The sequence below is a fragment of the Nitrospirota bacterium genome (assembly GCA_013388455.1).
Lineage (GTDB): Bacteria > Nitrospirota > Thermodesulfovibrionia > Thermodesulfovibrionales > SM23-35 > JACAFF01.
On record JACAFF010000028.1, the window covers coordinates 1 to 57,671 of the forward strand.

Consider the following 57,671-nt stretch of genomic DNA (forward strand, 5'->3'; position numbering starts at 1 on the left):
AAGGCAAATCCTGAAGATTCAGAAGTACATTCACTTCTACAAAAATGTAATGATATTATTGGGAAAGAAAAGAAATTAGTTAGCATAATTCAACACAGAGATGCTGAATCGAGTTCAGCATGACACGTTTTATACACCCCTGCACCCCTCTTAATAGAGGGGAATTAAACGGAGCAAGAGATAAAGGGTTGAATTATAACGATTTAAAGTGAAAAATATTTGAAAAAAAAGAGGTGGTGAGGTCTTTTCCACACTCCCGGATTACATTTTTATGCAATCCTATCTATTATGGATAAATCTCCGATGAAGCAATTACTCTCTATCGAAAACGAAGCAAGGCGGCGGGCATTGTTTGTCGCTCTTTTGAGTAAAGAGATGATGCTTCGCGGGCTGAAAAGCGAACGAATATCATAGCCATCGCTCCGAGGCTGGAAGTGCGCGTCATACTCTATGCTGCAAAATATTGGAATGACAGCGATAGTTTGATGTGGGCGAGGGTTCTGTTTGAGATACTCAAAAAAATCGCGGGTGGGGATATAACATATCTTAAAGGAAGGGCAGAGAAAGAAAATATTGCAGACCTTTTGTCACTGCTTCTTCTGAATGGAGATAACAGGTAATGCGCCTGGACTATGAAAATCTAAAGCAGATTGCCCTTGAAGCACGTGTTGAGCTTACGCTGAGCAAGTAAGATTGATCCGGGCAGGCAGCGTATTCGGAGGAAACGCCGGAATGCGGAAAAAAAGGCTCTTCTCTATCGCATGGCACTTGACCGCATTGAAAGATATCCGCCAGGGAGAGACAAAGAGGGTAGGGTCGTGCTGCCATATTTTATATTGACAGATTAATGGTTGAAAACTGGTGTTAATCTTGCCTCTCTTTTCTGGGATGAAGGGGATGTTGAAAAAGCATTTTAACCCAAATAAATCCATCGATTGACAGGTATTTATTAAGAATATATAATTAACAATATCGTTAATTATATATATTTATTATGAAATACACTGAACTCAGAAAACTGAAAAGCAAACTATTTTTTACCTTAGAGGACTTGCAGGATTTACTGAATATAAAGAAAGAGTCGGCAAGGGTTTTGTCCACACGATATACCAAAAAAGGGATTTTTATAAGATTGAAAAAGAACTTTTATGTGCTTAGAGATGCATGGGAAGTATTTTCAAATGAAGACTTTCTGAAGCTCTCAAATCTTCTGCAGGTGCCATCTTATGTCTCCTTCACAACAGCGCTTTCATTTTACGAAATTACTACACAGTTACAAAGAAATTTCTTTGAGAGTGTTTCCGTAAAACGCTCTATCAGATTAAACATAAATGGCACTGTCTTTAATTATTATAAAATTCAAAAAAAGTATTTCTTTAGTTTTATGAAAGAGAGAAATATATTTATTGCTACAAAGGAAAAAGCATTTATAGATTCAGTATATCTTTATTCATTTGGAAAATATAAAATGGATTTCAGTGCGATTGACATTGCCAGACTGGATAAGAAAAAGATTAAAGAGCTTTCAGTGGTATATCCTGAAAAGACCAGAGGAATTATAAAGCAATTATGCAAGATTTAGTAAAGCAGGAACAGTTTGAACTGGAGGTTCTCGACAGGCTGAACAGCAGGAAATTTCTAAATCATCTCGTATTTGGTGGTGGAACAATGCTGCGGCTCTGCTTTGGCTTGAACCGATTTTCTGTAGACCTTGATTTTTGGATTATTAAAGATATTGATATAACCAGACTTTTTAAAGAACTGAAAGAATATCTTACTGCGTTTTACACTTTGAAGGACTCTGCCAATAAATTCCATAGCTTATTGTTTGAGGTAAAATCAGAAGATTATCCGAGAAGCTTGAAGATAGAGATTAGAAAAGAAAAAAAGAAGATCAAAACAGAAAATGCGATTGCTTATAGCAGGCATGGAAATATACAGGTCTTTCTCAGGGTGGCCTCTCTAAAAGAAATGATGAGGGCAAAGATAGAGGCTTTTATTCAAAGAAGAGAGATAAGGGACGCCTTTGATATGGAATTCTTATTGAAAAAAGGAATTGAAATAGATGCATCTCCTCAAACACTGAAAAAAATAATCAAAATTATTGATTCTCTTACTAAAAAAGACTACACAGTAAAGCTTGGCTCTTTACTGGAAGAGACAGAAAGAAAGTACTATATAACCGAGAACTTTAAGATTTTAAAATCAGCAATAAAAGAGCAGATTTTACAATCAGAAAGATTAAAAGCGCTCTAAATATAATAATTCATGGTTAAATAAAAAAATATGAATTTATCGTTGAATGTTTTAGGTAAAAGGATATTAAAAGACAAATATAATTCCATTATATTCAAAAAGAGTAGAGGAAGAGAATTATATCTTGTAGGTGGATATATTCGTGATATATTTAGAGGAATATATTCTAATGACAGAGATTTCATAGTTGATAAAGAAATAGATAAATTTGTTGAAGAATTAAATAAGATTTTTCATGGAACGATTATTAGTTTCAAAAAAGGTAACCTTAAAAGAATTGTTTTAAAAAATGGAACAACATTTGACTTTTCGAAACCTCAGGGCACATTACATGAAGATCTATCAAAAAGAGATTTTACAATCAATTCTATTGCATGGTCACCATTAATGGGAATTATAGATCCTTATAATGGTTTAAATGACATAGGAAAAAGGATAATAAAATGCATATCAATTGAAAATTTAAACTCCGATCCTCTAAGGATTATCAGGGCTTACAGATTTGCAGCAGAGCTAAACGGTTCTATTGAAACAAATACCAGGAATGCCCTGAAGTTATTGAATAGTAGCATAAATACACTCTCATCTGAAAGAATTACTTTAGAAGTTTTCAATTTATTAAACTCAGAGCATGCAGCAAAATATCTTGAAATGGCATTTTATGATAGTGTCCTAAGAAAAGTTTTCTACAATTCTTATAAAACCTTACAAAATAATCTTAGAGTAATATATAAACTTGAAAGAACTATTAAAAGCAGTATTCCTAATAATCTTAAAGCATTACTTAATAAAACATTTTCACAAAATTTATCTTACAAGGGTTTACTATGCCTTGAGATTCTCATGCGAAATATAAGAATATCTAAAAGTAATTGTTATTTATTAAAATTAAGTAATCATATAAAAAAGAGAATTGAACTTTTTCAAAGAGGGGATACCGTATATAAAAATAAAGATATTAATTTACAAAAAAAGTTATTTGATATTTTTAACAACGCAAAAGCTGCATCAATTGACTTAATAATCATCGAAAGAAAGTTTGATTTGCTTAATGATTACAGGAGATACTTAAGAATAAATAAGAAAAGTGTTTTAAAAACAAATGAAATAATAAATATCTGTGATATTCATCAAGGTAAGATGCTTGGTTATATAATCAAAGAACTTAGAAGGGCTGAATTCGAGAGAAGAGTAAAAAATAGAAATATGGCTATTACTTATGTTAAAAATATTAAAGATAATATTTTACATAATATATCTTATCAGACATAACAATTAAACATAAATTGTTAGTAAGTTGTTATTATTTTTGTTCAAAAAGAGGTTCTTTCCTACAATAAAGCTGACTTAAACATCTTTGACTATCATTTAGGCATCTAAAAAAATAAATTAATTCAGTATGTTAAATAATTTATAGTGGATTTCCTATTAATGTATTATTTTCTACTCCTATAATTCGCACAGTGACAAGAGATTTTTTGTTATAAGCATTTGTGAAAATATTTACCTTCAAGTAATTACTTGAAGTTCCTATAAACGAACCATCATAGCATTTGTCTTCTATAATGATATCAAGGCAATTATCAATCATAGATTCCATATAACTCTGTTTTTTGCTGATATTTATAGCATTAATTTCTTTAGCCCTTTCTTTTTTTGTGTAAACAGGTATTTGATCAGGCATTGAATATGAAATTGTCTTAGGCCTTTGTGAAAATGTAAATATATGTAGATATGAGAAAGGCAACGAACGAATCACATTTTTTGTATTATTAAATTCATTTACTCCCTCACCAGGAAAACCAACAATAATATCACTTCCGATTGAAACATTAGGTACTTTATTATAAATATCCTCAATAATTCTTGTATATTTATTGATTGTATAATTTCTTCTCATTAATTTTAATATTTTATCATCACCACTTTGTAATGGTATATGAATATGGTTACAAATTCGAGATTCATTTAAAAGTTCAATAATTTCTTTATCAATTTCATTTGGTTCTAATGAACTTAATCTGAATCTTTTTATTTTTGTATTATTCAAAAGAAACTTTATAAGATGTGATAGCTTTTTTTGCGGTTTAAAGTCTTTACCGTATAAACCAAGATTAATACCAGTAATAACTATTTCATTAAATCCTTCTTCTTGAAGTTCCAAAACCTGATTTAAAACATTTTGAAAATTAAGACTTTTTGATTGCCCTCTAGCATGTGGTATTACACAATAAGCACAAGAATAATTACAACCATCTTGAACCTTAACATAAGGCCTTGATCGAAGATTATAATTGAAAGTATTAGTTTTATTATTATTATTTAACATATTAATAATATTATATTTATTATTATTTTCGACAATAATTATCGAATCATCAATTTGTTTAACTTCTTCAGGATTCAATTGTGAGTAACAACCTGTTACAATAACTTTTGCTCCAGTTTTGACACATTTTCTGATAATTTGTCTTGATTGATAATCGCTTTTTGAGGTTACAGAGCAAGTATTGATAATACAAAAATCTGGTCTGTCATATATAGTTACAGGTATGAACCCATTTTTTACAAGATTTCCTTCAATAAAAACACTTTCTGATTGATTTACTTTACACCCGAGGGTTAAAATAGAAAATTTCATATAGAGACGGGCTCTCCATCTAATGAATGTTTTTTACCTTTAGTTATTTTCACTGTTATTAATTTTCCCTCTTTTAATGTTATTTTTTGAATATTAACTATTTTATTGGTACGTGTTCTTCCTGTAAGTTTGTTATCATCTGTCTTACTATGACCTTCAATAAGTATTTCGTGGAAAGTGCCCTCGAGTGATCTATTAATTTTTAAAGTTATTTCGTCCTGAACACTCAATATCTCAGTAAGCCGCTCAGATTTTATTTCTTCAGGAACTTGCTCTTCCATCTGCGCAGCTTTTGTTAGTGGTCTCCGAGAAAACTTGAAAGCATATATTCCATCAAACTCTATTTCTTTAAGTGCATTTATTGTTTGCAAATGATCTTTTTCAGTTTCACCGGGAAAACCTGTGATAATGTCAGATGTAATTGCAATTCCAGGAATCTGTTTCCTGAGTTTAATAATTTTTTCTATATAATCACTATATGCATATCCTCTATTCATTTGTTTCAGTATTTTGCTTGAACCTGATTGCATTGGCAAATGAATATGCTCGCAAACTTTTGGTAATTGTGATATTGAATTTATAAGTTCATCTGAAAGATCTTTCGGGTGGGAAGTAACAAAACGTATTCTCTCGATTCCATCTATTGCATTAAGCTTTGTTAATAGTTCAGGAAAACTCACTTCGCTCTTGTAAGAATTAACATTTTGACCGAGAAGTGTAATTTCTTTATAACCTTTTTCAGCAAGCTCTGTTGCCTCATATACTATATTTTCATATGGTCTTGAACGTTCTCTACCTCTTGTGTAAGGCACGATACAGTAACTGCAAAAATTATTGCATCCATACATTATCGTAATCCATGCCCTTATTCTGCTCTCTCTCTCTTTTGGAAGGTCTATTATTGCTATTTCAGAATTATCATCTATAGCAATTTTGCTAAATTTATATTCTATTAAATCTTTTAATAGATGAATATTCTGTGGTCCTAAAATAAAATCGACATGAGATGCTTTTTTGAATATGTTTTTACCATCCTGTTGTGAAATACACCCAGCAACTGCTATCTGTAACGATGGTTTTCTTTTTTTGTGAGATTTCAATCTGCCAAGTTCACTATAAAATTTTTGCTCGGCTTTTTGCCTGATACTGCAAGTATTAAATATAATTAGGTCTGCAACTTTTGGATTATCTGTCCTGATATATCCTTCTTCTTTAAGAATACCAAGTATTTTTTCAGAATCATGAAAATTCATCTGGCATCCGAAAGTGCGTATATAAACACTCTTAGACATAGTTTAAATTTACCATGCATTATCTTTAGGTAGCAAGGTTGTAGTATTTATAACATAGTTAAGATATGAACTGTTCTTGAAATCTTATTCTTCTTAATTCTATTATATATAACATGTTTGGAACATTACTAAACAAGGTTTTTGGAACAAAAAATGAGCGCGAACTGAAACGTCTATGGCCTATTGTAGAACAAGTTAACAGTCTGGAAGCAACAGTTAAGAACCTCACAGATATCCAGCTCAGAGACAATACCGAAAAATTCAGAAAAAGACTCGAATCTGGTGAATCACTGGATGATATCCTTCCAGAGGCTTTTGCAACAGTTCGAGAGGCATCAAGACGAAAGCTTCAAATGAGGCACTTTGATGTGCAGATACTTGGTGGTATTGTTCTACACGAAGGCAAAATTGCTGAAATGAAAACTGGAGAGGGAAAAACTCTTGTGGCTACCCTACCCGTCTATCTGAATGCCCTGGAAAACAAAGGTGTTCATGTTGTAACTGTAAATGATTATCTTGCTAAAAGAGATACCCAATGGATGGGACCTGTTTATCATTTTCTTGGTTTATCAATCGGTGTTATTCAACATGATAGTTCTTTTTTGTTTGACCCTTCTTACTTTTCAAATGACAAGCGATTCGATTTTCTTAGGCCATGCACAAGAAAAGAGGCTTATTCAGCAGATATCACATACGGCACAAACAACGAATTTGGCTTTGATTACCTAAGGGATAATATGAAATATGACCTTTCGGAATATTGTCAAAGAGAATTAAATTATGCGATTGTTGATGAGGTTGATAGTATACTTATTGATGAAGCAAGAACACCTCTGATTATATCCGGACCTTCAGAAGAATCAACTGATAAATATTATAGAATTGATAAGATCATACCAAAGCTTAAAAAAGATGTTGATTATACTATTGATGAAAAAGCACGAACAGCGATTCTAACAGACGAAGGAAATATAAAAATTGAGAAAATGCTCGGAGTAGGTAATCTCTATGACCCATCTAATATTGAACTTGTTCATCATATTTTACAGGCTTTAAAAGCACACACGTTATTCAAAAGGGATGTTGATTATGTCATCAAAGATGGAGAGATTATCATAGTAGACGAATTTACAGGAAGACTTATGCCTGGAAGACGATGGTCTGATGGACTTCATCAAGCAATTGAGGCAAAAGAAGGTGTAAAAATCGAAAGTGAAAACCAGACGCTTGCAACAATAACTTTTCAGAACTACTTTAGAATGTATAACAAACTGGCAGGCATGACTGGTACCGCTGATACCGAAGCAGAAGAATTTGCCAAAATATATAATCTTGAAGTAATTGTAATCCCAACGAATAAACCAATGATACGCATAGATCATCCAGATCTCATTTATAAAACTGAAAAAGGTAAATTTAATGCTGTCCTTAAAGAGATTGAAGAACTTCACAAGAAAGGGCAGCCAATCCTTGTGGGAACAATTTCTATCGAGAAGTCAGAAATATTAAGTCATTTTCTTAAAAAAAGAGGAATACCACATTCTGTTTTAAACGCAAAATATCATGAAAGAGAAGCCGAGATTATTGCCCAGGCTGGGAGAAGCGGTTCTGTTACTATTGCAACAAATATGGCTGGACGAGGAACAGATATTATCCTTGGTGGTAATCCTGAAGGACTAACGAGGGAATTATTGAAAGATAAAAAAGATTATACTGAAGATGATTGGAAAGCCTCATTTATAAAAGCAGAGGAACTTTGTATAAAAGACAGAGAAAAAGTGGTTTCTCTTGGAGGACTTCATATAATCGGTACAGAACGTCATGAAGCAAGAAGAATAGATAATCAGCTCAGAGGACGTTCAGGAAGACAGGGAGACCCTGGTTCTTCGAGATTTTATCTTTCACTTCAAGACGATCTTATGCGAATTTTTGGGTCAGACAAAATTTCAGGCCTTATGGATAAACTCGGCATGGATGAAGATATGCCGATAGAAAACAAGATGGTTACAAAAGCTATCGAAAACGCACAGAAACGTGTTGAGGCGCACAATTTTGATATTAGAAAACATCTCATAGAATATGATGATGTAATGAATAAACAGAGAACAGAAATATATTCTTTCAGGAAGGATATTCTCCAGAGTTCAAACCTCAAGGAACGTTTATTCAACATGGCAGAGAGTATTGTTGAAGAGTTGCTGGATATTTACTGTCCAGAAGAAAAACACATCGATGATTGGGACTGGAAAGGACTCAAAGATGCTGTTTATAGTATATTTGCATTTATTATTGATATTGAAAATGCAGATAGAGAAAATCTCAGGGAATCACTTATTGCTGAGATAAAAAGTTTCTACGACAAAAAAGAATCAGAGATAGGCAGTGATGTTGTGAGATATCTCGAAAGAGTCATTATGCTACAGGTTATCGATACCCAGTGGAAAGACCATCTACTTGCCATGGATCATTTAAAGGAAGGCATTGGTCTTAGAGGCTATGGACAACGAGACCCTTTAGTTGAATACAAGAAAGAAGCTTTTGATTTATTTGCAGATATGACATCAAGAATTTCTACAGAAATCCTCTCACGTCTCTTTAAAATACAGGTTCAAAAAAGGGAAACAATAAAAAAAGAACCCGTGCGGCAGTTGCGATTAAGCTATAACAGGGGTGAAGGATCTTCAGGGGTTCAAACTGTTAAACGAGGGAGAAAGATCGGGAGAAACGATCCTTGCCCTTGTGGTAGTGGAAAAAAATACAAAAAATGTTGTGGAATAAATGCCTAAAATATTTTTAATTGGAAATATTGCACTCAGAGATGATATTGATGATGCACTCTCAACATCTGGCTTTTTTGTAACAAAGATAGAAAATTTTGATAAGGCATTATCCGTAAATTACAATGAAACAGATCTGCTAATTATAGATAAAAAACAATCCAGAGAGCCTTCACTCAGAAAACTTATTAAGATAACAAAGAATATACCCAAAATTATAATTTCAGAAAATCTCTCAACAAAAGGTTTTGGTTTCTGGCTCAAAGAACCTTTTACATATCCATTGTTTTCACCAGGTATTAAAGAAATTAAACATTTTATTGACAGGCTATTGCGAGAAAAAAAGACTTTTTTTGATAATACCAAATTAAAAAATGAACTATCTCTTGCACAACGTGAAATTAATTTTTATGAAGATGTAAGTAAAACACTCACATCTTCTCTTGATTTAGGCAATAGCCTTAAGAAAGTAATGGAAAGAATCAAAGATATGACCAAAGCAGAAGCTTGGTCAATACTTCTGATAGATCAGGAGACCGGTGATCTTGTATTTGAAAAGATGGAGAGCAAAAAAGCAAAAGTGATACGTAAATTCAGATTAAAAATAGGAGAAGGTATTGCAGGATGGGTTGCTCAGGAAGGAATCCCTCTTATTGTTCCAGATGTTACAAAAGATAAACGATTTTTTGGTGAGATAGATAAAGCTATACACTTCAAAACAAAATCTCTATTATGTGTGCCTATAAAAAGTCAAAATCAGGTAATAGGCGTTCTTGAACTTGTAAATAAGAAAACAGGAAATCCTTTTAAAAAAGATGACCTTGATTTGGTGATAAGAATAATTGATCAATTAGCAATAGCCATCGAAAGGACTTCGCTATATCAAAGGATGAAAGAACTTGCTATAACGGATGATTTAACAAAGCTCTTCAATACTCGATATCTGAACAGAACAATAGAAGTTGAGATTCAACGTGCAAGCAGATATAATACTTCTGTATCCTTGATATTCATGGACATCGATTATTTTAAGAATGTCAATGACCGTCATGGACATCTAATAGGTAGTAAGATTCTTGTTGAAATGGCACAGCTTCTTTTAAAAAGTTTACGAACAGTGGATATCGTTGCAAGATATGGTGGAGATGAATTTGTTATTGTGTTACCCCAGACATCTCCTGATGCTGCAGCTCAAATTGCTGAAAGAATGAGAAAGGCCATTGAAGATTATACTTTTCTAAAGAAGGAAGGTTACTTGCTTAAATTAACTGCAAGTTTCGGGGTTGCTTCATATCCAGAAAGTGCAAAAACGAAGGAGGATCTTATAAGACTTGCTGATGAAGCAATGTATAGAGTTAAATATCATACAAGGAATGCAGTTTATGCTATAGTATAAAATCATGGCATTATTTAATTACGCAACTAAAGAAATTACCATTAAAATAGTTTATTATGGCCCTGGACTAAGTGGTAAGACTACAAATCTTCAATATCTGCACTCTATTCTCAATCCAGAAACAAGAGGAAAACTTTTATCTCTTGCTACCGAAGCTGACAGAACTCTTTTCTTCGATTTTCTTCCGATAGAATTAGGTAAAATTAAAGATTTTTCTATACGTTTTCAACTCTACACCGTGCCAGGACAGGTTAGGTATAATGCAACAAGAAAACTTGTTCTGAAAGGTGCTGATGCTGTAGTTTTTGTTGCAGATTCACAGCGAGAGATGAAAGAACAGAATATCGAAAGTTTAAAAAATATGATGGAGAATCTTATTGCAAATAATATTAACCCTGAAGAAATCCCGATTCTCATGCAATACAACAAACGTGATTTACCTAACATTTTATCTATCGATGAATTGAATAAAGATCTTAATAATGATGGACGATATGAGTATAGAGAATCTGTTGCAATAAACGGGAAAGGTGTTGAAGATACCTTCCAATATATTACTAAGCTTGTTATTAAAAATATTGCACAACGACACAATATAGATCTCAAAGTTAAAGAAAAAGTTGAAGAACCTGTTATTGAAGGAAAGATTTCTGAAGATACTTCTATGGTTGAACCCATCTATGAAGAACCTGTGGAAGCTGCTTCCATAATTGATACAATAGAGGAATCCCCTGTTACAGAAAAAAAGATTACTGATGAAATAATCGTCGAAAGCAGAACACAACCAATCGATCAGGCGTTAGAAGAAAGTGGAAAAACAAAGGAAGTAGTTATTAAAGAGATCAGAGAAGTTCCTGTTTTTTCAGATGAGAAACTAAACAAAATAACAGATGCCATTCAAGAAGTATTAAGGGAATTGAGAGAATTAAAGAGTATAATATCTGCTGGACAGTCAGGTATGAATGATTTCAGGCAAATTATTTCTTCTACTGTTGCTGGATTCAATGAAATAAAAAAAGAACAGAAAGAAATCCTTGAAAGTCTAAAAAATATTAATAAGAATTTTGAAAATTTGAAAGAAAAGAAAAGCTGGTTTAAGTTTTTTTAAACTTCATACATGTTGCAATGTTCGAATGAGTGCTTCAGCCTTTTTAAGTGTTTCATGATATTCTCGTTCTGGATCTGAATCTGCAACTATTCCAGCTCCAACCTGGACATAAACTGTTTCTCCTTTTATGACAAAGGTTCTTATAATAATATTTAAGTCCATATTTCCTGTAAAACTAATATACCCCAGCGAGCCGGTATAAGGACCTCTCTTAACAGGTTCAAGTTCATCAATGATCTCCATACATCTTACTTTTGGAACTCCTGTTATAGTGCCACCCGGAAAAGCCGCTCTGATAACATCAAAACAGTCTTTATCTGGTGAAAGTCTACCATTTATATTTGAAACAATATGAATAACGTGTGAATAATCCTCGGTAATCATAAGTTCATCTACTCTTACCGTACCATAATCTGAAACTCTACCAATATCATTCCTTTCAAGGTCTATTAACATTATATGTTCAGCTCTTTCTTTTTCATTTAAAATAAGTTCCTCACGCATAAACTCATCCTCGCCGGTATCCCTTCCACGTGGTCTTGTGCCAGCAATAGGTCTTGTATCTATATTTCGATCTTTTACCCTTAGCAGTCTTTCGGGTGAAGAACTTACTATCTTATAATTACCGAAATCAACGAATGCAGCAAAAGGTGAAGGATTTATAGACCTTAGAACTTTATAAATGTTCCATGGCTTTTTATCTTTGATACAAGCTGAGACTCTTTGTGAAAGATTAGCCTGAAAAATATCTCCTGCAGCAATATAATTTTTTGCATGTTTTACGATGTCCATATATTGATATTTTTTCATTTCATAAACAATTTCAATTATCTGTTTCGATTTTTGAAAAAAATCATCGTAATTATCTGAATTGTTCTCTAACCTTTTCTTTATATTTGAAATTATGCATGAAGCTTCATCATACTTTTCATCCCAGCTTATTCCATTTATTTCATGATTTTCCAATGATTCTCTAACACCTGGACATACTATAATCCAGCATTTTTTTAATACATGATCAAAAGCAATTAGCTTATCAATAATAAACATATGAGCATCGGGTAGATTAGTATCATCTTTTGAATTTGAAGGCAATTTTTCGATATATTGCACAAAATCATAACTTATAATTCCTGCGAAGCCTCCTTGAAATGGCGGAAGATTTTCAAAACTCTTTTGACGGTAATAGTTCATAATGGTCTTCATCAATGCAAGAGGTTTCCTAGTTTGAATAATCTTTTTAGATAAAGATTCAATCTCTGCTATACCATTCTTTATTTTGAATATCATGCATGGCTCAAAACCTATAAAAGAATATCGTGCAATCTTTTCATGACCTTTAACACTCTCAAAAATAAAACTATTACTGGATATTATACGTTCATAGATAGAATAAGGAGGTAAAAAAGGTATGCTCTCATATAACGGTGGAATACTTCCATATTTAATAAGTTCGATAAACTTTTTTTTTGAAGGCAAAATCATTTAAAAAGATTTGATGAATTCTATTGTTTTAAGTGGCTTAGAAAGAATATATTTTATATGGATATTTAATATTTCAGATAGTTCTGAAAGAATTTTTTCTGTAGGTTTTATACGATTTATCTTTTCTGTATCCCATGTGAGCAGATCTGAATAAAGCATTAAGACCGATGGAGATATCTCGAATGAAGATTCGAATGCTTTTGCGCATTCATTACAGATAATCGTTCCCTGCGAAACATAAAAATTACGTCCTGACTTCCCACACCTTCCACAAACATCAAACCTGGGTGCAAAACCAGCTAACTTGAGAAATTTGACCTTGTAATTTGTTATTAGTAAGTTGTTATTAACGGGTATCCCCTTGCGATTCTGATTATTTGAAAATAAAAAAATGTTATTTTCCATATCATACAGGGTAGTAAGAAGCAGATAGAATATATTCTTATTTGAGTCTCTTTCAGGTATAAACTGTAGTGTTATTTCTATTATTTCTGATATTTTAAGAAATACATTAAGAGTAACCCGTATTGTGTGGAATGAGTTTATAATATCAGATTGAGTCAATCTTGGTAATGCTGAATCTTCTTTTCCCCAGAATGATATTTTTGAATAAGTTAGAGGCTCAAGACTGCTTCCAAATTTACTATGTATCTTACGAGGACTTTTAGCGAATAATTTAATAATTCCAAAATCAGGTGTTAGATAAGTAACAATAAGATCAGCCTCTCCATATGGAAAAGTTTTTAAAACAATCCCTACAGTTCTATGTAACATTACATGATATTTCCAAAATCCTCGGGCTTCAGATTCTTCAACCACTCTTCAAGTTCATCTGAACTCTTCTTTTCCATTACTCGTTCTTCTACAAATATTGGAGCATTTAATCTCAGTGCTATTGCGATTGCATCACTTGGTCTTGAATCAATAAAGTTGTCTTTAGTACCATCATTTATACATAGTAAGGCATAATAGGTGTTGTCAAGAATCTCTGTAACAATAATTCTTATTAACCGGAAATGAAAAGATTCTATAATATTTTTGATAAGATCATGCGTTAATGGCCGTGGAGTTTCAACTTTGCCTAATGCAAGAGCTATAGAATCTGCCTCTGGTTTTCCTATCCATATTGGTAAAGTACCATTGCCATCAATTTCCTTAAGGAGTAATATATACATATTACTCCTTGGATCAAACAACATGCCTTCAACTTTCATCTGTATTAACATTTTTATATATAACCTAATTCTTTTAAGAAGTGTCTGTTATCTCTCCAATTCTTCTTTACTTTTACCCATAGCTCAAGAAAAATTCTTGTATTTAAAAAAGCTTCTATGTTTTTTCTTGCAGCAGTCCCTATAGATTTTAACATATTACCCTTCTTTCCTATTATAATAGCTTTCTGGCTTTCTCTTTCAACATATATATTACCTTTAATGACTATGATTCTATCATCCTTTTCTTTCCATTCAGTAATCATAACAGCAACAGAATGCGGTAGCTCTTCCTCGGTCATTTTCATAATTTTTTCTCTTATTATTTCAGATACCATAAATTTCTCTAATTGATCAGTTATAAGGTCATCAGGATAATATTTAGGGCCTCTGGGTAAATAATTGCAAATTTTTTCTATAAGTATATCAATACCATCAGATTTCAAAGCAGATACCGGGATAATTTCACTGAAATTATAGAGTTTGTTGAATTTCTCTATTATGGGTAGCAGGTCTGTTTTTTTTATTAAGTCTATTTTATTAATTAAAAGGAAAGTTGGAGATTTCACGTTTTTTAATAAATCAATGATAATCATATCATTTTTTTCAATTTTTCCACATTCAACCATGAGAAGTATTAAATCTACAGACCTTAAAGCATCTATTGCTGTTTTGACCATTGTTTCTCCAAGGCCATGTCGTGGTCGGTGAATACCAGGGGTATCTATAAAAATGATCTGAGCATGGGGTAGTGTCTTGATACCTATAATTTTGTTTCTTGTTGTTTGGGGTTTTGGTGTAACAATAGCAATCTTTTCTCCTAAGATTGAATTAAATATAGTAGATTTTCCAACATTCGGACGACCTATAATCGAAACATAGCCCGAACGATAAACTTCTGAATCTTGGTTTATTTTTGTTTTACCAGTTATCAAGTAAATCTCTTCAATGCCTCTCTAATCCTATCGACTCCTTTCTTTAACTCATGAATGGAGGTTGCATAAGAAAGTCTTATATAATCATCTTCTCCAAAAGCCCCTCCAGGGACCAAAGCAACGTTCGCATTGTCAAGAAGGTATAAAGCAAGATCTGACGAAGAAGATATCTTAAAATTATCTGTTGATTTTCCGTATAACTTTGAGGTATTCGGAAAAGCATAAAATGCACCATTTGGAGTCTTACAGTTGATAAACGGAATAGAATTCAATTCATGCATAAGAAATTTTCTTCTTTTATCGAATTCCTGAAGCATGGTTACTATGAAATCCTGTGGGCCAGTGAGAGCTTCAACAGCAGCCTTCTGAGCTATAGATGTTGGATTTGATGTGGACTGGCTCTGAATATTAGTCATTGCCTTTATAATATCTTTTGGCCCTGCTGCATAACCTATTCTCCACCCTGTCATAGCATATGATTTTGAAAGACCATTGACTACTATAGTCTTATCCTTTATCTCCTTACTTAATGAAGCGATACTGATATGCTTTGCACCATCATACAGCAGTTTTTCATAAATTTCATCGGAAATAATATAAATATTGTGTTTTAGAGATACCTCAGCAATCTGTTCGAGATTTTTTTTATCGTATGTAAGTCCTGTAGGGTTTGAAGGGGAATTCAGTATTAAAGCCTTTGTTTTTTTTGTAATTTTAGATTCTATTGCTTCGGACTTAATCATAAAGGAATCAGATTCATATGTTTGTATGAAAACAGGAGTTGCATCATTCAAAATAACCTGTTCAGGATAAGATACCCAGTATGGTGATGGAATTAAAACCTCATCTCCAGGATTAAATAAAGCCTGTGCAATATTATATAGACTATGTTTTGCTCCACAAGAAACAATTATTTCTTCTCGTGAATAATCAAGCCCATTATCTTTTTTAAACTTTGAGATAATAGCATCTTTGAGAATATCGATACCCCCAACAGGAGTATATTTTGTAAAACCATCTCTGATAGCCTTTATAGCAGCTTCTTTAATATTTTCAGGGGTATCAAAATCTGGTTCCCCTACTCCAAAATTGACAACATCAATCCCCCTCTCTTTCAATTCTTTCGCTTTTGCATCTATAGAAAGTGTTGGAGAGGGTTTGATTTTATTTGCTCTAATAGAAATCATTTTTTAGTGGCAAAGTCTTTTAATTCTTCAGCTTGATACTTCTCCTGTTGAATAGCAAGATCAATATTAATAATCAATCCTCCATGTTTTTGTAATTCAGTGTCGTTTTTCATTTTCAAGTGACGTGAATAAGCCGTAGCAACATCTTTTGCAGCTTTTTTCATCGCTTGTGTAATGTTTTTTGTAATATCAATCTTTCCTGGTTTGAAGATCGGTGGTACTCCATTTCCTGCAATATCTTCTGCTATATGAGCAAGCTGTTTCATTTTTTCCATAGCCTGATCCATAAGCTGCCAGCCGATTATACCTTTTTTTTGAAATACCCATGAATATCTAATATGTTGCAACATTTCGTTATATTTTCTTGTTACTTCTTTCTGCAACATATCAATAAATTCTCTCGGCATTTCCATTTCTCCACCTGGGACACCTTCAGCTTCTTCTGGTTTGAGTTTTCCGAGAATCCTCTGGAATTTTCTTGCGTGAATAGCAGATTCCCACGCTTCTCTTTGTAGAACACGTTTAATATGAGGTTCATTTACCATTTCGGCTTCGCTATTATAGTGGGGTATTAATTTTTCTTCATATTCAACATATGATTTGAATATAGTAGCTCTGTTTGTAGGATCATACGGATATGGAGCTGGTTTAAAGTCAGGTTCGCCACCTAACTGGCATATAATCATACCCAGCCAATGCATATGCCACATTTCTTCTCTTGATCTTGAGATGAGATTAGCTCCTAAAGGGGTATCTTCTCCTTCAAGCCATCCATGAACAAGGTAACGGATAATTGCTGCATGCTCGTCAGCAAGATCTCTATTCAGCATTTTGATCAGTTCATTTTTTTTCATAATATTCTCCTTTTTGATGGTTATATAAAAGTAATAGTTTTCACTCTGAATTAAGTTTATAAAAAACTATTAAGATTAATCTTATGTTAATAAAATTAAGTTAGTCAAGAGCTATAATGATATAATTCAATATGAAAATTATTCCTGAAGTTAAATGGAAAAATCTTATTGAAGATTTAAACAATATCAGAGGCGTATCTATGATAATCGGAGCGACAGATTCTGGCAAATCTTCTCTTTTAAAGTATCTTCTAAAAGAACTTTTAAGAAAAAACTTAGTGACTTCTGTTATAGATTCAGATGTTGGGCAATCATCACTGGGACTTCCTGGAACAGTATCTATGAGGATATTTTATAATGAACATGATTTTGATAAATTTACTTTTGAAAAAATGTCCTTTGTTGGAACTATTAATCCAGCAATGAATATGTCCACCATAATATCTATAACAAGTAAAATGACAAAAATATGCAAAGAAAATTCGGATTTTGTGCTAATAGATACTTCAGGACTTATATCAGGAGAGATTGGGAAAAACTTGAAAATACTTAAAATAAAATCTATACAGCCTGAACATATCATAGCTTTACAGAGAGAAAACGAATTAGAAAACATACTAAATTTTGTTGAAAATATTTATGTTCACAGGATACCTGTTTCATGCATGGTTAAAATTAGAAGCAGAGAAGAAAGAATATTGTATAGAAAGATAAAATTAAAAGATTATTTTAGTAACTCTAAACTCAACAATTTTATAGTTTCGAAAAACAGTATTATTTGTTACTATAAAAAAAATTCTTTCATACCAAAATATGCGGATTGTTTACAGGGAAAACTCATAGGTTTAAATTATAATGATGAGACAAAGGCATTAGGTATTGTAGATGAAATAGACGATGGTTCAATAATCTTTACTTCTCCAATTGATTCATTGAAAAATATAAATAAGATTATCTTTGGAGATATGAAAATCTGATATTATTCTGTTAGTGATATTATGAAAAAATTTTATTTTTTGTTGATTATATTAACAATTAATATTTTCTTGAAAGGATCAACTTTTGCATTTGATGATTTGCAATCAAAAGAATACCATATGAAAAATGTTACCCAGCTTACTTTTGATGGAGATAATGGAGAGGCTTATTTCAGTTGGGATGGTATGAAACTAATCTATCAGTCGAACCGTAATAATTATCAATGCGATAAAATCTGGATAATGAATATTGATGGGTCAGGAAAACAGATGGTTAGTCCTGACCATGGAGCACATACGTGTTCGTTTTTCTTTCCAGATAATAACAGAATAATTTTTGCCTCAACCAGTCATATTCCCGAGGATTGTCCTCCAAAACCTATTGTTCCTGATATTTCAGGTCATGTTTGGCCTCTGTATCCATATGATATTTTCGTAGCGAACATTGATGGAACAGAAATTAAAAAAATAACAGATAATCCTGAATATGATGCAGAACCTATTATTTCCTCAGATGGCAAACATATAGTATTTGGTTCAAAAAGAAATTTTGATTTCAACATATATATTATGAATGCTGATGGCTCGAATGTTAGGCGCCTGACAGATAGAATCGGTTATGACGGAGGACCATGGTTTTCTCCTGATGGGAAAAAAATAGTATGGCGTGCGTGGTATCCTGAAACAAAAGAGGAAAGGACAATGTGGAAGAAATGCATGGAGAATAATTATATTATACCCCTACCCCTTGACCTTTGGATAATGGACAGTGATGGATCAAATAAAAAATTAATATTGAAAAACGGAGCAACAAATTTTGCACCTTCATGGCATCCAGACGGGAAACGAATTATCTTTTCAAGTAATATGGATGATTGGCTTGAGGATACAAAGAGATTCGGTCATAATTTTGAACTATATCTAATAAACATTGATGGTACCGGACTCGAAAGAATTACTTATAACTCTGTTTTTGATGGATTTCCGATGTTCTCAAATGATGGGAAAAAACTGGTTTTCTGTTCAAACAGAAATCCTCTTAAACCTCGCTCAACTGATGTTTTTATCTCTGACTGGATAGATTAAAATAAATGAAATCTCATCGTTTTATATTTGGTTTTATATTATTATTGCTTATTATTCATTTAACTATAAATATTTCATATTCAAATGATATAACAAAAATTCACCATGACCTTAATGTTCGTCTGTATCCCGAAGAAAATCGTCTTGCAGTCATAGATACAATAACCATACAAGAAGGTTTTCAAAGGGAATTTTATTTTGATCTGCACAGCGGACTTATTGTATCTTCAAGAACCCCTGGAGTCTTAATTGTTAAGTTCAGTAATCCTCGTAATGAAATTATTTTTACAACATATAAAGTAAAATTACCTTCTGACATAAAGAATTTTACACTCGAATATAATGGGATAATAAATCATGAGATAGAGCCTTATGGAAAGGAACAGGCAAGGGGTTTTAAAATGACCCCTGGCATTATATCAGAAGAAGGAGTATATCTCGCTGGAAGCTCTTTCTGGTATCCTAATTTTGAAAAAGAGGTTATTACATTCAATCTTCATATCTGGCTTCCAAAGGATTGGGATGCAATAAGTCAGGGAGACAGAGTTTTATATAAGAAAGATAATGACGGTACACTTGTGCAATGGGACTCAAATGAAACACAGGATGAGATATTTCTGATTGCAGGAAAATTTATTGAGTATACCAAAAAAGAAGATAATAAGTTAGCAATGGTCTATTTACGCTCTCCTGATAAAGAACTCGCTGAGAAATACTTAAATGCCACTATTAAATACATAAACATGTACGAACAGCTTATAGGGCCATATCCTTATAAGAAATTTGCTCTTGTAGAAAATTTCTGGGAAACAGGACTGGGTATGCCATCATTCACTTTACTCGGCCAGAAGATTATCCGGTTTCCGTTCATAATTAATTCTTCATATCCTCATGAGATTCTTCATAATTGGTGGGGTAACGGTGTTTACCCTGATTATACGAAAGGTAACTGGTCTGAAGGTATTACCGCATATCTTTCAGATCATCTTATAAAGGAACTGGAGGGGAATGCTGTAGAATATCGACAGACAACGCTCCAGAAATATACAGATTATATTCTCAAGGGACGTGATTTCTCCCTAAAGGATTTTCGAGTAAGACACAATTCATCAACAGAAGCTATTGGGTATGGGAAATCACTCATGTTTTTCCATATGCTCCGAATGAAACTCGGAAATAAAATGTTTATAGATAGTCTTAAAAAATTTTATCGAGATAACCTTTTCAAAATTGCATCTTTTAATGATTTAAAAATTAGCTTTGAAAAAGTATCTCAACAAAATCTTGATAAGGAATTCGATCAGTGGATTAGCAGAACAGGGGCTCCTGAGATAAGAATAAAGAATGTAACTGTAACTCAGGACAAAGATGTCTATATTCTTAACGGAACCATAGAACAAATACAAACTGGTGAAGCCTATGTATTAGATATACCTGTTGCAGTATCAATGGAAGGGAAAGAATATGCCTATCAATCTTTACTTAGAATGAATAAAAAGATTATTGAATTTACTCTTAGATTACCTTCAAGACCATTGCGAATTGATATTGATCCTGAATATGATGTTTTTAGAAGACTTAATAGAAATGAGATACCACCTGCTATATCACAGGCTTTAGGAGCTAAAAAAATGCTTGTTCTGATTCCTTCTTCTGCTGATGAAACATTAAAAGAAAAATATTTAATGTTAGCTAACCATCTTAAAGAATCAGGACCGGATGTGGTAGATATAAAGTTCGATCACGAGATAAAAGAAATTCCCACTGAATATGCTGTAGCAGTTCTGGGTTGGGAGAACCGTTTTCTTAATGATGTTACTAACAATTTATCATTATACAAAGTCAATTTTGATAGTTCTGGTGTTAATATAGATAATAAATTTATAACAATAAAGGGTAATTCCTTCGTTTTTGCTTCAAGAAACATCAAAAATCCAGATATACCATTAATTTTAGTTGCTTCTGACAATTATAGAGCATTAGACGGAATCAGCAGAAAGCTTCCTCATTATCATAAATATAGCTATCTTGTCTTCGAAGGAGATGAGCCTGTTAATATCCTAAAAGGACGCTGGCCTGTTTTCAACTCTCCCATGACATTATTCATACCAAATAAAGACGGAAAAACCTTTATGGTAGATAGAGGAAAGTTATCTCAAAGAGAACCCCTTATATCTATACCATATATTTTCTCTAAAGAAAAAATGATGGATACCATTAAATTTCTTTCAAGTAGACAACTCATGGGTAGGGGTTTAGGCTCAAAAGAACTTGATATGGCAGCAAATTTTATATCCGATAAATTTAGAGAAGCTGGTCTTCAACCTGGAGGAGATCAGGAAAATAGTTACTTTCAGACGTGGGAAGATAAAGAATACAAGATGATGATGAAAAATGTCATAGGTATCATCCCTGGAGAAGATAAAACCTATAAAGAGGAAAGTGTTGTAATTGGTGCTCATTATGACCATCTGGGCATTGGCTGGCCTGATGTAAGAGAAGATAATAAAGGGAAAATACATCCTGGTGCTGACGATAATGCAAGTGGAATTGCTGTTCTAATAGAACTTGCAACAGTTCTTAAAAAACAATTGCATCCAGATCGTTCAATTATTTTTGTAGCATTTACAGGTGAGGAATCAGGGAAAAAGGGTTCAAAATATTATATAGAGAATCAAAAAAGATTACCTATTAGTAAATGTATTGCTATGATTAATATCGATACAGTCGGACGTCTCGAAAAAAGAAAACTTTTAGCACTTGGTGCTTATTCAGCAAAGGAATGGCCTCATATTTTAAAAGGTGCAGGTTTTGTTACAGGAGTAGAAATAGATACTATATATGAAGAACTCGATGCAAGTGATCAGGTCAGTTTCCATAATGCAGGAGTGCCTGCTATACAGTTTTTTACAGGACCTCATTCAGATTACCATCGTCCTACAGATACAGCAGATAAAATAGATTCAGATGGACTTTTAAAAGTAGCTTCAGTAGTTAAAGAAATAATTGAATATCTCTCAAAGTCTGATAGATATATCACAGCAAATCTTAAGCCTTCTGACAAAAGTGTTAATTATTCTCAAAATGTTAGAAAAGTTCATTTCGGAGTTGTTCCTGACTTTTCTTTTAAAGGTGAAGGTGTTAGAGTCTCAGATATAATTCCTGATTCGCCAGCATCCTCAGGTGGTTTGTCGAATGGAGATATTATAGTCAATATAAATGAACACAATATAAAATGTCTTAAAGATTTTTCTGAAGTTCTTAAGTTGTTTAAACCAGGAGATAATGTTTCAATCACATTTTTGCGTGATGGGAAAACAATTAATATCCAGACGGAGTTAACAGCAAGATAGTTTAATAATGTTACAGTCATTAAAATTTCTATTGATTATTAGACTTTGAATCAACATCAGATATTTTCATAAAAGACTCTTTATACAATAAATATAGTGCCTCACTTAATAAAAGGTCAGGATATTTTATAGTTGCAATGATTGCATCTTCGAGTGGATAATCAACAAAATGTTCCTCTGAATAAACAATTCTTATGAATCTTCTTTTAAGAAGGAAACAACGTTTTTTATTCCCATTTTTATCAATAATAGGAATAATAATATGCTCGAGATCCTCCTCGAGTTTATATCTTTCAATTAATTCTCGAATTTCTTCCAAAGGTTATGTATAACTTTATTCGGATTACAAACATTTTATCATATCTTGTTTAAGTTAAATCAAATGCTATCTGTTATTGACCTATTATTGTTTAATAGATACAATATTTATAAAAATCAAGGTAATTTAAACTGAAAACCGCAGGGATAATTATAATTGGAGACGAAATTCTATCAGGAAAAGTGCAGGACTACAATGCCTTCTTCATGGCAAAAGAACTCTGGGCACATGGAGTCCAACTTTGCCGTATCTCAATAATACCGGATATCATTGATGAAATAGCTGATGAAGTTAAAAAATATTCGGATAGATTTGATTATGTATTTACATCAGGTGGAATTGGTCCTACTCACGATGATGTTACGATTGAGGGAATATCTAAGGCTTTTAATGTTAAAATAGTTACTGATCCTACTTTATATGAAATTCTTTTAAGCAAACTTGGAAATCTATCTCAAGAACAATTAAAAATGGCAGAAATTCCTGAAGGGGCTGAACTTATTACTGAAGACAATCTCTCATTTCCTCTAATCAAGTTTAAAAATATTTTTATTTTACCAGGGATCCCAGAGTTGCTGAGAAAGAAATTTTTTGCGTTAGAGAAAATCTTTAATGAACCACAAATATTTCTAAAAAAAATTTATATTCAGGAATCGGAATCTGCTATCGCTCCACTATTAAAGGATGTTCTGAAAAAAATTGAAAATATTAAGATTGGTTCTTATCCGATTATGAATATACGTGATTACAATGTGATTGTAACAATTGAATCATCAGATGAAACCTTTCTGAAAAGGGCGGTTGATAACTTAATCGAAAATCTACCAAAAGAAAAAATATTTAAAGTGGAATAAAGAGATGAAGACTTCTTATACTAATTCAAAGATTCTCCCCTGAGTTGTCCGCACGCTGCAAAAATATCCTGTCCCCTGCTTTCCCGGATTAATGTCCTGATATTACAATCCATAAGTATTTTCTGAAATTCTAATATTCTATTATATGGTGGTCTTTTAAGATTACTTGAATCAGTCTGATTATAGGGAATAAGATTTACCTTGCAATATAATCCCTTCAAAAGTTCGACAAGCCTGAAAGCATCCTCTGATGAGTCGTTTTTATTATTAATCATTACGTATTCAAACGTTATTTTTCTGCCGAATCTATAACAATAATTTCTGCATGTCTTTATAAGTGAAATAAGAGGGTATTTTTTATTAACAGGCATAAGCTCGCTTCTTGTTTCGTTTGTTGTTGCATTAAGAGAAACCGCAAGATTAACTTCAGGAGATATTTCAGCAAACCGATTAATTTTTGGAACTATTCCAGATGTTGAGACTGTAATCTTTCTTTTTGAAATTCCAATGAAATTAACTATTCTACGGATAGATTCGATTACTTCGTTAAAATTTAGGAATGGTTCTCCTGTTCCCATAAATACGATATTCGTAATTTTTTTTGGATTTATTAGCTTATTAACAGAGATTATCTGGTCGACTATTTCGAAAGCTTTTAAGTTTCTTACAAAACCTTTCTGCCCAGTGAGACAGAATATACAGCCCATACCACAGCCTACCTGTGATGATATGCAAAGGGTCAAACGTTTTTTCTCTGGTATCAAGACACTTTCAATCGTATGACCATCTTCTAAAGAAAAAAGAAATTTCTCTGTTCCATCACATGATTTTATTCGCTTAAGCAATAAAAGGTTACTAATATATGAAATATTATTAAGAATATCCCTGAGTTCATAAGAAAACTCTGTTATTTTATTTATTTCATGATCATATTTTTTATAAATCCGGTTAATAAGCTGAACACCTCGATAACGAGGCAAACCCAAATCTTTTACAAAGCTAAAAATTTCTTCTTCATTAAGTGTTTTTAGATTTAATTTTTTTTGCATAAAAATATTATAAAAAACAATAAGTAGAAATTATATTTTAACATTATACAATCCTCTTAAGTAATTCAAAAGTAATTCAAAGAATTTAACAACAAAGCATACAATATAATAATTTAATTAAATATCTAAATTATACAATGTATTATGTTATATATTTTAAGTTAAGCTTTAAGATTAAATCTAAAAATATAAATTTATTTAACATATATTTCTAACTTTATTTTATATTATATCAATATGGATAATAGAAACTATTCTGATAACTCTCCTGAAGAAAATTTTGATATCTCCGAAGAAGAAAAGGCCTATATCAAAAAAATGCTTGAACGTCTTCTTGAGTTAGGATTTGCAGCTGTTTATGGTGATGAAGATAATTCAGAGGAACCTGTTATTTTTGACCATGAAGATAGAAAACATATTTGTAAAGCTGTCTGTTGTAGCTTTATTTTTGCCCTTACAAAAAAAGAGGTTGAAAAGGGGATAATAAAATGGAACCCAAAACGTCCTTATTTTATCGCACATGATGAAGATGGGTACTGTCCACACTTAAACAGACAGAATCTTTTATGTGAAATATGGAATGACAGACCAGAGAGATGCCGTAAATATGATTGCAGAAAAGACCCAAATGTATGGTTAGATTGGGATAAAAAAATAATAAATGCTGAAGTATTCAGCCATCTTCCACAAAAAACTTAGATATTTTCGGGTTAATTATTTATTCTTATTTCTTGTTTTTCATCAACCTTTCATATTTTTCTATACCAATACATTCTTTTGCTGCAGGACACCACTCAATACAAGTGGGTTTCATCTGTCGCGATATTTTCCTGCCGCAATTCTTACATAGCATTTCGACCTCATCTGACCATATTTCGTTTATAGTATCACACCAGAAACACTTTATTTCTTCAGGATATGGTGTTCTTATTTCTCTACTACCCGGGCAACTCTCTTTTAACATATTTCTATCATAAGATTTTTTGTTAAATTAATCTATATATTATGAATACACAAAATAAATTATTCTTTATTATTCTCCTCTGTTCATGTTCAACACTTGCATATGAAATAACACTTACAAGAATATTTTCAATCTCTCTTTGGTATCACTTTGCATTTATGATCATAAGCATTGCAATGTTAGGGATAGGTGCAAGCGGAACATTTCTCTCTATCTTTCCGAAACTAAGAGATGTATCTCTGCTTGGCATCTACTGTCTGTCTCTCGGAGCAGGAATATCTATCAGCTACATTTTATCTAATCAAATACCTTTTGATCCTGTAAAGCTTGCATGGTCTAATACACAGATATTATATATAGGGTTTTATTATATTACTATCTCAATACCCTTTTTTATAACTGGTTTAATTATTTCTCAATCCCTTTCTTTATATAGCCAGAAGTCAGGTTTAATATACAGTGCAGATCTTATTGGTGCTGGTCTCGGAGCAGTAGGAATTCTTTCTCTTATGTCTTTTACAGCACCTGAGAACAGTGTTTTTGTTCTTTCTTCAATTGCGTTGATTTCGACATTTTTTTGTGGATCGAAAAAATTAATAACTATCTCCATCATTCTTATAGGACTAAATATTTCATTAATCATTTTTAATCCTTCATTTATGAATATCAGAATTTCTCCATATAAAGGTTTACAAACTGCGCTCAGATATCCAGGTGCAGAACATTTAAAAACATATATTAGCTTTTTTTCAAGAATAGATACATTTATAAGTCCTGCTTCGCGCTTTGCACCAGGCTTAAGTTTCAACTATCTTGAAGATCTACCAAAACAGATTGGTTTTTCCATAGACGGAGGTAATATCAATTCAATTACAGATGTTAGAGATAAATCTTCTCTCAAATTTCTTCAATATCTGCCATCTGCTCTTCCATATGAGACAAGTAAAAAAGGCAATGTTTTAATTATTGATTCTGGAGGAAGCATTCAATCTCTTATTGCAGATTATTATGGATTTTCTAACATATATAAGACTGAACGCAATCCACTTCTTATTGAGATTCTACAAACAGATTATAATGAATTTACCGGTGGCTTATATTCTGAAAATACAAGAACTGGCCTTGCAAGGTCATGGTTAAGGAATACCAATATAAAATTCGACGTTATTGATATCCCTTTGATGAGTATTATACCATCGGCTACATTCGGTATTTCAGAAGACTATGGTTTTACTGTAGAGGCATTCAAAGAATATATCAGTCATCTTAAGCCAGAAGGTTTACTTAGCATAAACCTTTTTATCATTCCTCCTTCAAGAATTGAACTTAGGATATTGGATACATCAATAACTGCTTTAAGTGAAAATGGTATAAAGGATATTGAAAATCATATAGCAACAGTTCGCAGTTGGGATACCATATGTATCTTGATAAAGAAATCTAAATTTTCTTCAGATGATATAAAAAAAATCAAGGTATTTACAAAAAAACTTGGATTTGATCTGATTTATTATCCGGGAATTAAAAAAGAAGAGACCAATATCAATATCAGAATGCTATCTAATGAATATTACACATTGTTCAAAAATCTCATCGATATAAAGACAAGAGACGATTTTTTAAATAATTATTTATTTGATGTCAAGGCTGTGAGGGATGACAATCCATTCTTTTACTATTATCTCAAAATCAGATACATAAAAGATATTTACAGGATTATGGGTGAAAAATGGCAGTATTTTATTGAAGAAGGATACATTCTTTTAGCAATTTTTATTCAGGTCTTTTTTATGAGTATCATATTTATATTCCTTCCAGTTATAAAATTACTTAAGTCAAGGGATGAAATTATCAATAGACATTTTTATATCTTGCCATACTTTGCCTTTATAGCGATCGGATTTATGTTTATAGAGATTACATTCGTTCAGAAAATGATTCTACCTTTAGAAAACCCTTCTTATGCAATGGCTACCGTAATTGTTTCAATCCTGATTTGTTCAGGAATTGGAAGTCTACTGAGTTACAGGTTTAAAAATCTTCAGAGCACATTCATTTGTCTCATCATTACATTTCTTATTATTTATTACAGCATTTTTTTACCTATATTTTTAGAATTTATTCTACCGTATACATTATCCGTTAAAGTTATTATGGCATTCTTCATTATTATGCCTATAGGATTTTTTATGGGTATACCGTTTCCAAACGGTTTAAAAATAGCTGGTGAGAGAAATATATCTTTAATTCCTCTGGCATGGGCAATAAATGGCTGCCTGTCTGTCTTTGCACCAATTCTTACAATAATGATTGCAATTGAATTCGGATTCAAACGAGTATTCTGGATTGGTGCTTTATTTTATTTTTTAGCGTTTTTGTGCCTCTCCAACCATAGGAACAAAAGAAACAGAACCTAATTGTTCAACATCTATAGAACCTTTTTTCTTCGTCATAAGTGTAAGAGTCTGAAAATAAACGGTGCTACCCAGAGGGACAATAAGTCTTCCACCGTCTTTTAATTGTTTGATTAAAGGAGTTGGGATATGATTAACAGCCGCTGTTATGATAATCGAGTCGAATGGTGCGTATTCTTCCCATCCAAAATATCCGTCAGCGTATTTAACTTTTACATTATTATAGCTGAGAGTTTTCAGTTTTTTTGTTGCATTTTCAGCTAAGATTTTTCTTATCTCGATAGTATAGACTTCCCTAACAATTTCTGATAGAACGGCAGCCTGATATCCTGAACCAGTCCCTATTTCAAGGACTCTATCAGACGGTTTCAATTTAAGTGCCTCTGTCATCAAAGCAACGACGTATGGCTGAGATATAGTCTGCCCTTCTTCAATAGGAAGAGGATGATCAGCATATGCCTGATTCATTAGACTTTTATCCACAAAAAGATGTCGAGGAATTTTACTCATAACTTCAAGCACTTTCTTGTCTTTAATTCCTCTTGCCTTAATATCGTGTTCTACCATGGCTTTTCTTTTTGAAGCGAATGGATCAGAAGCAGAAAGTACTGTTGGCAAAGATAATAAAAATAATATAATTATAATAATTTTTTGTATCATTAGATTTTTGAATAATGGATGTTATTTACTACCTTACCTCATTAATAAATGCCTTTAACTCGAGTTTAACAAATGGTATTTTCGGGTCATTTGAAAAAACTTTTACACTTTTTGAGATATAACCCTTTCTTCCCCTTATGTCTATCTTTGCTTTGATCTTTCCTTTTTCTCCTGGTTTTATATGGCTCGAACTAGCCATAGCTGCTGTGCAACCTCATTTGGTAAGAAGTTTTTCTATCCTCAGATCCTGATCTCCAGCATTTTTGAATTCAAACGTGTGTTCTATTTCATCACCTGGAGTTATTTTACCAAAGTCATAGATTTCTTCATCAAACACAATAGAAGGCTGAGAATATGAAATTACAGGGTACAGCAATAGAATAGCCAGTATAAATATTTTTTTCATAAATTATGTTACTACATTATTTCTAAAAAAAGGAATTTTATAATATCAATTTCAGCCAATCACATTTTGGAAGCGTCTTCAATACCGTTATACTTATTGTGTATATTTTAGAGTGTCTGAATTTACTATGTGTGTTATATTAATAAGTTAAACAAATGCAAGAATTTCTTTTTATAAAGGGTGCAAGAGAACACAATCTTAAAAATATTAACCTGTCAATACCAAGAGATAAAATTACCGTTGTAACAGGGCCTTCGGGTTCGGGAAAATCTTCACTTGCTATTGATACTATATATGCAGAAGGGCAAAGACGATATGTCGAAAGTCTCTCAGCATATGCAAGACAGTTTATCGAGCAAATACGAAAACCTGATGTTGATTATATAGAAGGACTCTCTCCTTCTATCTCAATAGACCAGAAAACCGTTCATAAAAGTCCACGATCCACTGTTGGCACTATCACTAAAATTTATGATTATATGCGTGTTCTATATGCGAAAATTGGACGTCAGTATTGCTATAACTGTGGATCTCCTATATCAAAACAAGATTCTCAGGATATTATGAACTCAGTCATTTCTCTTCCTCTTGGAAGCAAGATACAAATTCTTGCTCCTATAGTAAAAGATCGAAAAGGTGAATATAAAAAAGAGCTTCAGGAAATGAGAAGAGAGGGTTTTATAAGGGCAAGAATAGACGGTGAAATGATGGATCTTACACAGGATATTTCTTTGAATAAATACAAGAGACATAATATAGATATTGTGATTGACAGAATTATCATTAAACCCGGCATAGAGCGTGAGACTAAAGAAGCAATCGAAATAGCCCTCAGATACTCAGACATAGTTATTATCAATTTTCTTTCAGAAAAAAAGGATATTATCTTTTCCAAAACATCAGTTTGTGCAAAATGTGGAATTAGTTATCCAGAGATAACTCCTTTATTTTTCTCTTTTAACAGCAAACAGGGTGCCTGTCAGAGATGCAATGGTCTTGGTTTTGAAAACATTTATGAAGATACTGATAATATTGATGATTTTAAAATATGCAAACTCTGTAATGGTTTAAGATTAAGAAAAGAATCTTTAGGGATAAAGATACAAGATAAAAGCATAAGCGAATTTGCAGCAATGTCTGTTGATAATGCTCTACTATTTATTAACAATTTAGACCTTTCTGAAAGGGAGCAAATCATAGCATCCAGAATTATAAGAGAGGTAAGAGACAGACTTAATTTCTTAATACAAGTCGGCCTTGGCTATCTGACACTTGACAGAGTTTCTCTTACACTTTCAGGTGGAGAAGCTCAGAGAATCAGGCTTGCAACACAACTCGGCTCTTCTCTTACTGGTGTTCTTTATATCCTTGACGAACCGAGCATAGGAATGCATCCACGGGATTGTATGAAACTTCTTAATACTCTATCATCTATGCGTGATGCAGGCAATACAGTTATAATTGTAGAACATGATGAAGAAACTATAAGATATGCTGATTATATTATTGATATGGGTCCTGGTGCTGGTGTCAGAGGTGGTTGGGTAGTAGCAACAGGTTCTGTCCAGGAAATTGAAAAAAATGAAAAATCTCTGACCGGAAAATATCTCAGCGGAAAATTATCTATAGAGCTACCTTTAAGAAGAAGACAACCAAATGATTATATTTACATTAAAGGTGCTCAAGAATTCAACCTTAAGAATATTAATGCCAAAATACCTCTCGGGATTTTTACCTGCGTGACAGGGGTATCAGGTTCTGGCAAAAGCACTCTTGTCATTGAGATACTGTATAAAGCTTTATGTAAAGAATTATATGGCAGTAGAGAACGTCCTGGAAAATATAAAGAAATCAGCGGTATCGATAAAATTTCTGGTATCATAAATGTCGATCAATCACCTCTCGGAAGGACTACGAGGTCTAACCCTGCTACCTACATAGGAGCCTTTTCTTTCATCAGGGACCTCTTCGCTAATGTTCCCGAGTCAAAAGTCAGAGGATATTCAGCCTCCCGCTTCAGTTTTAATCTTTCAGGCGGACGATGTGAATCATGTAGTGGTGATGGATTGATAAAGGTTAAAATGCATTTCCTCCCCGATGTTTACATTCCCTGTGATACATGTAAAGGAAAAAGATACAATAAAGAAACCCTCGATATCCGCTATAAAGAAAAAAATATTGCAGAAGTTCTTGACATGACTGTATCAGAAGCAATTAATTTCTTTTCAGCTATTCCTTATATACGTCAAAAACTCGAAGTGCTCGAAGATGTAGGACTTGGTTACTTGCAACTCGGACAGCCAGCTTCTACCCTCTCAGGAGGTGAAGCTCAGAGGTTGAAACTATCAAGAGAATTATCGAAGAGAACAAAAGGTAACACTCTATATATTCTTGACGAACCTACCACAGGGTTACATTTCACAGATATCCAGAAACTTTTGAATGTTCTTAATAGTCTTGTCGATTCTGGAAATACAGTTGTTGTCATAGAGCATAATCTTGATGTTATTAAATCGTCAGACTATGTTATTGACCTTGGTCCTGAAGGTGGAGAAGAAGGTGGTATGATTGTAGCTGAAGGCACACCTGAGGAAATTATTCAGAATCCTGTTTCCTATACTGGAAGATTTCTGAAAGACAAAATCTCATCTCTCGGCATTATCAAAGTAGCATAAAAAATAAACTAAAAATAAAAACTTTTAATTTCGATTGGATTTTCATAAAAATATAAAGCCTCATGATACTGAAATAAAAAAGAACCTTCTATTGGTGAATTACCGAGATATAGTAATTGACAAAAAAAATCAACTTTTTTCTTGAGAAAAAAACATGAGCATAGACCTTGGTGGAATTGCAAAAGGATATGCTGCTGATAAAGCTGTTGATATATTAAAAAATAATGGAATACAGGCCGGAATCGTAGCTGTTGCTGGTGATATAAAGGTGTTCGGGCACAAACCTGATGGCAGGGCATGGAAAATCGGTATAAAAAACCCAGAAGCGATACCTCTAAAGTAAGAATCGATACGAATAGACTGTTAGATGATATTATGGCAACACTTGATATGAGCAACATGTCAATATCTACCTCAGGAGATTATGAGCGATTTTTTATAATGAATGGAAGACGCTACCATCATATTCTCTTTCCCCGAACAGGATTACCTGCTAATGGATGTCAAAGCGTCAGTATTATAGGCGAGGAAAGCGCCTTAACTGATGCTCTTGCAACAGGGGTATTTATTCTTGGTTCTGAAAAAGGTATACAATTTATGAAAGAACACGGATTTGAAGGCATTATTGTAGACAGTAATGGCAAAATACATTCTACACCCAACTTCAGAGGTAAACTTGAATTTACGAAAGTTCCTTAAGATAGCAACATTCGCTGATAAAATACTATTTATCACACTCATAATTCTTTTTTTATCTGGGATTTTATATATAAACAAGCTCTTTAATCATGCAAATTATGCAAAGATTGAGGTAGATGGTAAACTTGAGTACATTTTAATCGAAAATCAGAACGAAAATAAAAACAACATCGATATTGTCCCTTTTATATTATTAGTTGGCACATTAACAGGCATGTTCAATGGAATTTTGTCGGAATACATATTACAAAGCTTGAAAAATTATGAAGAAAAGAGTAAAAATAGCTAAAATCTATTTACTTTAAGCCTTTAAAATTCTGTGTTTAATGAGAATTATATGTCCCATATGCAAAAACAAAACAACCTGGGAAGAAAATCCCTGGAGACCATTTTGTTCAGAGAGATGTAAACTTATTGATCTTGGTAAATGGGTTACAGAGGAATATAAAATACAAGGGAATGAATCCGATAATACGGAAAATATTACTGAACAGAATGAACACAGATTTTAGATAATTATGATATGATATCTTAAAATTTTTTGTTATCTAATATAAACTGAGTGCTAAAAGCACTCAGTTTAGAAGGGGGGGCAATAATGATTAAGATAGCGGTTGCTGGTGCGGCAGGAAGAATGGGTAGCAGGATTACTGCTCTTTCAAAAGAATATAAAGATTTACAGCTAATAGGTGCGTTTGAGAGAAAAGGGCAAAAGGATGTTGGCAAAGATATAGGAATAATTACAGGCATAGGTGAAACTGGAATTAAGCTGACCGATAACCTTGAATCAATTATTAAAAATACTGATGTTGTTATATCTTTTACTACTGTAGAGGCTTCTATTGAACATTTGCGTATTGCATCCTCTAATAATAAGGCCATAGTAATTGGAACAACTGGCTTTACAAAAGAAGACCTGAAAAAAGTATCCACACTTACAAAAAAAATACCGTGTGTAATGGCTTCAAATATGAGCATGGGAGTAAATCTTCTTTTAAAAGTATTGCAGGATATTGCCCGCGTTCTTGGTGATGGCTATGATGTTGAAATAATAGAGGCTCACCACAGGATGAAAAAAGATGCACCAAGTGGTACGGCTCTAAAAATGGCACAGGTGATTGCAGAGGCCTTAAAGAGAAAGTTTGATGATGTTGCAGTTTATGCGAGAAAAGGCTTAATTGGCGAAAGAACATCTAAGGAGATTGGTATACAGGTAATTCGTGCAGGTGATATAGTCGGAGAACATACAGTCATTTTCGGTGGTCTTGGTGAAAGAATTGAGGTTACTCATAAAGTATCAAGCCGTGATACTTTTGCTCGTGGTGCTTTACGCGCAGCCATGTGGGTGTATAAAAAACCGGCTGGTTTATATGACATGCAGGATGTGCTGGGGCTGAAATAGTTATCGTTTTTAATAAATGGAGCGCACCCTACCCGTTCTTTTATCGATAATGATTAAATCGATTAGTGTGCCTTTGTGATTAATAATTTCTGCTTCAAAAAAATAATGTCTTTCTCTTATTTTCCCTATTCTTGCTTTCTTGTTCTGAATAAAAAAATTATCAAGTATCTGCTTAGCTTCAACAGGAGTGCGGACTTCTCTTTTTGCACCATACCAGCCCCACTTTTGTCCCCTACCATAATTTCCATACATCGGCTGACATTCTACTGCTGCTTCATTTCCTGATTTCATGGGTTGGGCAAAAGATAAATCAGCAAAGATTATTATACTTGCCGTTATTATAATGAATAATGCTATAATTTTTTGCTTCATATCTTATATACTATTATATTCTTTTTTAATACAGAATAAAATAATGATAAACTATATGTGCTTCTGTCATTTTATTTATAAATGAGGTTTTTAGAGGGGGGAGTAATACCCCCCCTTCTATTACCTTCCGATTGGGCATGGTGCACATCTTTCTGCAGCAAAACCTCGACCTGACATTCTACCATAGCCCATTCTTCCACCTTTTCGTGCTGGCAATCCAATTTCATCGGCTTTCTTCTGAATCTTTATTCTGATATCAACGATCTCTTTCTCTAAAGTAGCTATACGTTCTCTATCTGGATTTTCCTTTCCATATTCCTGTTGTATTTCAAGCCTCTTTATCATCAATTCATCTCTTAAAGGTAAAGTCTCTTTCTGAAATTCCTTAACTGTTTCTATATCTACGTTAGAGAATCGATTTAACCCATAACCTTTACCAGGAAACTGTGCATATACGACAGAAACAAGAAGAATTCCTGCAATCAAAATCAGTCCGATAATTAATCCTTTTTTCACTCTCCTCACCTCCTTTATTCTGTATCTTGTTTACAGAATAACATCACATTATGAAGGTGTTTCGAAGGAATTATGAATAATTTGTGAAAATAGGTATATATACACTAAATATCGCTCCTTTGCCATATTCACTTTGAACCTCGATTCTTCCGCCATGTGCTTCAACAAGCTCCTTTGTAATAGTCAGCCCGAGGCCAAGCCCTCCCTCAGAAGCCTTATAAAATCGCTCGAATATGAAGGGTAAATCTTCCTGTTTAATTCCTTTGCCTGTATCAAAAACCTTAAGAAAAATCTCAGATTCATTCCTGCCAGCCTGAACCTTCACAACTCCTCCTTTTTCAGTTGCCCTTAAAGAATTGCTAAGAAGATTTATCACAATTTGACTGAATTTGTCAGGATTTGCATTAATTGTCAGTGAAGCATCACATTCAAGGATTAATTCTACACCCTTATCCATAAATATTTTTTTAAAACGCTCTATTATTCCTGTAAGAAATTGCTTGAGATTAAACCATTGCTTTTTCAAGTCAAGAATACTTGCCTCCGCCCTCGCTAATTCTTCAATTCCTTCGATAATATTTTTCAAGCGTTTTGTTTCCTCATGTAAAGAGAGAAGTCTTTCTTTATCTACAGGTATCAGTCCATCTATCATACCTTCAAGCTCTCCCTGAATAGATGTAAGGGGCGTGCGAAGTTCATGGGCAATATTTGATGTAAGTTTCTTTCTCAGTTCCTGCTGGATCTCAAGACTTTTAGCCATCTTGTTGAATGTTATTGAGAGATTGCTTAATTCATCATTTCCCGAGACAATTACTCTACTCTTTATATTCCCTTCACTAATATCATGAGCAGCAGAAGTGAGTCTCTTAATAGGAATTATGAGTCTGTGTGAAAAAATAAGGCTTACTATAAGTGACATTCCTCCTAAAACAAAGAGCGAACCAATTAAAAATCTGTTTGTCCTCTCAACGAAAATTGTTTCTTTTAAATGTTTCTCCCGTGGTAACAAAGCTCTTACCTCAAGATTGCCTATATGTTCGCCTCCTAAAAATAGTGGAAAGACTGAAAAATTCTCTTTCTCCTGCATATCAGCCATTTCAGAAAAAGCTGAAATAGCCTGAATTCTTCTCTTCATCAGAGGTGTTAGTGATTCTAATGCGCTTTTAGCACTCATGATTTCATTATTGTTCATATCATGTATCTTGATCTCATATCCAAGCAACAACGCCCATATTGTGTTTTCCTTAAGTGCAGTCAGATTCCAGCCTGAGTATTGCTCATATGACCCTTCAAGAACAGCCATCATCCTATAGATTCTATCTAACCTTTCACCCTCAAGATACTCAGAGAAATCCTTTATAATGAGTTCACGCAAAATAAATGCTGCAGAGAGTGAAACCATAGATACACAGAGCAGGAGGATAAGAAACTTAACCCAGAGACTTTTTAACATCAACTTTCCCATTAAATTTATATCCAACACCATAAACTGTATGAATAAACGATGGGTTTTTAGGGTTCTCTTCTATCTTTTGCCTTATATTCTTTATATGTGCATCAATGCTTCTTTCATAGCCTTCAAACTGATATCCAAGTGCACTTTCTACAAGTTCGCTTCTCGTAAAAACTTTCCCAGGATAAGCTGCGAGCACTGAAATAATCTTGAACTCTGTTGGTGTCAGATCTACAGCAATTCCGTTCTTTTTTATCTCATATTTACTTGTATCGATAATTAAAAGTCCCTTATTAAAACTCATAAGGCCTGTTGCAGAAAGATCTTCTCTTCTTACTCTCTTTAGCACGGCCTTAACCCTTGCTACCAACTCTCTTGGACTGAATGGTTTTACAATATAATCATCAGCACCAAGTGCAAATCCTGCAACCCTTTCCTCTTCAGAAGATTTTGCTGTAAGCATAATAATTGGGAAATCACCAATTTCCTTTAGTTCTTGACACAAAACCTCTCCACTCGTATCAGGAAGCATAAGATCGAGAATTACAAGCAAAGGGCTTTCCTTGTATACAAAGTCAATTGCATCCTTACCTTTTTCTGTAAAAACTACTTTAAATCCTTCGTTTTCAAGGTAAACTTTAACAATTTTTGCAATCTTTTTATCATCTTCAACAACAAGTATTGGATGTGCCATATTCTAAATATACCATATGCTTTTATACTTTATTAAATTATTATTGACAGCATTTTTGGGATTAATTGACCCTATGATATATTTAGAGGTTTTTGATATACTGTTTATTACAGTTCTGTTTTAATCAATAGTAAATTACCTTTTAACTTTATATTATTTTGTGATACTATATTTTCCGCTTGATTCTTTATTTTGAATAAAGTCTCTACTGCCGGAGTGGCGGAATTGGTAGACGCAAGGGACTTAAAATCCCTCGTTCCAAAAGAACGTGCCGGTTCGAGTCCGGCCTCCGGCACCACTTATTATATAAATAACAAGCGGATGGTCCTTGCACCCCTCTCGATCCTCCTTAACCAAGGCCAGACTACTAAAGCTAAGCACCAAGACCACAAACCAAAAGATGATTGTTTTATTGCTGTCCTTTGGTGTTAAAATAGTAATGTTTCGTCGGAGGTTTCTAAAACTTAGCTCCGGCACAAAGAATATTAAGTTTTTGAACAATATGCAACATCATACATCATATGTAATACTGAAAAAAGAAAGATTTGATGATTTTATATCCAGTCTTTCAAGAATGCAGAAATTGGTTGCACCTGTTGCAAAGGGGTTTAACAATTATTCGTTTGAAGAAGTTCATTCTGCAAAAAATATTGCATTAAAGTATATCCCGACTATTCTTCCTGCAAAAAAATTTTTTATGCCTCAGCGAGAAACACTCCTTGAATACAGGGTTTCTAAACATGTAAAGGCTGAGGCTGTTGTTGAATATGAAAAAATGACTATCTTCGGACTTCACACCTGTGACCTTGCAGGTATACAATGCCTTAACATGGTGTTTTCAGAACGTCCCAAAGATTACAATTATCTAACCCGTAAAAATAAAATAACTTTGATAGGGTTAGAGTGTAATGAATATTGTGATGAGTATGCAAGCTGCCATCTTGTAAATGCTAGCTTTCCGAGTGGTGGATATGACCTCTTCTTCACTGATCTGGGTGATTATTTTATTGTTCATGTTAATACCCTGACAGGAGAAAGGATCTTAGATATAACTAATTGTTTTGAAAAGTCGAGTGAAGCCAACCTGAATGAACTTTATCGAATGCGTGAGAAAAAAAGAAAAATATTTTCAAACGAAATTCCAATAAAGAGCAGACACATACCTGAACTCTTTGATAGATCTTTCAGATCCCTTGTATGGAAAGAACTTGACGAAAGATGTCTCGCTTGCGGAAACTGCACAAATGTCTGTCCTACTTGTTACTGTTTCGATATAAAAGAAGAAGTAGATCTGAGCCTTATGCATGGTATAAGGTATCGCGTCTGGGATTCATGCCAGCTTGAGCCGTTTGCCAAAATATCAGGAGGTATAAATTTCAGAAAAGAAAGATCTGCGCGACAAAGACACAGGTACTACCGAAAATTTAGATATCCGATTGATAAATTTTCGCGTTTCTTCTGCACTGGATGTGGTAGATGCACAAGGACATGTATGGCGGGGATCAGCCTAAAAGAAACGCTGAATGAACTTTTAAAGGAGAGTGAAGACAGATTATGGAGAAGGTGGCTCTAAAAGACTCCAGCTATCAGTTAAAGAGGGCAAAAATACTCAATATAAAAAAACTGACAGACAAAGAAAAATTTTTTGAAATAGCACTTATGGATAGAGACTATCTTGACCATGAGCCAGGTCAGTTTATAATGATTTCTCTCCTCGGGATAGGAGAAGTTCCTATTTCTATATGCTCATCTCCTACAAGACGTGATTCTTTTGATATATGTGTAAGGGCTGTAGGTAAGGTTACAAACAAACTACATAAATTAAAGACAGGGGATGAGGTAGGTATTAGAGGTCCTTATGGAAAAGGATTTCCAGTAAGAATCCTTGAAGGGAATGACCTGTTAATTATTGCTGGTGGTTTAGGGTTAGCACCATTACGTTCCCTGATTACATATGTCCTTGATAATCGTCGTGATTTTGGGAAGGTGCATATTTTATTTGGATGTAAGGAACCTAAGGAGATACTATTCAGCGATGAAATGAAAAAATGGAGTGAACGAACAGATTTACACTATGCATGTACGGTTGATCGTGCAGACCCTGAATGGGCTGGAAATGTTGGTGTAATTACCACTCTTATTCCTGGAGTTGATATTGAGCCATCTCGAACATTTGCTGCTGTTGTTGGGCCGCCTGTTATGTATAACTTTGTAATAAAGGAACTTTTGGCTAAAGGGATACCGGAGCGTCAAATTTTATTGTCTTTTGAACGTCATATGAAATGCGGAAATGGAAAATGTGGTCGCTGTCAGATTCAAAATCTCTATTGTTGTCAGGATGGACCTGTCTTCAATTATGAAAAGATCAAATATCTGAGTGAGGCTTTTTGACATGAAGAAACCAAATGTTGCTTTTTATGATTTTGCCTGTTGTGAAGGATGTCAGCTTCAAGTCGCAAATATGGGTGAATCATTACTTGATCTTCTCGGTTCAATCAATATTGTTGAATGGAGAGAAGTCATGTCTGAAAAGTGGGACATGAAATTAGACATATCGATTATTGAAGGCAGTATTACAGATAAACATGCAATCAGCAGGTTAAAACGTATCCGAAAGAGATCAAAAATAGTTATAGCATATGGCTCCTGTGCCACAATTGGTGGCGTTAATGGAATGAAAAATAGTTTTGATATTGAAGAGATCAGGAAATATGTATATGGTGATAGTTATCAGTTTTTCCCAACTGAACCTACCAGGGCTATTCACCAGATAGTAAAGGTTGACTATTTTGTAAATGGTTGCCCGGTATATATCCCTGAGTTTGTAACTGTCCTGAAGGCTGCCATGTTAAACATCCCTTACTATGTGCCTGACTATGCTGTATGTGTTGAATGCAAGATGAATGAGAATGTCTGTATGTATGAAAGGGGTGTAACATGTCTTGGTCCTGTGACAAGGGCAGGATGCAATTCGTGGTGCATTAATAATGGAAATATTTGCTATGGTTGCCGTGGTATGGTAAGCAATCCGAATATAAAAGGTTCACAGGAAGTAATCGCAAAATATGGCATATCCATTGACATGATTTTAAAGAAAATGAATATGTATAACAAATGTAGAGAGCTTGACTGAAATGGAGAAAAAAAATATCAATATAAATGTTGAATATATTACACGAGTTGAGGGCCATGGAAATATCGTAATTAATATGAAAGATGGATCTTTAGATAAATGTCGACTTGAGATAGTTGAGGCACCAAGATTTTTTGAAGGTATGTTACGTGGCCGTTCTGTTTTTGAGGCACAGCATATTACCAGTAGAATCTGCGGGATATGTGCCTGCGGTCATACACTTGCTTCGATACAGGCTGCAGAGGATGCCCTCGGTATTACACCTACTGAGCAGACAACAAAACTGAGAAAACTTCTTCTTCACTATGAGATTCTCGACAGTCATATTTTACATATATACGTTCTTACGGCCCCTGATCTGCTCGGAGTAAAAAGCTTTGTTCCACTTATCAATAGCCATAATGAAGTTATCCGAAGGGCATTAAGAATGAAAAAAACCTGTAATGATGTCTGCGATATTCTTGTTGGCCGTCATGTTCATCCAATATCTGCAATAGTAGGAGGATTTACCAAGCTACCGAGAGAAAAAGATATAGATAAAATGCTCGAAATGCTTAAATCAATGAGACCTGATATGGATGCGACTTTAGAACTACTACAAACACTGAAATTCCCTGAATTTGAACGGGATACAGAATATATAGGGCTGGTGAGTGATGATAACGAATATCCATTATTAACAGGTGATATTGGTTCTACCGATGGTATCAGAATTAACAAGAATGAATATTTAAAAATGACTAATGAATTTATTGTGCCATATTCTACAGCTAAACGTTCGAAACTTAACCGTGAGTCTTACGCAGTAGGTGCGCTTGCACGATTTAATTTAAATTTTAACAAGCTCCATCCAAAGGCGAAAGAAGCTGCTTTATCTCTTCAATTAAAGCCCAAATGCATCAATCCTTATCTTAATACCGTTGCTCAGTTAGTTGAATGTATTCATTGTCTTGAAGATGCGATATCAATTTTAGAAGATTTAAAAAATAATCCTCTAAACTATAATGAGGAAATAGTTGTCGGTTTAAATGAACAGAAAAAAATTCCTTTAAAATCTGGTAATGGGGTCGGTGCGGTTGAAGTCCCGAGAGGTATACTGTTTCACAATTATCAAATAGATGAAAATGGGGTTATCCAGAATGCTAATTGTGTTATTCCAACAAACCAGAACACAGGAAATATCGAATATGATATGATGAAATTAGTTCCAGAAATCCTTGATAAGAGTGAGGAAGAAATACGATTAGCTGTTGAAATGTTGGTTCGCTCCTATGATCCCTGTATTTCCTGTTCAGCCCATCTTCTAAATATTACCCTTTTAAATAAGTAAAATATTCTATTGCTTTGGTTTCTTGTTTGCTTTTTTTTTCAATGTATAAATGATAAAAATGGTTGCTGCAACAACGATGAGGCCTTTTCCGAGGAGTGCCATTACCCCGAAACTTACCCTCGTTATAGTCTTTCCGAATAGAAGAATTAAGATAACAACGCCGATCAACAAAACAACTTTCTGATATTTATTCATTTACTTTTACTCTCTCATAAATATAGCAATAACTTTGTTATGCCTTATACAGTTTTCCTCGATTTCAGTTTCTCATAATTTTAGCTTTTCAGATATATAATGACAAGTATTTTCAATATTTTATACAAAATGCTGATAACCCTCCCATGACAGAGTCTTTTTTCTGCCATAATTGTCTATTATTACCTTTTCTGATTTTGTTGTAATTTCACCTATGTGGATTGCTTCAATATTTTTCTCAGAAGGTGCAGTAAATAATATTTCATAATCTTCTCCGCCTGATAACGCAAATTTCAGGGGATCCTTTTTTAAAAATAAGGCTACCTTTTGAAGCTCTGGAGACACTGGTATTTTTTCTAAATATATTCTGGCGCCTACCTTACTTTCTTTACAGATTCTTGATAAATCGATCATTAGTCCGTCACTTATATCTATCATTGATGTTGCATTGTTTAAGAATTTTCTGGGAAATTTTACTACTGGCATAAGATGTCTAATAAATAAAGGTTCGACCGTCTCCCATGAAATGTTTTTAAATATTTTTCTGCATATTTCTTTCTGTTTCTTTATCTTTGAACGAATATGCAAAATCAGTGGCCTTTTAATTTTCTTTAAAAGTTCAAGTCCACAAGCTGAATCCCCTAAATTGCCTGTAACATATATTTTATCACCTACACTGGCACCTTTTCTGTTGATATGCTTAGTGCAATATCCTAAAATCGTTGCTGATAAACAAGCGGATTTAAAAACAGAAGAAATATCACCACCAATCAGCTTTGCTCTGTATAAATTTAGAGCTTTCTGAATCCCCATAAAAAATTCATCAAAGAATTCTTTTTTTGTATCTTTCCTTAATGCAATATTTAAGAGAACAAAAGAAGGTTGTCCGCCCATTGCATAGATGTCACTGATGTTAACAGATATTAATTTGAAACCAAGCTGAAAAGGGGTCATAAAACGAAGATCGAAATGAATTCCTTCTATCATCATATCAGTTGTTACTAAAAGATTTTTTTTGAGGGGTTTCAGAACAGATGCATCGTCACCTATACCAACTAATATGTCTCTTGATCTCTTAGCAAAATTTCTTTTTATCTGCTCTAATAGTTTAAGTTCTCCAACTTCAGAGAGTTTTATATGGCGAGGGGACATTGCTCATTTTTTTCTTTTTCGAGACTTTCTTCCATCTATTCTCTTAAGTGCAATTTTTATAACATCATCCATTGTTTCAGCAAGAATAAACTCCATATCCTTTTTTATATATTTTGGGATATCCTCAAGATCTTTTTTATTCCGTTTAGGAATTATAACCTTATTGATTCCCATTCTCTTTGCTGCGAGAGCCTTTTCCTTCAAACCTCCAATCGGTAAAACTCTTCCTCTTAAAGTAACTTCTCCTGTCATTGCAACATTTTTACTTACAGGTTTTCCAGTAAGTGCTGATGCAATTGCAGTTGCCATTGTAATACCGGCAGATGGACCATCTTTAGGTATAGCGCCAGCCGGTACGTGTATATGGAGGTCAGTTTTAGAAAATATATCATCTTTAATTCCGAGAATCTTTGCTTTTGACCTTACATAGCTTAAAGCTGCTTGTGCTGATTCCTTCATCACGTCTCCAAGTTGTCCTGTCAGTGTTAGATTCCCCTTTCCTTTCATGGTCGTTGCCTCAACATAAATAATATCCCCTCCTGTTTCGGTCCATGCAAGTCCTGTTGCTACACCAATCTCATCTTTTTCCATTTCTTCTTCGGGAAGGAACTTAGGGATCCCGAGATATTTGTGAACATTCTGTGAAGAGATAACGAATGTCTTTTCTTTACCTTCAGCTATCTTCTTTGCCACTTTCCTACAAAGATTCGCAATTTCTCTCTCAAGGTTTCTGACACCTGCTTCTCTGGTATATTGTGAGATTATATTAAAAAGCCCGGAATCAGTAATTTTCAGAACCTTGTTGTTTAATCCATGTTCTTCAAGCTGTTTTGGGATAAGATAGTTCTTAGCAATCCCGACTTTTTCTTCAGTTGTATAACCTGACAGATAGATTATCTCCATTCTGTCTCTTAATGGGCCTGGAATTGTATCAACAAGATTTCCGGTTGTTATGAACATCACATTTGACAAATCAAATGGAACTGCAAGATAATGGTCTGCAAAAGAATTGTTCTGTTCCGGGTCAAGTACTTCAAGAAGAGCTGATGAAGGGTCTCCTCTGAAGTCCATTCCTATTTTGTCAATTTCGTCAAGCATAAATACAGGGTTATTCGTTGCTGCTGTTTTTATGCCTTGTATTATACGGCCAGGAAGAGCGCCAACATACGTCCGCCTGTGTCCTCTTATCTCTGCTTCATCCCTGACACCTCCAAGCGACATTCTTACAAATTCCCTTCCAAGTGCTCTTGCAATAGATTTGCCGAGTGATGTTTTTCCTACACCTGGAGGACCAATAAAACAAAGAATGGGGCCTTTCATCTTTTCTTTTAACTTTCTGACGCTTAGATATTCCAGAATACGCTCTTTTACTTTCTCAAGGTCATAGTGATCTTCATTGAGTACTTTTTCAGCAGCTTTTATATCGAGATTATCAATCGTAGACTTTGACCACGGTAGTTCAACAAGCCAATCAAGATATGTCCTGACCGTAGCTGCTTCAGCACTGTCAGGATGCATTTTTTCAAGACGTTTTAATTGCTTCTCTGCTTCTTTCATAACCTTTTCCGGCATCTTTGCTTCTTCAATTTTTTTCCTGAATTCCTTTATTTCTTCTGCTCTTTCATCAATATCACCGAGCTCCTTTTGAATTGCCTTAAGCTGCTCTCTTAAAAAATATTCCCTCTGTGTTTTATCAATCTCTCCTCTGGCCTCAGATTGAATTTTCTGTTGAACTGTAAGCAGTTCTGCTTCTCTTGCTAATATCTCGTTCACACGCTTGAGCCTCTGCACAGCATCTTCAATCTCAAGAATCTCTTGTGATTGTTCAGATTTTAAACCAAGATTGGAGGCAACAAGGTCTGCAAGTCTTCCAGGCTCATCAATATTCTCTATAATTCCTACAACATCAGGAAGTATTGACTTCCCAAGAGAAATAACCTTTTCTAATTGTTCTTTTATCATCCTAATTTGCGCTTCATCCTCAATGGTTAGTTTCTCTGGTTTCAAATCAATTACCTTCTCGATTCTTGCCTTAAAGAAAGGGTCAGTCTGTTCATAATTTAATGCCCTTGCTTTACTTAAACCCTGAACAAGTATCTTAACCCTACCATCAGGGAGTTTCAGCATTCTCATAATAAGAGCAACTGTTCCCATAGAATAGAGATCATCAGGAGTTGGATTTTCGATGTTCAGATCCTTTTGAGTAATTAGCAATACCATTCTGTTAGTGCTTAGAGCATATTCTATAGCTTTTATGGACATATCTCTGCCAACAAAAAGTGGCAGTATCATATAAGGAAAAACTACTATATCCCTTACTGGAAGAACTGGTAAAGTATCAGGTATTTCTATTTCCTTTTCATTCTTCTGTTCCATGTCAATAACGTCTGCCATTTTTACTCCTTTATTTATAATATAATATTAACATAATACATCAGTGTAATACCGAATTCAAGAAACACCTTGAAAATAATTTATATTTAAATTATATTTTTATTGGTAAGTCTTAAAAATAATAATTTATTTTTTCTGGTTAATTATATTATTTGCACAGTATATCTTTTTTAAACTTATTCTCTGGATATTAAGTTTGAAATTTGAAAGGAGGTGACATTAGTGAAGAAATTAACTTTTGTCTTAACAATTCTTATGGCTATTGCATTTATTGGAAGTGCGATGGCAGTCTTGCCTGGGAAATCCATTGAATTTGCAGGCGGTGAAGCTGGCAAAGTTATATTCAAAGGTGATACACATGGTGCAAAACAGGGAATGAAATGTAATGATTGCCATCCAAAACCCTGGGCAACGAAAAAAGGTTCTTTTAAAATGACAAAAGAAGATCATGGTAAGACTGATTACTGTGGTAAATGCCATGATGGCCAGAAGGCATTTTCACAATCAACAGAGGCAGATTGCGGAAAGTGTCATATGAAAGCTGAAGAAGCACCGGCATCAGAAGAAAAACCAATATCAGAAGAAAAACCAGCACCAGCAGTCGAAGAAAAGAAATAAATAAAAAGGGGTATAGTATTCTATACCCCTTTTAACCTCACATCAAATTATCATATAAAATAAAGTGTTGATTATATTAAATCCTTGTTAACCAGGATTCATATTTATTATTTTTTCCCTTAACTATTTCAAAAAATATTGACTGGAGTTTTTTTGTTATTTCTCCTGGTTTTCCACTTCCGATAACCCTGCCATCAGCTTCTTTAATTGGAGTAACCTCAGCAGCAGTGCCAGTTAAAAAAGCCTCATCCGCAATATAAAGCTCATCGCGGGTAAATCTTTCTTCAATTGTTTCTATACCGATGTCTTTAGCAATCCTGATGATACTATTCCTTGTTACGCCTTCAAGTATTGAAGTAAGAGGAGTGGTTTTTAGATTACCATTCCTGATAATAAAAATATTTTCACCGCTTCCTTCTGATATGTATCCTTCTGTATCAAGAAGCAGGGCCTCGTCATATCCACACATAATAGCTTCTTTTTTAGCAAGTTGTGAATTGACATAATATCCGCAAATCTTTCCCCTTGACATATTGGAATTTACATGGTTTCTTATAAAAGAAGATATCTTTATTCTTATTCCTTCGTTAAGCCCCTTTTCTCCAAGGTATGTTCCCCATGGCCAAACAGCAATCATTAAATTAACAGGATTTTCCTTGGGATATAGTCCCATAGCGCCATATCCTATGTATACTAATGGCCTTATATAACATTCTTTTATTTTGTTTATTTTTACCGTCTTGATTATCGCTTCTTTAATCTCTTTTTTAGAATATGGAATATCAATTATAAAAATATGTGCGGAATCATAAAGCCTGTCAATATGTTCATCAAGTCTGAAAATTGCAGGTCCATTCTGTGTCTCATAACACCTGATTCCTTCAAAAACACCAAGTCCATAGTGAAGGGTGTGTGTGAGAATATGCACTTTAGCATTATCCCAGTTTACAAATTTCCCATCCATCCATATCTTTTTGGTCTTTAAAATCATAAGGCTATATTTATACCAAGATGTTACAAGTAATGTCAATTATCAATTTTTTACATTTTTTCAGGAGCACTTACTCCGAGTATCTCAAGACCATCCCGAAGAACAATCCTTATAGCTTCACATAATGCAAGCCTTGCCCTGCTCAATTTAATATCATTCCCGATTATTCTATATTTGTTGTAATATGGGTGAAAAATTCCTGCGAGTTCCTGCAGAAAAAATGTGATCCTATGTGGCTCACGTGCATTAACAGCACCTTCAAAAACCATCTTATATGTGAGAAGTTTTTTAATAATCTTTAGTTCTTCAGATGTTGTTAAAAAACCTAATGTTGCATCATTGAGATTTTCAACATTAATGCCATTTTCTATTGCATAATTAAAAATACTATTTATCCTTGCATTTGCATACTGCACATAAAATACAGGATTTTCTGATGATTGAGTTTTTGCAACATCGAGATCAAAATCAAGATGACTATCAGGACGTCTTGTGAGGAATATAAACTTAGTTATATCTGGGCCGACTTCATCTATTACTTCACGTAACGTAACAAATTCCCCTGCCCTCTTTGACATCTGAACCGGTTTTCCTCCTCTCATAAGATTAACCATCTGAACTATCAAAACTTTTAATTTCTCTTTTGGATATCCGAGAGCTTCTATTACAGCCTCTATTCTTGGAATATACCCATGATGATCAGCACCCCATATGTCTATAAGCTCATCAAAACGCTTCTCTATTTTCTTTCTGTGGTATGCAATGTCTGATGTAAAATAAGTATATTCACCATCCTTTTTAATAATAACCCTGTCTTTATCATCGCCGAATAGTGTTGCCCTAAACCATGTAGCTCCATCCTTTTCATAAATAAATCCTTTATCTCTTAGATCCTCAATAGCATTTTTTACTTCACCACTATCAAAGAGTTGCCTTTCACTCTGCCAGGTATCAAAGCTTATCCCGAACTCTTTCAAGTCATCTTTTATTCCTGACAGTATCTTGCGATATGAAAAATCGATGAAGAAATCTGAAACTTCTTGAAAATCTTTTTGATTATGCTCTTTTCCTTTTTCTCTTATTATCTCCTTTGCAATATCTTCAATATATCCACCTTTATATCCGTCTTCAGGAAACTGATAATCATTTCCCAATAATTGTTGATACCTTGCAAAAACTGACAGACCGAGGAGTTTTACCTGTTTCCCAGCATCGTTTATATAGTATTCGCGTTCAATGTTGAAACCTGCTGCTTTTAAAAGATTTGCAAGAGCTTGACCTACAGCACCTCCTCTTCCATGTCCAAGATGTAAAGGACCTGTAGGATTAGCACTTATAAATTCTATCTGAATCTTTCTGTCTTTCCCGATATTTTCTCTCAGAAACTTACTCTTATATAAAATCAATTTTTTTAATTCTGCAAAAAGATATTCCATAGAGAATGTAAAATTTATAAAACCTGGTCCTGCAATATCTATTTTTTTAAAAAAAGAGTTATCGCCTATATTAGACACAATATCCTCTGCTATTTTTCGAGGATGTTTTTTTAATTGCCTCGATAGTGACATTGCAACTGTTGTCGCAATGTCACCCATTGAATCATTTGGTGGTACTTCAACCTCAATTGTAGGTATTGGATCAACACCGAGTGAATGCAGTGAAGTCTTGATAATATCTATAACATCCTTTTTCATTGTCTATAGTATCTAATCTTTTTTAGTCCCGTAATCCAAGAAAGCAACATGCTTACAATACTTACAATTAATGCTCCTTTAAAAGCAGGCCCAAAACCATTAATTTCAAACCCGAGTTTAAAGGGGATTGAGAGTTGAGCAGTAATCGTAAGCATCAGGGTATTGACGATGAGAGTAAAAAGTCCAAGGGTAAAAATAATCAGAGGAATTGTGAAAAGAGTAATTAACGGCTTTATAAATGTATTAACAATACCAAAAATTGCACCAATAATAATCATTTTCCACCATTCTCCTGTAAAGGTTATACCATCAATAAGCCTTACTGCTACAGCAATAGAAAAGGCATTTATCATTATTTTCAATATTAAATAGGCCACATAATATTTTACCCTCGATTATATATTTTTTGTTGAAATTTTGAACAAATGCTATAATAAGCAAAATTGTTCATCAATTACTAACAAGGGTAAATCGTATATGAGATCATTAAGGATTGCTCTTGCTCAGATTAATCCGACAGTCGGCGATTTTGAAGCCAATATCTTTAAAATTGTTCAATATATTGAGAAAGCTATTAAATTAAGAGCTGACATTATAGCTTTCCCTGAACTTTCTATAAGTGGTTATCCTCCTGAAGATCTTCTTTTAAAGCCGCAATTTATCAATGATAACCTGAATGCCTTGAAAACTATCCAGAAAAGCACAACAAATATAACTGCTATTGTAGGTTTTATTGACAAAAGAGATGATATTTTCAATGCTGCAGCAATAATTTATAACAAAAAAATTATAGATGTATATCACAAAATGTATCTGCCAAATTATGGTGTCTTTGATGAATATCGATATTTTCAGGCAGGCACAAGATGCCCTATATATCAGTTGGGTAACACATGGATTGGGGTGAATATATGTGAAGATATATGGTATCCAGAAGGACCTTCAAGAATTCAATCTCTTGCAGGTGCTGAAGTCATCATCAATATCAATGCTTCACCATATCGTATAGGCAAAGGAAAATTCAGGGAAACAATGTTAGCAACTCGTGCAACAGATAACATTGTTATAATCGCATATTTAAATATAGTCGGCGGGCAGGACGAACTGATTTTCGACGGACATAGCATGATAATTGATCAGAATGGCAAGGTAATTGCACGTGGGAAACAATTTAAAGAAGATCTCATTATTGCTGACATTGATCTTGAAGGAATCATAATGAAAAGATTACATGCTCCATTGAGACGACAAGAAATATCAAAACTCAATAAAGGATCATTAGAAAAGATCCAGATTTTTACTGAAAAGAAAACTCCTATGAAAAGAAAATATATAAGCAAACCGTCCTTAAAATGTAAACCGGTTTTTGAACCCTTGGAAGAAATCTATAATGCTCTTGTACTCGGTACACATGATTATATTAAGAAGAATGATTTTAAGGGGGTTGTAGTAGGTTTGAGTGGCGGAATTGATTCTTCGCTTGTCGCAACAATTGCTGTAGAGGCTATCGGTAAACATAAAGTGTATGGTATTTTCATGCCTTCTCCTTATACATCAAAAATAAGCAGAGAAGATGCATATGAACTTGCAGAGAATATTGGAATAAAATTGATAGAAGTACCTATTCACAATATATTTCAGAGTTATTTAAATACATTAAAAAAAGAATTCTGTGGATTAGCAATGGATAAAACTGAAGAAAATATTCAGGCAAGGATTCGTGGCAATATCCTTATGTCATTTTCGAACAAATTTGGCTGGCTGGTTTTGACGACAGGAAATAAATCGGAGATGAGCGTCGGTTATGCAACCCTTTACGGAGATATGGCTGGTGGTTTTGCTGTACTTAAAGACGTACCGAAAACTTTAGTTTATGAACTCAGCAAATGGAAAAACAAGAAATCACGAAAGATATTGATACCAGAGAGAGTTTTAACAAAAGAGCCTTCTGCTGAACTTAAGCCCGGGCAGAAAGATAGCGATACACTTCCTCCTTATCCGATACTTGATAACATAATTAAGGCTTATGTTGAAGAAGATAAAAGCTTTGAAGAGATCGCATCTCTTGGTTTAGATATTAATTTGATATGTAATGTAATCACAATGATTGATAAGAGCGAATATAAGAGAAGACAGTCACCTCCCGGAATCAAAATTACAGAGAGAGCATTCGGAAGAGATAGGCGTTTTCCTATAACAAATAAATACAGGGGGTACTAATAACATGGAAATTAAAGAAGAGTTTAGAGTTTGTCCGAATTGTTCTTACACAAAAGGCTTCCATGTTTTTTTTAAAAAAACGAAAACTAAAACAAAAATTGGATTAATATGCCCTCAATGTGGAACTTCTTATGACATTGGATGGATGATATCTGGTATAAAGAATCTTAAACCAGAAAAAGGAGTTGAATACTAATGAAAAAAACTATTTTAACAGTTGGTGTTTTCTTTTTCTTTGTTATTATATTTTTAGTTGGAATAACATGTTCTGAAAGTTCAAAAAATTTTCAGTATAAAACACAACCAGAAATTCAGCAGATAAAAGTAAATAAACCTGTGAAGATCAAACTGAAGCGTTCAGTCGAAGGAAAATACTCATGGGATCTATCTGGAGATAGTGTGGATGAAGTTGTCAAAGCAGATAAACGATTAAAGAAACTTTTGAAGATAGAGTGATAGGCACTCTTTATATAGTTTCTACGCCAATAGGTAATCTCGAGGATATTACCTTGAGAGCTATAAGGATACTCAAAGAGGTTGATATAATAGCAGCAGAAGATACCCGTAATTCATTAAAATTACTCAACCATTATGGTATTTCCAAACCAATGATAAGTTATTGGGGTGCAAAGGAAAAGATCAAAGCGCATGAGATAATAAGCAGACTGCGTTCAGGTCAATCAGTAGCTCTTATATCAGATGCAGGAACCCCTGGTATATCAGATCCTGGTGCTATTGTTATAAAAAAAGCAATAGAAGAAAAAATACCTTTAACAGTAATACCAGGACCTACATCTTTCGTCGCTGCTCTGTCATTATCTGGACTATCTACAGAACAGTTTACTTTTATTGGCTTTCTTCCTTCAAATAAAAGTCAGCGATTGAAAGCTTTGAAAAATTTATGCTTCGAAACCAGAACTCTCATATTCTATGAAGCACCTCATAGAGTCTTTGAGACACTTATTGACATGGATAAAATATTTTCTGAAAGAAGAGCAGCGATTATTAAAGAAATATCAAAAATTCATGAGGAAGTTTTTAGAGGTTTCATACATGAATTACTCCCCTTATTTGAACATTCGAAGATATACGGTGAGTATATAATCATAGTTGAAGGAAGAAGTTCTATAAAATATATTTTACCAGAGGATGCTCTATCTGAAGTACACTCCCTTATGAAGAAAGGTTTAAGCAGGAAAGAAGCTGTACAAAGGATTGCAGAACAATATAATATAAGTAAAAAAGAGCTTTATAATAAAAGCCTTTATTATATTACTTGACTTTTTCATAACTTAACAATAAAATTCTTCAAGATATATAAAAATAATGAGGTGACCATTGGCACATAAACTTTTTCTTGCAGATGACAGTATTACGATTCAGAAAGTAGTAGAGCTAATACTTGCTGAAGAAGGATTCGATATTAAGACTGCAAATACTGGAGAAGAGGCATTGACTGCTATCCCTACATACATGCCTGATATAATACTTGCAGATATCGAAATGCCAAAAATAAACGGTTATCAGCTATGTGAAAAAATTAAGGAAAATCCAATTACAAGTAATATTCCAGTAATACTACTTGCAGGAGCATTTGAACCTATAAATGAAGAAATGGTAAAGCAGGTACGTGCTGATGACTTTATTGTAAAACCTTTTGAATCACAGGAGCTAATCAATAAAATAAACTCTGCTTTATCATTAAAAGCTATTGAAGGAGAAAGAAAATTCGAAGAACTTAAAGAAGAAGGCAAAGAAGAATTAGCTGAGGTCATCCATGAAGATGATTTATGGTCATTTGAGCAGATTTCTGAAGAGACTGAAGCAAAAGTCTTGGCAACAGAATCAGAAGAAACTGAAGAAGCTATTTCAGAAGCATACCTTGAAGTAGCAGAAGAGATTCCTTTAGAAGTTCCATCTATTGAAGAAGAAATCAAAACCCAAGAAATTGAATCTGCAAAAGTTGTTAGCGGTATTCCAGCAGCAGAAATTCCCACTAAAGATGAACTGATTAAGATCTTTAAGGATTCGGTTCATGAACGCATAGATGAATTAATCTCCTCTGTTAATTTAAAGGAATTAATCAATACCTCTCTCATGCCTGTCTTGAGAGATTCAGTCGAAAAGATACTTTGGGAAGTTGCACCTGACCTTGTTGAGAGAATGCTTAAAGAAATGTTAAAAGGTTCACTTGAGTCCCTTACAAAAGAGGTTGAAAAGGTGATATGGGAGACTGTACCTGATCTTGCTGAGACTTTGATTTCAAAGGAAATAGAGAGGATTAGGTCGGAATTTTAGAAAAAAGCTTCAATCCACAGGGTATCGAAGTAAAATGGTATGAATATTGGATGAAAAAGGGGTTTTTTTCCCCTGAATCGATTCCAGTAGGTCCTTATTATTCATTAGTAATCCCCCCTCCCAATGTTACTGGCTCTCTTCATATGGGCCATGCTCTTAATACAGTACTGCAGGATATTCTCTCACGCTGGAAGCGTATGTCAGGATATAAGGTTCTCTGGTTGCCAGGCACTGACCATGCAGGCATTGCAACCCAGAATGTTGTTGAAAAACAACTAGCATCTGAAGGCCTTGACAGGCATAAACTTGGACGCGAAGATTTTATAAAGAGGGTCTGGCAATGGAAATTTGAATATGGAGGACGAATTATTCACCAGCTTAAAAGACTGGGGGCCTCATGCGACTGGGGTAGAGAAAGATTTACACTTGATGAAGGATTATCGAGTGCTGTAAGAGAGGTTTTTATAAAACTCTATGAAGATGGACTTATATATAGAGATAACAGGTTAGTTCAATGGTGTCCACGTTGTCACACTGCACTTTCAGATTTAGAAGTTGAATACGAAGAATTGGATGGGAAACTAACATATATAAGATATCCGCTTTCAGATAACAGCAGCAAATATATAACAGTAGCTACCACAAGACCTGAGACTATGCTTGGTGACACTGCTGTTGCAGTAAATCCTGATGATGAAAGATACACTGAATTTATAGGAAAAACAGTAAGACTGCCTTTAACAGAGCGTATAATTCCTATAATTGCTGATAAAGCAGTAGACCCTTCGTTTGGGACGGGTGCTGTTAAGGTAACCCCTGCTCATGATTTTAATGATGAAGCAATGGCAAAAAGGCAGAACCCTCCCCTGAAATTTATAACAGTTATTGGAGACGATGGATATATGACATCCCTTGCAGGGAAGAATTATGCAGGTCTTGATAGGTACGAATGTAGGAGACTTGTTTTGAAAGATTTAAAGGAACTTAATCTAATTGAAAAAGAGGATCTACACAAATATGCATTAGGACATTGCTATCGTTGCAAGACAGTAACTGAACCACTATTAACCCAGCAGTGGTATGTCAATGTGCAATCTATGTCCAAGGAAGCCATCAGAGCTGTCAGAGATGGCAGAATTAAGATTATTCCTAAGATCTGGGAGAACACATATTTTTCATGGATGGAGAACATCAGAGACTGGTGTATCTCACGTCAGATATGGTGGGGACATCGAATACCTGTGTGGTATTGTAATGAAATGAAAAGTCATGAATGCAGAATGCGAAAAGGTATTATTGTTTCAAAAAAGGAACCAGAGATATGTCCTTATTGTAATTCTGACAAACTTATACAAGATGAAGACGTCCTTGATACGTGGTTTTCATCTGCACTCTGGCCATTTTCAACATTAGGTTGGCCTGATAATACCGACGACCTGAAAAACTTCTATCCTACAAGTGTTCTTGTAACTGCGTTTGATATTTTATTCTTCTGGGTCGCAAGAATGATAATGATGGGACTCAAATTCATGCATGATGTGCCATTCAAAGATGTATATATCCATGCCCTTATAAGAGATATGAAAGGGCATAAGATGTCAAAATCTAAAGGAAATGTTATCGATCCATTAATAATGATGGATAAATATGGAACAGATGCTTTCAGGTTCACACTTGCAGCCTTTGCTGCACAGGGCCGTGATATCAAATTCTCAGAAGACAGGGTTGAGGGATACCGTCATTTTGTAAATAAGATCTGGAATGCAGCAAGGTTCATAACCATGAATACCGAAACTCAGAATGTTTCATCTAAAATCTATATGTCCCTTCCAGGAAGATGGATATTAAGTAGACTTTCAACTACAGTTGACCAGATAAATAATGCTCTTAACGAATACCGTTTCAACGACGCCGCAAGTAGTATATATCAATTTCTATGGCACGAATTTTGTGATTGGTATATTGAGATGGCTAAAATCGACCTTCAGGATACTAAATATGAAAGTGGAGCACGATGGTGCCTTCTTCATACTTTTGAAACATCTTTAAGATTACTACATCCTTTCATGCCTTTCGTTACTGAAGAGTTATGGCAGAAAATAAAGGATTTAAAAATAAAAATTATGAACCAATATTCAATTGTAAGCGAAGAAAAACTAAAGGAAAGTATAATGATATCAGATTTTCCTAAATCAGTTCATAAGGATTATGATGCAGAAAAAGAAATGTTTTATCTAATTGATGCTGTTACTGGAATTAGAACAATAAGGGGTGAATTGAATATTACACCATCTCTTAAAATCAATGTATCTATAAAAACACTCATTACCGAAGCAGAAAAATTATTAAATGAAAACATTCAGTATCTCTTATGGCTTTCAAGGGCAAAAGAAATAAAAATAGGTATGAATGTAAAGAAACCATCCCATTCAGCTACTTCTGTTAAAAACTCTATGGAAATATATATTCCTCTTAAAGGCTTATTGAATATTACAACTGAACTCGATAGACTCAATAAAGATGAGGCAAAAATCGAAGAATCATTATCTATTTTGAATAAGAAATTATTTAATGAAGACTTTATTAAAAAGGCTCCAAAAGAGATTGTTGAAAAGGAAAAGGCAAAATATGAAGAACTAATTAATATTAAAGAGAGGATATTAAAAAGTAAAAAAATACTTAAAGAGGCGGAGGACTAAAATGGCTAATAAGCAGAAAGATAAGATACAAAAAAGCGACCTGGAATTCATTGAAGGTGAGTTTATTAATATAAAACAGAGTACTATAAGGGCTGTTGAAGGGGGACACATAGAACTTCAGCAGGTTGGAGCTTTAAGTATTGATGGCGAAAAAATAGATATCACTCAGGGTGCCTCAGGATTACTCAGAGGAAACGAGATAAATCTGAATCAAAGTATTAGTGCAATAACTGCCGGCAACCATGTTTCTGTAAATTACTCACTAACACCCCTTTCTATCTCTAGAGAAGATGTATCTGTAAGTAGATCAGCTATTGGATGTTTAGCTGCAAAGAATATAAAATCAGAAAATACTTCTGCCTTTCTGGTTATTTCTAACAAAATAGAAGGTGATATAACAACAGTGCTCGACTGGCGCTCTGCTCTTGCACTTGGTGCTGTATTAGGAGGAGTTTGGGGTCTTTTTTCTCTGCTATTAAAAAGGAAATAGAGTGGATATTCCTCCAAGTGTAATAAATATCATTCATACTGCTCTTGAAGAAGATATAGGAACCGGAGATATCACAACAACCCTTCTGATACCTGAAGAAAATCACTCAATAGCAACCTTTAAGGGAAAAGAAGATTTCATTTTAGCAGGTATACCTTTTTGTAGAGAAGTCTTTCGGTTACTTGATCCTTCAATAATATTTACAGCGGTTCTTTCAGAAGGTACTCAGGTTCATAAAGGTGAAATAATCGCAAAGGTTTCTGGAAAGACAAGTACAATTTTAAAAGGGGAAAGGGTAAGTCTGAATATTTTACAAAGGCTTTCTGGAATAGCAACTCTGACGCGCATGTTCCATAACAAGATTAAAGGTACTAAGGCTAAAATACTCGATACAAGAAAGACAACCCCATGTCTCCGATTTATGGAGAAGTATGCAGTAAGAATCGGAGGAGGCAATAACCACAGGTTTGGACTATTTGATGGTATTCTTATTAAAGATAACCACATAAATGCCGTTGGTGGTATCAAAGAAGCTGTCATGCGAGCAAAAGAACATTATCATCTTATTAAGATTGAGGTAGAAGTTCAGAAACTTGAAGAACTCGTTGAGGCAATTGAAGCAGGAGCAGACGTGATTATGCTTGATAATATGCCCCTTTCCAATATAAAAGAAGCTGTAAAGATTTCTAATGGTAGGGTTTTACTTGAAGCTTCAGGGAATATCAATCTTGAGAATATAAGAGAAGTCGCTGAGGCCGGTGTTGATTTTATCTCTATAGGTGCACTTACTCATTCTGCTAAAGCAGTTGACATCAGCTTGAAAATAAGTGAATAGTTTGCTATTTTTATTTTAAAATAAAAAAGGAGGAAGATAATGACACTCAAAGAAGTCAAAGGGATTGCAAAATCTAAAGGCATAAAAGTAGTTGGTAATATGAAAAAAGAAAATATTATACGTGCTATACAGAGAGCAGAAGGAAATTTTGACTGTTTTGGCACAGCGAAAAACGGTATTTGCGATCAGGTAAATTGCCTCTGGATGGAAGACTGTTTAAAATTAAAATAGCTGATTTATTTATTGCTTTTTCTCATATGCCAGATAATATAAACTGCTATAACTAATACTGAACATATTATGATATAGACACTGCATTGCCTGCTCGCTTGAAATATTTTATCTTTATTATTACCAACAAAATAGCCAATGTATGCGAGAATGCATACCCATATCCCCGCGCCTGTTGCAGTATAAAAGCAGAATTTTTTAAGATTCATTCTGGCAAGTCCTGCTGGAAATGAAATATAATGTCTTACACCAAGTATAAGACGACCTATGAATGTGCTTATGTTACCATGTCTAAGAAAAAAATCTTCTCCTTTTTTGAACCGGTTCTCTGAAATCAAAAAATATTTTCCATATCT

The 57,671-nt window shown here is 33.8% G+C and carries 58 protein-coding genes and 1 tRNA gene (1 of these 59 running past the window's edge); 34 read left to right on the plus strand and 25 right to left on the minus strand.

The features are described from left to right. The first annotated feature begins 434 nt into the window (after positions 1-434). The 4 genes from HXY53_06515 (at position 435) to HXY53_06530 (ending at position 3,528) form a co-directional block, all read left to right on the plus strand. Positions 435-620 (plus strand): hypothetical protein, encoded by a 186-nt coding sequence (locus HXY53_06515; GenBank protein NWF76213.1) that lies wholly within the window; start codon positions 435-437, stop codon positions 618-620. Positions 621-994: 374 nt separating this feature from the next. After that, positions 995-1,582: a hypothetical protein gene (locus HXY53_06520; protein NWF76214.1), complete on the plus strand. Its 588-nt coding sequence runs from the start codon at positions 995-997 to the stop codon at positions 1,580-1,582. Continuing rightward, positions 1,570-2,256 (plus strand): nucleotidyl transferase AbiEii/AbiGii toxin family protein, encoded by a 687-nt coding sequence (locus HXY53_06525; protein ID NWF76215.1) that lies wholly within the window; start codon positions 1,570-1,572, stop codon positions 2,254-2,256. Before HXY53_06520 ends, HXY53_06525 begins: the two co-directional genes overlap by 13 nt. Positions 2,257-2,298: 42 nt before the next feature. After that, entirely contained in the window at positions 2,299-3,528 is a 1,230-nt protein-coding gene (locus HXY53_06530; GenBank protein ID NWF76216.1) for a CCA tRNA nucleotidyltransferase, read from the plus strand. Positions 3,529-3,667: 139 nt separating this feature from the next. On the opposite strand, the gene mtaB is transcribed toward HXY53_06530, so the two are convergent. Beyond that, the gene (gene mtaB, locus HXY53_06535; GenBank protein ID NWF76217.1) at positions 3,668-4,897 is read right to left on the minus strand and encodes a tRNA (N(6)-L-threonylcarbamoyladenosine(37)-C(2))-methylthiotransferase MtaB; all 1,230 of its coding nucleotides are present in this window, start codon (positions 4,895-4,897) and stop codon (positions 3,668-3,670) included. After that, the gene (miaB, locus tag HXY53_06540) at positions 4,894-6,189 is read right to left on the minus strand and encodes a tRNA (N6-isopentenyl adenosine(37)-C2)-methylthiotransferase MiaB (protein ID NWF76218.1); all 1,296 of its coding nucleotides are present in this window, start codon (positions 6,187-6,189) and stop codon (positions 4,894-4,896) included. Before miaB ends, mtaB begins: the two co-directional genes overlap by 4 nt. A 113-nt stretch (positions 6,190-6,302) precedes the next feature. Here miaB and secA point away from each other — a divergent pair, with 113 nt between their 5' ends. From secA to HXY53_06555, 3 genes are read left to right on the plus strand one after another with little or no spacing between them, the layout of a single operon-like run. Further along, on the plus strand, positions 6,303-8,975 hold the full coding sequence (secA, locus tag HXY53_06545) for a preprotein translocase subunit SecA (GenBank protein NWF76219.1): 2,673 nt from the start codon (positions 6,303-6,305) through the stop codon (positions 8,973-8,975). Then, complete coding sequence (locus HXY53_06550; protein NWF76220.1) at positions 8,968-10,362, plus strand: sensor domain-containing diguanylate cyclase; 1,395 nt, start codon at positions 8,968-8,970, stop codon at positions 10,360-10,362. Before secA ends, HXY53_06550 begins: the two co-directional genes overlap by 8 nt. 4 nt (positions 10,363-10,366) lie before the next feature. Continuing rightward, positions 10,367-11,470, plus strand: a complete 1,104-nt coding sequence (locus HXY53_06555) for a GTPase domain-containing protein (GenBank protein ID NWF76221.1) — start codon at positions 10,367-10,369, stop codon at positions 11,468-11,470. A gap of 3 nt (positions 11,471-11,473) precedes the next feature. Here the strand turns inward: HXY53_06555 and HXY53_06560 are convergent, their stop codons facing one another. From HXY53_06560 to HXY53_06585, 6 genes are read right to left on the minus strand one after another with little or no spacing between them, the layout of a single operon-like run. Further along, positions 11,474-12,955 (minus strand): anthranilate synthase component I family protein, encoded by a 1,482-nt coding sequence (locus tag HXY53_06560; GenBank protein NWF76222.1) that lies wholly within the window; start codon positions 12,953-12,955, stop codon positions 11,474-11,476. After that, positions 12,956-13,729 (minus strand): DNA repair protein RecO, encoded by a 774-nt coding sequence (gene recO, locus HXY53_06565; protein ID NWF76223.1) that lies wholly within the window; start codon positions 13,727-13,729, stop codon positions 12,956-12,958. Continuing rightward, entirely contained in the window at positions 13,729-14,181 is a 453-nt protein-coding gene (locus HXY53_06570) for a bifunctional nuclease family protein (protein NWF76224.1), read from the minus strand. Before HXY53_06570 ends, recO begins: the two co-directional genes overlap by 1 nt. Before the next feature lie 2 nt (positions 14,182-14,183). Further along, positions 14,184-15,080 carry a GTPase Era gene (gene era, locus HXY53_06575; protein NWF76225.1) on the minus strand — a complete coding sequence of 299 codons (897 nt, stop codon included), beginning with the start codon at positions 15,078-15,080 and terminating at the stop codon, positions 14,184-14,186. Between the two features lie 17 nt (positions 15,081-15,097). Next, complete coding sequence (locus tag HXY53_06580; protein NWF76226.1) at positions 15,098-16,288, minus strand: pyridoxal phosphate-dependent aminotransferase; 1,191 nt, start codon at positions 16,286-16,288, stop codon at positions 15,098-15,100. Continuing rightward, positions 16,285-17,142, minus strand: coding sequence for a ferritin-like domain-containing protein (locus HXY53_06585; protein ID NWF76227.1), 858 nt, complete (start codon positions 17,140-17,142; stop codon positions 16,285-16,287). The genes HXY53_06580 and HXY53_06585 overlap by 4 nt, the downstream gene beginning before the upstream one ends. 131 nt (positions 17,143-17,273) lie before the next feature. On the opposite strand from HXY53_06585, the gene HXY53_06590 reads away from it, so the two are divergent. Genes HXY53_06590 through HXY53_06600 form a run of 3 tightly spaced genes read left to right on the plus strand, consistent with a single transcriptional unit; the run spans position 17,274 to position 22,558 of the window. Next, positions 17,274-18,119 (plus strand): hypothetical protein, encoded by an 846-nt coding sequence (locus HXY53_06590; protein ID NWF76228.1) that lies wholly within the window; start codon positions 17,274-17,276, stop codon positions 18,117-18,119. A 21-nt stretch (positions 18,120-18,140) separates the two neighbouring features. Then, on the plus strand, positions 18,141-19,205 hold the full coding sequence (locus HXY53_06595; GenBank protein ID NWF76229.1) for a PD40 domain-containing protein: 1,065 nt from the start codon (positions 18,141-18,143) through the stop codon (positions 19,203-19,205). A 5-nt stretch (positions 19,206-19,210) separates the two neighbouring features. Beyond that, positions 19,211-22,558 (plus strand): M20/M25/M40 family metallo-hydrolase, encoded by a 3,348-nt coding sequence (locus tag HXY53_06600; protein ID NWF76230.1) that lies wholly within the window; start codon positions 19,211-19,213, stop codon positions 22,556-22,558. Between the two features lie 28 nt (positions 22,559-22,586). On the opposite strand, the gene HXY53_06605 is transcribed toward HXY53_06600, so the two are convergent. After that, complete coding sequence (locus HXY53_06605; protein ID NWF76231.1) at positions 22,587-22,877, minus strand: hypothetical protein; 291 nt, start codon at positions 22,875-22,877, stop codon at positions 22,587-22,589. Between the two features lie 182 nt (positions 22,878-23,059). On the opposite strand from HXY53_06605, the gene HXY53_06610 reads away from it, so the two are divergent. After that, the gene (locus HXY53_06610; protein NWF76232.1) at positions 23,060-23,731 is read left to right on the plus strand and encodes a competence/damage-inducible protein A; all 672 of its coding nucleotides are present in this window, start codon (positions 23,060-23,062) and stop codon (positions 23,729-23,731) included. Between the two features lie 20 nt (positions 23,732-23,751). Here HXY53_06610 and rlmN read toward each other — a convergent pair whose 3' ends face one another. Next, a complete protein-coding gene (gene rlmN, locus HXY53_06615) occupies positions 23,752-24,780 on the minus strand; it encodes a 23S rRNA (adenine(2503)-C(2))-methyltransferase RlmN (protein ID NWF76233.1) in 1,029 nt (342 codons plus the stop codon). A 237-nt stretch (positions 24,781-25,017) separates the two neighbouring features. Here rlmN and HXY53_06620 point away from each other — a divergent pair, with 237 nt between their 5' ends. Beyond that, on the plus strand, positions 25,018-25,479 hold the full coding sequence (locus tag HXY53_06620) for a YkgJ family cysteine cluster protein (protein ID NWF76234.1): 462 nt from the start codon (positions 25,018-25,020) through the stop codon (positions 25,477-25,479). Positions 25,480-25,504: 25 nt separating this feature from the next. Here the strand turns inward: HXY53_06620 and HXY53_06625 are convergent, their stop codons facing one another. Next, positions 25,505-25,744, minus strand: coding sequence for a hypothetical protein (locus HXY53_06625; GenBank protein NWF76235.1), 240 nt, complete (start codon positions 25,742-25,744; stop codon positions 25,505-25,507). Between the two features lie 41 nt (positions 25,745-25,785). Between HXY53_06625 and HXY53_06630 the strand changes: the two genes are divergently transcribed. Then, on the plus strand, positions 25,786-28,161 hold the full coding sequence (locus HXY53_06630) for a hypothetical protein (protein NWF76236.1): 2,376 nt from the start codon (positions 25,786-25,788) through the stop codon (positions 28,159-28,161). On the opposite strand, the gene HXY53_06635 is transcribed toward HXY53_06630, so the two are convergent. The 3 genes from HXY53_06635 to HXY53_06645 are packed head-to-tail and all read right to left on the minus strand — an operon-like array spanning position 28,111 to position 29,224. Beyond that, complete coding sequence (locus HXY53_06635) at positions 28,111-28,818, minus strand: protein-L-isoaspartate(D-aspartate) O-methyltransferase (GenBank protein NWF76237.1); 708 nt, start codon at positions 28,816-28,818, stop codon at positions 28,111-28,113. The genes HXY53_06630 and HXY53_06635 overlap by 51 nt on opposite strands. Positions 28,819-28,846: 28 nt before the next feature. Next, the gene (locus HXY53_06640; GenBank protein ID NWF76238.1) at positions 28,847-29,017 is read right to left on the minus strand and encodes a DUF1573 domain-containing protein; all 171 of its coding nucleotides are present in this window, start codon (positions 29,015-29,017) and stop codon (positions 28,847-28,849) included. A gap of 15 nt (positions 29,018-29,032) precedes the next feature. Further along, positions 29,033-29,224 carry a DUF1573 domain-containing protein gene (locus HXY53_06645; protein ID NWF76239.1) on the minus strand — a complete coding sequence of 64 codons (192 nt, stop codon included), beginning with the start codon at positions 29,222-29,224 and terminating at the stop codon, positions 29,033-29,035. 155 nt (positions 29,225-29,379) lie between these two features. On the opposite strand from HXY53_06645, the gene uvrA reads away from it, so the two are divergent. The 6 genes from uvrA to dapB all read left to right on the plus strand — a co-directional run bounded on the left by uvrA (position 29,380) and on the right by dapB (position 34,000). Beyond that, entirely contained in the window at positions 29,380-31,899 is a 2,520-nt protein-coding gene (uvrA, locus tag HXY53_06650) for an excinuclease ABC subunit UvrA (GenBank protein NWF76240.1), read from the plus strand. A 154-nt stretch (positions 31,900-32,053) separates the two neighbouring features. Beyond that, the gene (locus tag HXY53_06655) at positions 32,054-32,242 is read left to right on the plus strand and encodes an FAD:protein FMN transferase (GenBank protein ID NWF76241.1); all 189 of its coding nucleotides are present in this window, start codon (positions 32,054-32,056) and stop codon (positions 32,240-32,242) included. Continuing rightward, a complete protein-coding gene (locus HXY53_06660; protein NWF76242.1) occupies positions 32,197-32,598 on the plus strand; it encodes an FAD:protein FMN transferase in 402 nt (133 codons plus the stop codon). The genes HXY53_06655 and HXY53_06660 overlap by 46 nt, the downstream gene beginning before the upstream one ends. After that, positions 32,576-32,887, plus strand: a complete 312-nt coding sequence (locus HXY53_06665) for a hypothetical protein (GenBank protein NWF76243.1) — start codon at positions 32,576-32,578, stop codon at positions 32,885-32,887. The genes HXY53_06660 and HXY53_06665 overlap by 23 nt, the downstream gene beginning before the upstream one ends. 37 nt (positions 32,888-32,924) lie before the next feature. Next, entirely contained in the window at positions 32,925-33,110 is a 186-nt protein-coding gene (locus HXY53_06670; GenBank protein ID NWF76244.1) for a DNA gyrase inhibitor YacG, read from the plus strand. Between the two features lie 86 nt (positions 33,111-33,196). After that, positions 33,197-34,000, plus strand: a complete 804-nt coding sequence (dapB, locus tag HXY53_06675; protein ID NWF76245.1) for a 4-hydroxy-tetrahydrodipicolinate reductase — start codon at positions 33,197-33,199, stop codon at positions 33,998-34,000. A gap of 9 nt (positions 34,001-34,009) precedes the next feature. On the opposite strand, the gene HXY53_06680 is transcribed toward dapB, so the two are convergent. The 4 genes from HXY53_06680 to HXY53_06695 form a co-directional block, all read right to left on the minus strand. Continuing rightward, entirely contained in the window at positions 34,010-34,372 is a 363-nt protein-coding gene (locus HXY53_06680; protein NWF76246.1) for a hypothetical protein, read from the minus strand. A gap of 120 nt (positions 34,373-34,492) precedes the next feature. After that, entirely contained in the window at positions 34,493-34,888 is a 396-nt protein-coding gene (locus tag HXY53_06685; protein NWF76247.1) for a hypothetical protein, read from the minus strand. Positions 34,889-34,958: 70 nt separating this feature from the next. Next, positions 34,959-36,353, minus strand: a complete 1,395-nt coding sequence (locus HXY53_06690; protein ID NWF76248.1) for a HAMP domain-containing histidine kinase — start codon at positions 36,351-36,353, stop codon at positions 34,959-34,961. Beyond that, a complete protein-coding gene (locus tag HXY53_06695) occupies positions 36,319-37,035 on the minus strand; it encodes a response regulator transcription factor (protein ID NWF76249.1) in 717 nt (238 codons plus the stop codon). The genes HXY53_06690 and HXY53_06695 overlap by 35 nt, the downstream gene beginning before the upstream one ends. A gap of 210 nt (positions 37,036-37,245) precedes the next feature. On the opposite strand from HXY53_06695, the gene HXY53_06700 reads away from it, so the two are divergent. The 5 genes from HXY53_06700 (at position 37,246) to HXY53_06720 (ending at position 41,498) form a co-directional block, all read left to right on the plus strand. Then, positions 37,246-37,333: transfer RNA gene (locus HXY53_06700), tRNA-Leu, on the plus strand. A gap of 204 nt (positions 37,334-37,537) precedes the next feature. Continuing rightward, a complete protein-coding gene (locus HXY53_06705) occupies positions 37,538-38,608 on the plus strand; it encodes a 4Fe-4S dicluster domain-containing protein (GenBank protein ID NWF76250.1) in 1,071 nt (356 codons plus the stop codon). Then, positions 38,590-39,426: an FAD/NAD(P)-binding protein gene (locus HXY53_06710; protein ID NWF76251.1), complete on the plus strand. Its 837-nt coding sequence runs from the start codon at positions 38,590-38,592 to the stop codon at positions 39,424-39,426. Before HXY53_06705 ends, HXY53_06710 begins: the two co-directional genes overlap by 19 nt. 1 nt (position 39,427) lies before the next feature. Continuing rightward, on the plus strand, positions 39,428-40,168 hold the full coding sequence (locus tag HXY53_06715; protein NWF76252.1) for a cytochrome B: 741 nt from the start codon (positions 39,428-39,430) through the stop codon (positions 40,166-40,168). 1 nt (position 40,169) lies between these two features. Continuing rightward, complete coding sequence (locus HXY53_06720) at positions 40,170-41,498, plus strand: Ni/Fe hydrogenase subunit alpha (GenBank protein NWF76253.1); 1,329 nt, start codon at positions 40,170-40,172, stop codon at positions 41,496-41,498. Positions 41,499-41,504: 6 nt separating this feature from the next. Here the strand turns inward: HXY53_06720 and HXY53_06725 are convergent, their stop codons facing one another. From HXY53_06725 to lon, 3 genes are all read right to left on the minus strand, one after another. Beyond that, entirely contained in the window at positions 41,505-41,693 is a 189-nt protein-coding gene (locus HXY53_06725; GenBank protein ID NWF76254.1) for a hypothetical protein, read from the minus strand. A 120-nt stretch (positions 41,694-41,813) separates the two neighbouring features. Then, complete coding sequence (gene thiL / locus HXY53_06730; protein NWF76255.1) at positions 41,814-42,845, minus strand: thiamine-phosphate kinase; 1,032 nt, start codon at positions 42,843-42,845, stop codon at positions 41,814-41,816. A gap of 3 nt (positions 42,846-42,848) precedes the next feature. Continuing rightward, positions 42,849-45,239 (minus strand): endopeptidase La, encoded by a 2,391-nt coding sequence (lon, locus tag HXY53_06735; protein ID NWF76256.1) that lies wholly within the window; start codon positions 45,237-45,239, stop codon positions 42,849-42,851. Between the two features lie 255 nt (positions 45,240-45,494). Between lon and HXY53_06740 the strand changes: the two genes are divergently transcribed. Beyond that, positions 45,495-45,857, plus strand: a complete 363-nt coding sequence (locus HXY53_06740; GenBank protein NWF76257.1) for a hypothetical protein — start codon at positions 45,495-45,497, stop codon at positions 45,855-45,857. Positions 45,858-45,933: 76 nt separating this feature from the next. On the opposite strand, the gene HXY53_06745 is transcribed toward HXY53_06740, so the two are convergent. Genes HXY53_06745 through HXY53_06755 form a run of 3 tightly spaced genes read right to left on the minus strand, consistent with a single transcriptional unit; the run spans position 45,934 to position 48,904 of the window. Next, entirely contained in the window at positions 45,934-46,848 is a 915-nt protein-coding gene (locus tag HXY53_06745) for a branched-chain amino acid transaminase (protein ID NWF76258.1), read from the minus strand. 50 nt (positions 46,849-46,898) lie between these two features. After that, the gene (locus HXY53_06750) at positions 46,899-48,542 is read right to left on the minus strand and encodes an arginine--tRNA ligase (protein ID NWF76259.1); all 1,644 of its coding nucleotides are present in this window, start codon (positions 48,540-48,542) and stop codon (positions 46,899-46,901) included. After that, positions 48,539-48,904, minus strand: coding sequence for a phage holin family protein (locus HXY53_06755; GenBank protein ID NWF76260.1), 366 nt, complete (start codon positions 48,902-48,904; stop codon positions 48,539-48,541). The genes HXY53_06750 and HXY53_06755 overlap by 4 nt, the downstream gene beginning before the upstream one ends. A 115-nt stretch (positions 48,905-49,019) precedes the next feature. On the opposite strand from HXY53_06755, the gene HXY53_06760 reads away from it, so the two are divergent. From HXY53_06760 to HXY53_06800, 9 genes are read left to right on the plus strand one after another with little or no spacing between them, the layout of a single operon-like run. Then, positions 49,020-50,762: an NAD+ synthase gene (locus HXY53_06760; protein NWF76261.1), complete on the plus strand. Its 1,743-nt coding sequence runs from the start codon at positions 49,020-49,022 to the stop codon at positions 50,760-50,762. A 4-nt stretch (positions 50,763-50,766) separates the two neighbouring features. Continuing rightward, on the plus strand, positions 50,767-50,958 hold the full coding sequence (locus HXY53_06765) for a hypothetical protein (protein ID NWF76262.1): 192 nt from the start codon (positions 50,767-50,769) through the stop codon (positions 50,956-50,958). Continuing rightward, complete coding sequence (locus HXY53_06770) at positions 50,958-51,218, plus strand: hypothetical protein (GenBank protein NWF76263.1); 261 nt, start codon at positions 50,958-50,960, stop codon at positions 51,216-51,218. The genes HXY53_06765 and HXY53_06770 overlap by 1 nt, the downstream gene beginning before the upstream one ends. After that, positions 51,215-52,042 (plus strand): 16S rRNA (cytidine(1402)-2'-O)-methyltransferase, encoded by an 828-nt coding sequence (gene rsmI, locus HXY53_06775; protein ID NWF76264.1) that lies wholly within the window; start codon positions 51,215-51,217, stop codon positions 52,040-52,042. Before HXY53_06770 ends, rsmI begins: the two co-directional genes overlap by 4 nt. A 58-nt stretch (positions 52,043-52,100) precedes the next feature. After that, positions 52,101-53,060: a response regulator gene (locus HXY53_06780; protein ID NWF76265.1), complete on the plus strand. Its 960-nt coding sequence runs from the start codon at positions 52,101-52,103 to the stop codon at positions 53,058-53,060. Beyond that, entirely contained in the window at positions 53,054-55,759 is a 2,706-nt protein-coding gene (locus tag HXY53_06785) for a valine--tRNA ligase (protein ID NWF76266.1), read from the plus strand. Before HXY53_06780 ends, HXY53_06785 begins: the two co-directional genes overlap by 7 nt. A 1-nt stretch (position 55,760) precedes the next feature. Further along, positions 55,761-56,249 carry a hypothetical protein gene (locus HXY53_06790; protein NWF76267.1) on the plus strand — a complete coding sequence of 163 codons (489 nt, stop codon included), beginning with the start codon at positions 55,761-55,763 and terminating at the stop codon, positions 56,247-56,249. A gap of 7 nt (positions 56,250-56,256) precedes the next feature. Beyond that, a complete protein-coding gene (gene nadC / locus HXY53_06795; GenBank protein NWF76268.1) occupies positions 56,257-57,084 on the plus strand; it encodes a carboxylating nicotinate-nucleotide diphosphorylase in 828 nt (275 codons plus the stop codon). Between the two features lie 39 nt (positions 57,085-57,123). Beyond that, complete coding sequence (locus tag HXY53_06800; protein ID NWF76269.1) at positions 57,124-57,315, plus strand: SAP domain-containing protein; 192 nt, start codon at positions 57,124-57,126, stop codon at positions 57,313-57,315. A 5-nt stretch (positions 57,316-57,320) separates the two neighbouring features. Here the strand turns inward: HXY53_06800 and HXY53_06805 are convergent, their stop codons facing one another. Further along, positions 57,321-57,671 carry the 3' portion of a DedA family protein gene (locus HXY53_06805; protein ID NWF76270.1) on the minus strand. Its footprint extends 252 nt past the window's final position, so only the last 351 of its 603 coding nucleotides appear in the window; its start codon lies beyond the right edge, outside the window; it ends in the stop codon at positions 57,321-57,323.

Bases quoted from the DNA above. Each gene is read 5' to 3' on its own strand.
- uvrA (NWF76240.1), top strand. From the start codon at position 29,380: ATGCAAGAATTTCTTTTTATAAAGGGTGCAAGAGAACACAATCTTAAA.
- HXY53_06750 (NWF76259.1), bottom strand. From the start codon at position 48,542: ATGAAAAAGGATGTTATAGATATTATCAAGACTTCACTGCATTCACTC.
- HXY53_06525 (NWF76215.1), top strand. From the start codon at position 1,570: ATGCAAGATTTAGTAAAGCAGGAACAGTTTGAACTGGAGGTTCTCGAC.
- HXY53_06620 (NWF76234.1), top strand. From the start codon at position 25,018: ATGGATAATAGAAACTATTCTGATAACTCTCCTGAAGAAAATTTTGAT.
- HXY53_06630 (NWF76236.1), top strand. From the start codon at position 25,786: ATGAATACACAAAATAAATTATTCTTTATTATTCTCCTCTGTTCATGT.
- HXY53_06570 (NWF76224.1), bottom strand. From the start codon at position 14,181: ATGTTAATACAGATGAAAGTTGAAGGCATGTTGTTTGATCCAAGGAGT.
- HXY53_06655 (NWF76241.1), top strand. From the start codon at position 32,054: ATGAGCATAGACCTTGGTGGAATTGCAAAAGGATATGCTGCTGATAAA.
- HXY53_06645 (NWF76239.1), bottom strand. From the start codon at position 29,224: ATGAAAAAAATATTTATACTGGCTATTCTATTGCTGTACCCTGTAATT.
- HXY53_06765 (NWF76262.1), top strand. From the start codon at position 50,767: ATGGAAATTAAAGAAGAGTTTAGAGTTTGTCCGAATTGTTCTTACACA.
- HXY53_06725 (NWF76254.1), bottom strand. From the start codon at position 41,693: ATGAATAAATATCAGAAAGTTGTTTTGTTGATCGGCGTTGTTATCTTA.
- HXY53_06720 (NWF76253.1), top strand. From the start codon at position 40,170: ATGGAGAAAAAAAATATCAATATAAATGTTGAATATATTACACGAGTT.
- HXY53_06585 (NWF76227.1), bottom strand. From the start codon at position 17,142: ATGAAAAAAAATGAACTGATCAAAATGCTGAATAGAGATCTTGCTGAC.
- rlmN (NWF76233.1), bottom strand. From the start codon at position 24,780: ATGCAAAAAAAATTAAATCTAAAAACACTTAATGAAGAAGAAATTTTT.
- HXY53_06800 (NWF76269.1), top strand. From the start codon at position 57,124: ATGACACTCAAAGAAGTCAAAGGGATTGCAAAATCTAAAGGCATAAAA.
- HXY53_06550 (NWF76220.1), top strand. From the start codon at position 8,968: ATGCCTAAAATATTTTTAATTGGAAATATTGCACTCAGAGATGATATT.
- HXY53_06740 (NWF76257.1), top strand. From the start codon at position 45,495: ATGGCTATTGCATTTATTGGAAGTGCGATGGCAGTCTTGCCTGGGAAA.
- HXY53_06595 (NWF76229.1), top strand. From the start codon at position 18,141: ATGAAAAAATTTTATTTTTTGTTGATTATATTAACAATTAATATTTTC.
- HXY53_06710 (NWF76251.1), top strand. From the start codon at position 38,590: ATGGAGAAGGTGGCTCTAAAAGACTCCAGCTATCAGTTAAAGAGGGCA.
- HXY53_06640 (NWF76238.1), bottom strand. From the start codon at position 29,017: ATGGCTAGTTCGAGCCATATAAAACCAGGAGAAAAAGGAAAGATCAAA.
- HXY53_06625 (NWF76235.1), bottom strand. From the start codon at position 25,744: ATGTTAAAAGAGAGTTGCCCGGGTAGTAGAGAAATAAGAACACCATAT.
- HXY53_06660 (NWF76242.1), top strand. From the start codon at position 32,197: ATGGAAAATCGGTATAAAAAACCCAGAAGCGATACCTCTAAAGTAAGA.
- miaB (NWF76218.1), bottom strand. From the start codon at position 6,189: ATGTCTAAGAGTGTTTATATACGCACTTTCGGATGCCAGATGAATTTT.
- HXY53_06590 (NWF76228.1), top strand. From the start codon at position 17,274: ATGAAAATTATTCCTGAAGTTAAATGGAAAAATCTTATTGAAGATTTA.
- lon (NWF76256.1), bottom strand. From the start codon at position 45,239: ATGGCAGACGTTATTGACATGGAACAGAAGAATGAAAAGGAAATAGAA.
- HXY53_06580 (NWF76226.1), bottom strand. From the start codon at position 16,288: ATGATTTCTATTAGAGCAAATAAAATCAAACCCTCTCCAACACTTTCT.
- recO (NWF76223.1), bottom strand. From the start codon at position 13,729: ATGTTACATAGAACTGTAGGGATTGTTTTAAAAACTTTTCCATATGGA.
- HXY53_06705 (NWF76250.1), top strand. From the start codon at position 37,538: ATGCAACATCATACATCATATGTAATACTGAAAAAAGAAAGATTTGAT.
- HXY53_06770 (NWF76263.1), top strand. From the start codon at position 50,958: ATGAAAAAAACTATTTTAACAGTTGGTGTTTTCTTTTTCTTTGTTATT.
- secA (NWF76219.1), top strand. From the start codon at position 6,303: ATGTTTGGAACATTACTAAACAAGGTTTTTGGAACAAAAAATGAGCGC.
- HXY53_06555 (NWF76221.1), top strand. From the start codon at position 10,367: ATGGCATTATTTAATTACGCAACTAAAGAAATTACCATTAAAATAGTT.
- HXY53_06760 (NWF76261.1), top strand. From the start codon at position 49,020: ATGAGATCATTAAGGATTGCTCTTGCTCAGATTAATCCGACAGTCGGC.
- HXY53_06790 (NWF76267.1), top strand. From the start codon at position 55,761: ATGGCTAATAAGCAGAAAGATAAGATACAAAAAAGCGACCTGGAATTC.
- HXY53_06560 (NWF76222.1), bottom strand. From the start codon at position 12,955: ATGATTTTGCCTTCAAAAAAAAAGTTTATCGAACTTATTAAATATGGA.
- HXY53_06520 (NWF76214.1), top strand. From the start codon at position 995: ATGAAATACACTGAACTCAGAAAACTGAAAAGCAAACTATTTTTTACC.
- HXY53_06670 (NWF76244.1), top strand. From the start codon at position 32,925: ATGAGAATTATATGTCCCATATGCAAAAACAAAACAACCTGGGAAGAA.
- HXY53_06690 (NWF76248.1), bottom strand. From the start codon at position 36,353: ATGGGAAAGTTGATGTTAAAAAGTCTCTGGGTTAAGTTTCTTATCCTC.
- HXY53_06680 (NWF76246.1), bottom strand. From the start codon at position 34,372: ATGAAGCAAAAAATTATAGCATTATTCATTATAATAACGGCAAGTATA.
- HXY53_06600 (NWF76230.1), top strand. From the start codon at position 19,211: ATGAAATCTCATCGTTTTATATTTGGTTTTATATTATTATTGCTTATT.
- mtaB (NWF76217.1), bottom strand. From the start codon at position 4,897: ATGAAATTTTCTATTTTAACCCTCGGGTGTAAAGTAAATCAATCAGAA.
- HXY53_06745 (NWF76258.1), bottom strand. From the start codon at position 46,848: ATGATTTTAAAGACCAAAAAGATATGGATGGATGGGAAATTTGTAAAC.
- thiL (NWF76255.1), bottom strand. From the start codon at position 42,845: ATGTCCCCTCGCCATATAAAACTCTCTGAAGTTGGAGAACTTAAACTA.
- dapB (NWF76245.1), top strand. From the start codon at position 33,197: ATGATTAAGATAGCGGTTGCTGGTGCGGCAGGAAGAATGGGTAGCAGG.
- HXY53_06695 (NWF76249.1), bottom strand. From the start codon at position 37,035: ATGGCACATCCAATACTTGTTGTTGAAGATGATAAAAAGATTGCAAAA.
- HXY53_06635 (NWF76237.1), bottom strand. From the start codon at position 28,818: ATGATACAAAAAATTATTATAATTATATTATTTTTATTATCTTTGCCA.
- HXY53_06715 (NWF76252.1), top strand. From the start codon at position 39,428: ATGAAGAAACCAAATGTTGCTTTTTATGATTTTGCCTGTTGTGAAGGA.